Annotated in this window: 59 protein-coding genes and 1 pseudogene (1 of these 60 cut by a window edge); 31 read left to right on the forward strand and 29 right to left on the reverse strand. The window is 60.4% G+C overall.

All coding sequences use genetic code 11. The annotated features are described in order from the left end of the window. Both DGA31_RS11635 and DGA31_RS11640 read left to right on the forward strand, forming a co-directional pair. Positions 1-468 (forward strand): IS66 family transposase (locus tag DGA31_RS11635; RefSeq protein WP_152035020.1); only part of this gene is annotated, 468 nt, incomplete at its 5' end. 79 nt (positions 469-547) lie between these two features. Continuing rightward, on the forward strand, positions 548-940 hold the full coding sequence (locus DGA31_RS11640; RefSeq protein ID WP_109512633.1) for a hypothetical protein: 393 nt from the start codon (positions 548-550) through the stop codon (positions 938-940). 92 nt (positions 941-1,032) lie between these two features. Here DGA31_RS11640 and DGA31_RS29590 read toward each other — a convergent pair whose 3' ends face one another. Both DGA31_RS29590 and DGA31_RS29595 read right to left on the reverse strand, forming a co-directional pair. Continuing rightward, entirely contained in the window at positions 1,033-1,632 is a 600-nt protein-coding gene (locus DGA31_RS29590) for a hypothetical protein (RefSeq protein WP_152035021.1), read from the reverse strand. Between the two features lie 138 nt (positions 1,633-1,770). After that, positions 1,771-3,240 carry a hypothetical protein gene (locus DGA31_RS29595; protein ID WP_152035022.1) on the reverse strand — a complete coding sequence of 490 codons (1,470 nt, stop codon included), beginning with the start codon at positions 3,238-3,240 and terminating at the stop codon, positions 1,771-1,773. Positions 3,241-4,225: 985 nt separating this feature from the next. On the opposite strand from DGA31_RS29595, the gene DGA31_RS11650 reads away from it, so the two are divergent. From DGA31_RS11650 to DGA31_RS11660, 3 genes are all read left to right on the forward strand, one after another. Continuing rightward, complete coding sequence (locus DGA31_RS11650; RefSeq protein WP_109512635.1) at positions 4,226-4,573, forward strand: hypothetical protein; 348 nt, start codon at positions 4,226-4,228, stop codon at positions 4,571-4,573. A gap of 101 nt (positions 4,574-4,674) precedes the next feature. Then, a complete protein-coding gene (locus DGA31_RS11655) occupies positions 4,675-5,973 on the forward strand; it encodes a sensor histidine kinase (RefSeq protein WP_109512636.1) in 1,299 nt (432 codons plus the stop codon). Between the two features lie 503 nt (positions 5,974-6,476). Further along, entirely contained in the window at positions 6,477-6,845 is a 369-nt protein-coding gene (locus DGA31_RS11660) for a c-type cytochrome (protein ID WP_109512637.1), read from the forward strand. A gap of 3 nt (positions 6,846-6,848) precedes the next feature. Here DGA31_RS11660 and DGA31_RS29980 read toward each other — a convergent pair whose 3' ends face one another. Continuing rightward, positions 6,849-7,013 (reverse strand): DUF6021 family protein, encoded by a 165-nt coding sequence (locus DGA31_RS29980; protein ID WP_193551499.1) that lies wholly within the window; start codon positions 7,011-7,013, stop codon positions 6,849-6,851. A 216-nt stretch (positions 7,014-7,229) separates the two neighbouring features. Here DGA31_RS29980 and DGA31_RS11665 point away from each other — a divergent pair, with 216 nt between their 5' ends. The 3 genes from DGA31_RS11665 (at position 7,230) to DGA31_RS11675 (ending at position 9,445) form a co-directional block, all read left to right on the forward strand. Beyond that, positions 7,230-7,523, forward strand: coding sequence for a DUF6388 family protein (locus DGA31_RS11665; RefSeq protein ID WP_056840220.1), 294 nt, complete (start codon positions 7,230-7,232; stop codon positions 7,521-7,523). 127 nt (positions 7,524-7,650) lie between these two features. Continuing rightward, positions 7,651-8,340 carry a crotonase/enoyl-CoA hydratase family protein gene (locus DGA31_RS11670; RefSeq protein WP_056840221.1) on the forward strand — a complete coding sequence of 230 codons (690 nt, stop codon included), beginning with the start codon at positions 7,651-7,653 and terminating at the stop codon, positions 8,338-8,340. Positions 8,341-8,473: 133 nt separating this feature from the next. Continuing rightward, a complete protein-coding gene (locus DGA31_RS11675; protein ID WP_109512638.1) occupies positions 8,474-9,445 on the forward strand; it encodes a magnesium and cobalt transport protein CorA in 972 nt (323 codons plus the stop codon). On the opposite strand, the gene DGA31_RS11680 is transcribed toward DGA31_RS11675, so the two are convergent. After that, positions 9,423-10,172, reverse strand: coding sequence for an amidotransferase (locus DGA31_RS11680; protein WP_056840223.1), 750 nt, complete (start codon positions 10,170-10,172; stop codon positions 9,423-9,425). The genes DGA31_RS11675 and DGA31_RS11680 overlap by 23 nt on opposite strands. Positions 10,173-10,549: 377 nt before the next feature. Between DGA31_RS11680 and DGA31_RS29985 the strand changes: the two genes are divergently transcribed. Then, on the forward strand, positions 10,550-10,789 hold the full coding sequence (locus DGA31_RS29985; protein ID WP_162241267.1) for a hypothetical protein: 240 nt from the start codon (positions 10,550-10,552) through the stop codon (positions 10,787-10,789). 60 nt (positions 10,790-10,849) lie between these two features. Beyond that, the gene (locus DGA31_RS11690) at positions 10,850-11,221 is read left to right on the forward strand and encodes a rhodanese-like domain-containing protein (RefSeq protein WP_109512639.1); all 372 of its coding nucleotides are present in this window, start codon (positions 10,850-10,852) and stop codon (positions 11,219-11,221) included. Positions 11,222-11,282: 61 nt separating this feature from the next. Here the strand turns inward: DGA31_RS11690 and DGA31_RS11695 are convergent, their stop codons facing one another. The 7 genes from DGA31_RS11695 to DGA31_RS11725 form a co-directional block, all read right to left on the reverse strand. Then, a complete protein-coding gene (locus DGA31_RS11695; protein ID WP_056840225.1) occupies positions 11,283-12,146 on the reverse strand; it encodes a transglutaminase family protein in 864 nt (287 codons plus the stop codon). Further along, positions 12,143-13,102: an alpha-E domain-containing protein gene (locus DGA31_RS11700; RefSeq protein ID WP_056840226.1), complete on the reverse strand. Its 960-nt coding sequence runs from the start codon at positions 13,100-13,102 to the stop codon at positions 12,143-12,145. The genes DGA31_RS11695 and DGA31_RS11700 overlap by 4 nt, the downstream gene beginning before the upstream one ends. A 12-nt stretch (positions 13,103-13,114) precedes the next feature. Then, entirely contained in the window at positions 13,115-14,524 is a 1,410-nt protein-coding gene (locus tag DGA31_RS11705; RefSeq protein WP_056840227.1) for a circularly permuted type 2 ATP-grasp protein, read from the reverse strand. A gap of 448 nt (positions 14,525-14,972) precedes the next feature. Next, complete coding sequence (locus tag DGA31_RS11710; protein WP_056840228.1) at positions 14,973-15,311, reverse strand: ribonuclease E inhibitor RraB; 339 nt, start codon at positions 15,309-15,311, stop codon at positions 14,973-14,975. Positions 15,312-15,519: 208 nt separating this feature from the next. After that, positions 15,520-15,759 carry a hypothetical protein gene (locus DGA31_RS11715; RefSeq protein ID WP_109512640.1) on the reverse strand — a complete coding sequence of 80 codons (240 nt, stop codon included), beginning with the start codon at positions 15,757-15,759 and terminating at the stop codon, positions 15,520-15,522. Between the two features lie 379 nt (positions 15,760-16,138). Further along, positions 16,139-18,220: an LTA synthase family protein gene (locus DGA31_RS11720; protein ID WP_056840230.1), complete on the reverse strand. Its 2,082-nt coding sequence runs from the start codon at positions 18,218-18,220 to the stop codon at positions 16,139-16,141. A gap of 273 nt (positions 18,221-18,493) precedes the next feature. Continuing rightward, positions 18,494-18,685, reverse strand: a complete 192-nt coding sequence (locus DGA31_RS11725) for a PLD nuclease N-terminal domain-containing protein (RefSeq protein WP_056840231.1) — start codon at positions 18,683-18,685, stop codon at positions 18,494-18,496. Between the two features lie 196 nt (positions 18,686-18,881). On the opposite strand from DGA31_RS11725, the gene DGA31_RS11730 reads away from it, so the two are divergent. Then, complete coding sequence (locus tag DGA31_RS11730; protein WP_056840232.1) at positions 18,882-19,808, forward strand: ZIP family metal transporter; 927 nt, start codon at positions 18,882-18,884, stop codon at positions 19,806-19,808. A 2-nt stretch (positions 19,809-19,810) separates the two neighbouring features. Here DGA31_RS11730 and DGA31_RS11735 read toward each other — a convergent pair whose 3' ends face one another. Next, positions 19,811-20,332: a hypothetical protein gene (locus DGA31_RS11735; protein WP_056840233.1), complete on the reverse strand. Its 522-nt coding sequence runs from the start codon at positions 20,330-20,332 to the stop codon at positions 19,811-19,813. Positions 20,333-20,409: 77 nt separating this feature from the next. Then, on the reverse strand, positions 20,410-20,940 hold the full coding sequence (locus DGA31_RS11740; protein WP_109512641.1) for an ankyrin repeat domain-containing protein: 531 nt from the start codon (positions 20,938-20,940) through the stop codon (positions 20,410-20,412). Between the two features lie 323 nt (positions 20,941-21,263). On the opposite strand from DGA31_RS11740, the gene DGA31_RS11745 reads away from it, so the two are divergent. After that, the gene (locus DGA31_RS11745) at positions 21,264-21,542 is read left to right on the forward strand and encodes a DUF3509 domain-containing protein (protein ID WP_056840235.1); all 279 of its coding nucleotides are present in this window, start codon (positions 21,264-21,266) and stop codon (positions 21,540-21,542) included. 137 nt (positions 21,543-21,679) lie between these two features. Here DGA31_RS11745 and DGA31_RS11750 read toward each other — a convergent pair whose 3' ends face one another. The 4 genes from DGA31_RS11750 to aroC all read right to left on the reverse strand — a co-directional run bounded on the left by DGA31_RS11750 (position 21,680) and on the right by aroC (position 25,489). Then, entirely contained in the window at positions 21,680-22,402 is a 723-nt protein-coding gene (locus DGA31_RS11750; protein WP_056840236.1) for a helix-turn-helix transcriptional regulator, read from the reverse strand. Between the two features lie 188 nt (positions 22,403-22,590). Further along, on the reverse strand, positions 22,591-23,136 hold the full coding sequence (locus DGA31_RS11755) for a 1,2-dihydroxy-3-keto-5-methylthiopentene dioxygenase (protein ID WP_109512642.1): 546 nt from the start codon (positions 23,134-23,136) through the stop codon (positions 22,591-22,593). 54 nt (positions 23,137-23,190) lie between these two features. After that, positions 23,191-24,372 carry an MFS transporter gene (locus DGA31_RS11760; RefSeq protein ID WP_109512643.1) on the reverse strand — a complete coding sequence of 394 codons (1,182 nt, stop codon included), beginning with the start codon at positions 24,370-24,372 and terminating at the stop codon, positions 23,191-23,193. Between the two features lie 25 nt (positions 24,373-24,397). Continuing rightward, a complete protein-coding gene (aroC, locus tag DGA31_RS11765; protein ID WP_056840239.1) occupies positions 24,398-25,489 on the reverse strand; it encodes a chorismate synthase in 1,092 nt (363 codons plus the stop codon). A gap of 131 nt (positions 25,490-25,620) precedes the next feature. Between aroC and DGA31_RS11770 the strand changes: the two genes are divergently transcribed. Together DGA31_RS11770 and DGA31_RS11775 are read left to right on the forward strand one after the other, a co-directional pair. Then, complete coding sequence (locus tag DGA31_RS11770; RefSeq protein WP_109512644.1) at positions 25,621-26,646, forward strand: alpha/beta hydrolase; 1,026 nt, start codon at positions 25,621-25,623, stop codon at positions 26,644-26,646. A 76-nt stretch (positions 26,647-26,722) separates the two neighbouring features. Continuing rightward, positions 26,723-27,511 (forward strand): hypothetical protein, encoded by a 789-nt coding sequence (locus tag DGA31_RS11775; protein WP_109512645.1) that lies wholly within the window; start codon positions 26,723-26,725, stop codon positions 27,509-27,511. Between the two features lie 21 nt (positions 27,512-27,532). On the opposite strand, the gene prmB is transcribed toward DGA31_RS11775, so the two are convergent. Next, the gene (prmB, locus tag DGA31_RS11780; RefSeq protein WP_056840242.1) at positions 27,533-28,441 is read right to left on the reverse strand and encodes a 50S ribosomal protein L3 N(5)-glutamine methyltransferase; all 909 of its coding nucleotides are present in this window, start codon (positions 28,439-28,441) and stop codon (positions 27,533-27,535) included. 224 nt (positions 28,442-28,665) lie between these two features. Between prmB and DGA31_RS11785 the strand changes: the two genes are divergently transcribed. The 4 genes from DGA31_RS11785 to DGA31_RS11805 all read left to right on the forward strand — a co-directional run bounded on the left by DGA31_RS11785 (position 28,666) and on the right by DGA31_RS11805 (position 31,224). Then, on the forward strand, positions 28,666-29,256 hold the full coding sequence (locus DGA31_RS11785; RefSeq protein WP_056840243.1) for a cysteine hydrolase family protein: 591 nt from the start codon (positions 28,666-28,668) through the stop codon (positions 29,254-29,256). Between the two features lie 45 nt (positions 29,257-29,301). Beyond that, positions 29,302-29,859 (forward strand): Smr/MutS family protein, encoded by a 558-nt coding sequence (locus DGA31_RS11790; RefSeq protein WP_056840244.1) that lies wholly within the window; start codon positions 29,302-29,304, stop codon positions 29,857-29,859. 388 nt (positions 29,860-30,247) lie between these two features. Further along, complete coding sequence (folE, locus tag DGA31_RS11800) at positions 30,248-30,793, forward strand: GTP cyclohydrolase I FolE (protein WP_056840245.1); 546 nt, start codon at positions 30,248-30,250, stop codon at positions 30,791-30,793. A gap of 59 nt (positions 30,794-30,852) precedes the next feature. Next, positions 30,853-31,224 carry a glutaredoxin family protein gene (locus DGA31_RS11805; protein ID WP_161959182.1) on the forward strand — a complete coding sequence of 124 codons (372 nt, stop codon included), beginning with the start codon at positions 30,853-30,855 and terminating at the stop codon, positions 31,222-31,224. Positions 31,225-31,285: 61 nt separating this feature from the next. Here DGA31_RS11805 and DGA31_RS11810 read toward each other — a convergent pair whose 3' ends face one another. Further along, positions 31,286-32,437, reverse strand: a complete 1,152-nt coding sequence (locus DGA31_RS11810) for an aminotransferase-like domain-containing protein (protein ID WP_109512648.1) — start codon at positions 32,435-32,437, stop codon at positions 31,286-31,288. Between the two features lie 82 nt (positions 32,438-32,519). Between DGA31_RS11810 and DGA31_RS11815 the strand changes: the two genes are divergently transcribed. Then, the gene (locus tag DGA31_RS11815; protein ID WP_109512649.1) at positions 32,520-32,975 is read left to right on the forward strand and encodes a MarR family winged helix-turn-helix transcriptional regulator; all 456 of its coding nucleotides are present in this window, start codon (positions 32,520-32,522) and stop codon (positions 32,973-32,975) included. A 109-nt stretch (positions 32,976-33,084) separates the two neighbouring features. Further along, positions 33,085-34,278: a benzoate/H(+) symporter BenE family transporter gene (locus tag DGA31_RS11820; RefSeq protein ID WP_109512650.1), complete on the forward strand. Its 1,194-nt coding sequence runs from the start codon at positions 33,085-33,087 to the stop codon at positions 34,276-34,278. A 186-nt stretch (positions 34,279-34,464) separates the two neighbouring features. On the opposite strand, the gene DGA31_RS30700 is transcribed toward DGA31_RS11820, so the two are convergent. From DGA31_RS30700 to pyrF, 4 genes and pseudogenes are all read right to left on the reverse strand, one after another. Further along, positions 34,465-35,346, reverse strand: a complete 882-nt coding sequence (locus tag DGA31_RS30700) for a methyl-accepting chemotaxis protein (protein ID WP_421957964.1) — start codon at positions 35,344-35,346, stop codon at positions 34,465-34,467. Beyond that, positions 35,326-36,426: pseudogene (locus DGA31_RS30705) on the reverse strand (HAMP domain-containing protein); the annotation flags it as partial. The gene DGA31_RS30700 and the pseudogene DGA31_RS30705, both read right to left, overlap by 21 nt. Positions 36,427-36,615: 189 nt before the next feature. Further along, entirely contained in the window at positions 36,616-37,542 is a 927-nt protein-coding gene (locus DGA31_RS11830; protein ID WP_109512652.1) for a S66 peptidase family protein, read from the reverse strand. A 298-nt stretch (positions 37,543-37,840) separates the two neighbouring features. Next, positions 37,841-38,539 carry an orotidine-5'-phosphate decarboxylase gene (gene pyrF, locus DGA31_RS11835; protein WP_056840252.1) on the reverse strand — a complete coding sequence of 233 codons (699 nt, stop codon included), beginning with the start codon at positions 38,537-38,539 and terminating at the stop codon, positions 37,841-37,843. Positions 38,540-38,739: 200 nt separating this feature from the next. Here pyrF and DGA31_RS11840 point away from each other — a divergent pair, with 200 nt between their 5' ends. Continuing rightward, a complete protein-coding gene (locus DGA31_RS11840) occupies positions 38,740-38,907 on the forward strand; it encodes a DUF2897 family protein (protein ID WP_082481693.1) in 168 nt (55 codons plus the stop codon). Between the two features lie 25 nt (positions 38,908-38,932). Here the strand turns inward: DGA31_RS11840 and DGA31_RS11845 are convergent, their stop codons facing one another. Beyond that, positions 38,933-39,784, reverse strand: coding sequence for a substrate-binding periplasmic protein (locus DGA31_RS11845; RefSeq protein ID WP_109512653.1), 852 nt, complete (start codon positions 39,782-39,784; stop codon positions 38,933-38,935). A gap of 195 nt (positions 39,785-39,979) precedes the next feature. Here DGA31_RS11845 and DGA31_RS11850 point away from each other — a divergent pair, with 195 nt between their 5' ends. Both DGA31_RS11850 and ppnP read left to right on the forward strand, forming a co-directional pair. Next, positions 39,980-40,522, forward strand: a complete 543-nt coding sequence (locus DGA31_RS11850) for a 3'-5' exonuclease (RefSeq protein ID WP_109512810.1) — start codon at positions 39,980-39,982, stop codon at positions 40,520-40,522. A gap of 89 nt (positions 40,523-40,611) precedes the next feature. Next, complete coding sequence (gene ppnP, locus DGA31_RS11855; RefSeq protein WP_056840254.1) at positions 40,612-40,893, forward strand: pyrimidine/purine nucleoside phosphorylase; 282 nt, start codon at positions 40,612-40,614, stop codon at positions 40,891-40,893. Between the two features lie 53 nt (positions 40,894-40,946). Here the strand turns inward: ppnP and DGA31_RS11860 are convergent, their stop codons facing one another. Next, a complete protein-coding gene (locus DGA31_RS11860; protein ID WP_109512654.1) occupies positions 40,947-42,713 on the reverse strand; it encodes an ABC transporter transmembrane domain-containing protein in 1,767 nt (588 codons plus the stop codon). A 246-nt stretch (positions 42,714-42,959) separates the two neighbouring features. Here DGA31_RS11860 and DGA31_RS29990 point away from each other — a divergent pair, with 246 nt between their 5' ends. Then, positions 42,960-43,136 (forward strand): PA1571 family protein, encoded by a 177-nt coding sequence (locus DGA31_RS29990; protein ID WP_056840256.1) that lies wholly within the window; start codon positions 42,960-42,962, stop codon positions 43,134-43,136. A gap of 61 nt (positions 43,137-43,197) precedes the next feature. On the opposite strand, the gene DGA31_RS11865 is transcribed toward DGA31_RS29990, so the two are convergent. Continuing rightward, positions 43,198-44,166 (reverse strand): GlxA family transcriptional regulator, encoded by a 969-nt coding sequence (locus DGA31_RS11865; protein WP_109512655.1) that lies wholly within the window; start codon positions 44,164-44,166, stop codon positions 43,198-43,200. A 247-nt stretch (positions 44,167-44,413) separates the two neighbouring features. On the opposite strand from DGA31_RS11865, the gene DGA31_RS11870 reads away from it, so the two are divergent. Further along, positions 44,414-44,959, forward strand: a complete 546-nt coding sequence (locus DGA31_RS11870; RefSeq protein WP_109512656.1) for a cysteine hydrolase family protein — start codon at positions 44,414-44,416, stop codon at positions 44,957-44,959. Positions 44,960-44,968: 9 nt separating this feature from the next. On the opposite strand, the gene pdxB is transcribed toward DGA31_RS11870, so the two are convergent. From pdxB to rlmM, 3 genes are all read right to left on the reverse strand, one after another. Beyond that, positions 44,969-46,114 (reverse strand): 4-phosphoerythronate dehydrogenase PdxB, encoded by a 1,146-nt coding sequence (gene pdxB, locus DGA31_RS11875; RefSeq protein WP_109512657.1) that lies wholly within the window; start codon positions 46,112-46,114, stop codon positions 44,969-44,971. Between the two features lie 62 nt (positions 46,115-46,176). Next, complete coding sequence (gene tusA / locus DGA31_RS11880) at positions 46,177-46,431, reverse strand: sulfurtransferase TusA (RefSeq protein ID WP_109512658.1); 255 nt, start codon at positions 46,429-46,431, stop codon at positions 46,177-46,179. A 51-nt stretch (positions 46,432-46,482) separates the two neighbouring features. After that, positions 46,483-47,547 (reverse strand): 23S rRNA (cytidine(2498)-2'-O)-methyltransferase RlmM, encoded by a 1,065-nt coding sequence (rlmM, locus tag DGA31_RS11885; RefSeq protein ID WP_056840261.1) that lies wholly within the window; start codon positions 47,545-47,547, stop codon positions 46,483-46,485. 202 nt (positions 47,548-47,749) lie between these two features. Between rlmM and acnA the strand changes: the two genes are divergently transcribed. The 6 genes from acnA to DGA31_RS11920 form a co-directional block, all read left to right on the forward strand. After that, positions 47,750-50,494, forward strand: a complete 2,745-nt coding sequence (gene acnA / locus DGA31_RS11890) for an aconitate hydratase AcnA (RefSeq protein ID WP_109512659.1) — start codon at positions 47,750-47,752, stop codon at positions 50,492-50,494. Positions 50,495-50,596: 102 nt separating this feature from the next. Beyond that, positions 50,597-51,430 carry a CPBP family intramembrane glutamic endopeptidase gene (locus DGA31_RS11895; protein ID WP_109512660.1) on the forward strand — a complete coding sequence of 278 codons (834 nt, stop codon included), beginning with the start codon at positions 50,597-50,599 and terminating at the stop codon, positions 51,428-51,430. A 102-nt stretch (positions 51,431-51,532) separates the two neighbouring features. After that, the gene (locus tag DGA31_RS11900; protein WP_109512661.1) at positions 51,533-53,098 is read left to right on the forward strand and encodes a methyl-accepting chemotaxis protein; all 1,566 of its coding nucleotides are present in this window, start codon (positions 51,533-51,535) and stop codon (positions 53,096-53,098) included. A 459-nt stretch (positions 53,099-53,557) separates the two neighbouring features. Next, positions 53,558-54,202 (forward strand): hypothetical protein, encoded by a 645-nt coding sequence (locus DGA31_RS29600; RefSeq protein ID WP_152035023.1) that lies wholly within the window; start codon positions 53,558-53,560, stop codon positions 54,200-54,202. A gap of 405 nt (positions 54,203-54,607) precedes the next feature. Further along, a complete protein-coding gene (locus DGA31_RS29605; RefSeq protein WP_152035024.1) occupies positions 54,608-55,249 on the forward strand; it encodes a hypothetical protein in 642 nt (213 codons plus the stop codon). Between the two features lie 54 nt (positions 55,250-55,303). Next, on the forward strand, positions 55,304-55,558 hold the beginning of the coding sequence (locus DGA31_RS11920; RefSeq protein WP_152035025.1) for a hypothetical protein. The gene runs 420 nt beyond the window's last position; only the first 255 of its 675 coding nucleotides appear in the window; its start codon is at positions 55,304-55,306; its stop codon lies off the right edge, out of view.

The raw sequence follows: 55,558 nt of genomic DNA on the forward strand, positions 1-55,558 counted from the left end.
CTTTACGGCATCGAGCGCGACTTGAAGGCCAGTAGCGATGCTGACCGTAAAAACGGCCGTCACGAACATAGCCTGCCGATACTGGCTCAGTTGAAAAGCTGGATCGAAAAGACGCAGCCCCAGGTCACCGCTCAGAATGCTCTGGGCAAAGCCATCAGTTACCTCACAAGTAACTGGAGCAAGCTGGAGCGATACGTCGAGGAAGGGTATTTGCCGATGGACAACAACGCGGCAGAACGCGCGATCCGCCCCTTCGTGATCGGAAGAAAGAACTGGCTGTTTAGCGACACGCCCAAAGGCGCGACGGCCAGTGCTCAACTGTACAGCCTGGTTGAGACTGCCAAAGCCAACGGCCAGGAGCCCTATGCGTGGCTGCGCCAGGCACTTGAACGTTTGCCAACGGCGACATCGGTAGAGGATTACGAAGCCTTGCTGCCGTGGAACTGCGAGCCTCGACTTCACAGCTAAGCGCTTTATCCATCTTTAGCCAAATGGGGTTTATGGAGCGCTTACGACCGGTCTCACCACGGCGGCCTATCACGGCTCTGTGAAGCTGGCCAACGGTGACGTGGTGTGCGTGCCTTACACGGCCGCCAACATCGCGATCTACCGCTGGAGGTCGAACACGCTGTACACCGTGCCAGCCCCGGTTGCCGGCGCCAAGTTCCGTGGCGGCGCCCTGGCGCCCGATGGTCGTGTGGTGTTTGCGCCGAACACCTATGACAAGGTCGGCTGGTATGACCCGACCGCCAACGCCTATGGCGAAGGCGCGACCCTGGGGATGGGCACCGCGTCGAAGTTCGCCGGAGCCGTCCAGAACGTGACGGGAGAGATCGTATTCACCCCGTACGCCAATGAGAACACCGGGATTTTCAAGGCCGTCACGGCCGGAGCGCTGCCAGCAGTGGCAATGCAGAGTGTGCAGTGGAACAAGAGCTGACAGAGCTGCATAACGACTACAGATTTCAGCTCTCAAGCCCGCCATGTGCGGGCTTTTCTATCACTCATCGCTCTCACAACACCAAATCAAGCTCATTGAGCTGGGGCCTTATATTTTGCTAGACCGGCCCTGACCGTAGTTATTTCATCTTGAATTTTTAGAACACGATTTAAACATTGCATTCTATAATGCTTAATATCTTCATCCGTGAACAGATTTTTGCCATGCAAGTCAAACGTAGCGCGATTATTACCCATTGCAACAGTACACTTATCCATTTCTAAACACCAAAACCTTATATCCTCGTACATAGATGTAATTTCCAAACCAGTTACCTGAGCAATCATAAGTTTTTCAGAGGCAACAAGGCTTTTCTCTTGAAGGATTGCTAGGTTCTCCTGCGCACTTGCAGAGATACCCTGTTGTCTTGCACTTTCTTGTAGAGCATTTTTTGTCGCTGCAAGCTCTTCTTTTTGCGATAAATAAGTTTTAATCAAAAAGTAAAGAGCCATTAATGATGCCAAGGGGTTTAGCAAACCTCCAAAATAATCACCTAACGTCCCCCACTCAGATGGATCAAGAGAAAACTCATGATCATGAAACTGTATAACATAAGCCCCTATAACAACAATAATATAAATGAAAATTAACAACCAAGGCCACTTATATCTTTCTGAAAAATTCTCAGCCATTTCACTCACTTTGTATTTTTTAATAGTTCATAAACAGCCGATGCCAGATACCTGGTATCGGCTTTCACTCAGGACAGGAAGAAAACCCTAGACTCCAGCACCAATAAACCAACCACTGCCAACCGCAAAAGCAAAAGACTACCCCATATATCCGTGTTCAACCATGACTTTCATCAGACCAGAGTTATAATTTAGAACATACTCCCTTAATGAAAACCTAGAAATGAAATTCTCCTTGTAATTTATTAAATAAATTGTTCCATCATAGTCCTCTGGAGTTACTTTTCCTGCTAAAGACACAGAGTTGACACCCAAACCGTAAAATCTAAAGAAAACATGAGCATATGGTTTTTTTCTCCCAACCTTCCCAGTAACCACAAAAACTATATGATTATCAGGGGGAGCAAAAGACATAATTTCAGATATCATTTTATCTGGAATAAAACTAAGCGGAATACTTGGCTCTCCAGTAAGGATAGCTGACTTTATTCTATTAAAATTTTTATGGCGAGCGTATCTCTCCCCCATTTGATGAATTACAAAATTCATCCCAATTTTAGCTATGGCGCGATCACACTCTGCATTCCACATGGAGCGAGAATGTATCTTCCCTCCTACTACTTCTTCCTCAGATGCCTTCTCTATTTCTATCAAGCGTTTTGGAATATCAGACATTAGCAATGCCAAGATGCTACCAATCTCGTCAGAATCCTTTTTAATTAGGACTATATTGCCACGAGAGCGCTGATAAAACCGGTTATGGTATGGAATATTCTCACATACCAAATCCGGCACAATTTCAAGCCACAGCCCCTTTTCTTTAGGGGGTTGGAGGTGATTTGTAACATCCAAAAGCTCAGCACGACCGCCATCTAGCCTATAAGAACTAACAACAAATTTTGGTTTGATGCCACTCTTATCTTTCTCAACAGTAAAAAACTCCCCCTTCTGAACCAGAGAGTTTGCAACCTTCAGAAAGCTAACGAATTCACGCGAGTTAGCCGCAGAGTATACAATAACATCTCCACCAACAAAAATTGCTTGCGGAAGTACTTTAAACGCCCCTTCGGAAGCAAAAACCGCCTCTAACAAAACCCCGTTAACACTATCTATAAGAACAGTATTATCGGCATGATATTTAACCGGCGCTTTATCTCTTCCAAATCTTTGGCTTTGCCAACGAGCCAAACCTATCAAGGACTCTCTCATAAGCACCAGCTCAAGCTTAGAGAATGTTACGGAATTACAGAATTTGCATACGACATCTTGCAAAACATATCTATCATCATCTCCCCCCAAGCCAACGGACATGACATGCTCATCACTGAAAGGCCGCTGTTTTTTACAGTACAAGCAACTTTTCCCTTCCAAATTATTTATTTCCATATCAAGCAACTTTTTCAGTTTTTTTAAATTTACCTCTCGAAAAAAAAAACTGCAATAAAAACACTTATCCCCCTCCCGCCGACGGGCTTTGTGTCCCTTTTTTGTGCAAACCCGAGGTGTGGTGCAACCGATGCTCCAGCCCACGCCGGCCGTGGGGTTGCGCAGAGAAGCGGCTATTGCACAGCGTGCAAGGTTTTGCAGAAAAATGTCATCGCGTTGCACAGCGCGCTACAGGCCGGCGCCGGTGGGTCAATTCCTGGAAGGCCCGGCCCGCGTGGGTGAAAAATTGGAAAACCGGCGAAAGGTGCAGTTTTCAAAATCGGCACGACTCTAAAAGAGAGCGCCAAACCGTATGCGGGGATAGTGACAATAAAGCCTGAGAGTCAAGCCACACAAGGGCTGCAGCGGTTTTCATGCTTTGCACAAAATCACCTGGACCAACACCGCTGACGATGCGAAGGAGAGCCCAGGAATACTGTCTGAAAAAACACAAGTTCAGGAGACCCTGCGAAACATGGTCAGGAAAGTCAGGACGGGTAGTCAGTAGCACTCAAGCCCTTACAGGCCGTGGCTTTCAGGGCTGACCTGGAATAGGTCGGGAAAAGTATTTATCTAGGTCATTAAAAATAAAATACTTATAAATCAATGACTTAAAAAAATACCGACAGACCTTTCCCGACTGACCCAAAAATACCTGAGCCGACTAAAAAAATACCTTTCAGGATTCTCTGAAACCCTTGGTTTTATTGGGTTGTAGAGATATAGAAAAAAACCTGACCTTTATTACCTACCTCAGACCCTCAACCTGAATTTTCAATTTCACCCCCTATTTGGCCTGTTTCTCGTCTGGCTCTCTCACGGCGCGCTATCACTCACGGGGACGGCCATGGGGATCAGACTCATGCTCACAATCTGCCTACAGGCCACGTAAAACGGGGGGTTGGGCTTGCTGAAATAGAGTGCAGGCAGGTTCGAATCCCTCTTTCACCGCCATATTAGGCAAACAAGAAAGCCCTGATTTCGATAAGATTTCAGGGCTTTTTTGTTTCTGGCGTTTGAGCCCGGGCTTCGTTCAAGGCCGAAATAGCGCCTTTGCACCGCGGCCTACCCGCCTGCACCGCCCCCATCCCTAGGCTCTGCCAATACCTGATGAGCAGGCCGCCAGCCATCCCGTCCTCCAGCCCCCCAAAAATCCGGAACACAGCCCATGAATGACAAGAAATTCGTAGACGCCCTGTTCTGCGAGTTGTTCGAAGAAAACTTCCTGCACTACAAGACGTCACTCACCCAACCTGCCGACAACCAGCAGGATGCCTATGGCAAGGCACGAAATGCGCTGGCGTCATTGAACGACTCGCAAAGAATGGAGGTCATTGATTTTCTCAAGATCGTGATGGCAGACAGTGCGTCCGTGATCCTGGGAACACTGGATGGCGTTCATTTCCCCAATGATCTGGAAGGTGAGTTCACGCTGAGCATGAATGGCGAGGCAATCGAGGGCGACTTGCAGGACCTGTTCATCGAAAAGGCCCAGGAAGACAACGTCTACGGCTGATTCGCCTCGCTTACGGTGGCGGATACAAACAATCCCTTGCTGCGCGAACGCTGCAAACAGCATCATCGCTCGGCTTTTTCTTCGTCCTGATGGGTGTACCGATGTCCCACAGCCCCGCCCCCTTCCCCTCGAACGAGGATGAAAGAGCCCTTTCGCTGGAACATTTGAGGGTCTTGGACTCGGCACCCGAGGCAGAATTCGACGATATCGTGATGCTCGCCAGCGCGCTGTGCGACACCCCTATCGCGCTGGTCTCGCTGGTGGACCGGGAGCGCCAGTGGTTCAAGGCGTGCGTTGGGCTGGACGCCAGGGAAACGCACCGTGACCTGGCGTTTTGCGCGCATGCCATTCTGGCGCCGACCGATGTCCTGATGGTCGAAGACGCACGGCTGGATGCACGCTTCCAGGAAAGCGCGCTGGTGCTCGGCCCGCCTTATATTCGTTTTTATGCCGGCGCTCCGATTATCGACGACCGGGGCCATGCGCTGGGCACGGTCTGTGTCATCGATACCAGGCCCAGAACGCTGACGGACGCGCAGCAGAGCGCATTGCAGGCACTGGCTCGGCAGACCGCCTCGCTGTTGCAACTGCGCTTGCTTCGGGATCAACGAGAGCATCGGGCAGAGCGGCTGGAAAAGGAACTCGCCCAGGCCAAGGCTCTTAACCAATTGACCGAACAATCCCTCAATCATGCCAAACGCGTGTCGTCGCTGGGGATGGTGACGGCCAGCATTGCGCATGACTTCAACAATATCCTGCAGGCGCTGAGCGCCAGTTTGCAGATGATCCGTTTGCGGGCGAGGCGGCCGGAAGATGTCGAGCGCTTCAGCGACACCGGATTGCAAGCGGTCGACCAGGGCCGTCAGCTTGTGGGCCATCTGCTGGCCAGTGTCCGCCAGGACAGTCCTAATCTGGTCTGTATCGACGTCAGTGCCCGTATCGATGCGATGCGTGGTGTGTTGTCGAGGGCAGCCACAGACAGGGTCAAGCTGACGTTCGATTTGCTGGCCCCCAACACGGTGGTGCTCTGCGAAGAGGCGCAACTGAATGCCGCGATGCTGAACCTGCTGAGCAATGCACGCGATGCCATGGGCGCTGCGGGCCGTGTCCGTATCGCCACCCGCCTGGCGTTTGTCGAGGATGACGTTTCGCTGTCCGCAGGCGATTATCTGGCGCTCAGCGTTACCGACGACGGACCCGGCATGCCTGCTGATCTTGCCCATAAAATCTTCGAGCCTTTTTTCACCACCAAGGAACGAGGAAAAGGCACAGGTCTTGGCTTGTCCCAGGTGCGCGAGTTTGCCGAAACCGCAGGCGGTGCCGTCAGGCTGCGAACCGCACCTGGCGCAGGTACGACGGTCACCTTGTACCTCAAGGCGCTGGGGCACATCAAAGAATAGCCACGGCAGTGCCTGTCATTTCACGGTCTGGATCGATCCCGCATTCACTGAATAACGCCAATGAAGGCTATGTATTACCTTCATTCGGCTCCCGACAGGTTTTATTTCTGAACATTATTGGTCTGAAAACGGTCCATGCTCTGTAAGGCGAACGATCGCCGCAGGAACGGTACTGGCCAATGAGCAGCTCAGAACGATTATTGAAGTGGCATTCGCTTTGGCAGATCGACCGCGGCATCGTGATATGCAGGTCCTGTCGGGCCCATCAGCTTGAAGCCGAGAAGACATCCTCTTTCATCCATATGAAGGGATGCCGGTGCGTAGAACCTTACACCTTGCCCTGGGGTGATCTGGACCGGATCGCGGCGGGATACAGTCCGGCATCAAGGACCTGAAACCAGACGCTTTTCAATGACCTTCAGGGCCTGCACCGGCGCAGGCCATTCTCCTGTTCGTATGCCTGGGTTAGCATGCCTACCCGCCCCAACGTCCGATAAGTACCGATGAAGAACACCCTCTTGCTTGTGCTGACCCTGCTGTTGACCGGCATCGCCCATGGCGCGGGTGATGTTGAATCAGGACAGGCGGTGTACAAGCGACTGTGCTCGGGCTGCCACAAGATAGGCCCGGCCGCACGCGCAGCCTTCGGCCCTCAGCTCAATGGCGTCATAGACCGCAAGGCGGGGCAGACCGATGACTACAAGTACACCGATGCTTTGCACGCTTCAGGCATTGTCTGGAGCCGTGAAAACATCGCGCGCTTCGTCAAGGATCCGGATGGCGTCATTCCGGGCACCCGTATGAAGCTGTGGTGGATTGGCAATGATCAGCGCATGGAAGACCTGCTCGAGTATTTGCAGGCCAACCCGTAAGGCTTATTTCTCTGGCTGGTCATAGGGCGGGTAATCGCCCTTCGGTGACTCTTTCTCAGGGGTTTTGGCAGGTTCTGTCGGATCAACTTGCGGGTCCTCGAGATCCGGCGATTCAGGATCAAAGCCCACGTCACCCTTTTTCTGGTCTTGGGGTCTTGTAGCAGTCATATGCACCTCCGTGACAGGAATAAAACCTCTGTGCCAAATGGGAACCGCTCCAGAGACGAAGGTGCACCATGGACAGACGAACGGTGCCGGCGCCATGGCATAGCCATCCTCTGCTCAACAGTCTTGCCAGACGGCGTCCGTCGTTGATAATGGCGCCTTTTCAATGCCCGCCGCGATTCGCGCCTGCGCATCCGGCCGCCTGTGAGGAGCCCCGTAATGAACCTGGATCAATGGCATCAAGCCGCCCTGAGCAAATACCTGGCGAACCATCCCACGCTCAAGGATGAGATCAGCCAGCTCAGTGCCAAGGAACAGCAACAGCAAGTGCAATGGGCATTTGAAGACAGCGCTGAAGAACAGGGCATCGAGCCCTGGGAGCTGGCGCTTGAACTGATCGCAGAGTCTCCCGAGCAGCTCAAGAGCATGCGCCTGGAAGCGCACCGCCAGGTGGCCGAAGCCTTGGGCATGGAGTGGGAAGAGTATTGCGGCTTCAACGATATCGAACCTTAAGAGCGCCCTTGAGAACACCTTGCAGACATGGCTCGCCAGGCGGGTCATGACCGGTGAGTCAGTTCTTTACCTGCCTGCGCCGGATGGTTAACGTCTGCGCTCGCTCACGATCACAAGGAATTGCGCCATGACCGACCTGGTCTCGTATCACCTGCAAGACGGCATCGCCACGCTGACCCTGAACAACGGCAAGGTCAACGCCCTGTCACCGGCGGTGCTTGACGCCCTCGATGCAGCGCTCGACCAGGCTGTGCAGGACCGTGCCGTGGTGATTCTCACCGGGCAGCCGGGCATCCTCTCGGGTGGCTATGACCTCAAGGTCATGACCTCAGGCCCCCAGGCCGCCATCGACCTGGTTGCACAGGGCTCGACCCTGGCACGGCGCATGCTGGCCCATCCCTTCCCCATCGTGGTCGCCTGCCCAGGGCATGCCATTGCCAAGGGCGCGTTCCTGCTGCTGTCGGCCGATTACCGGATCGGCGTCGAAGGGGCTTTCAATATCGGCCTCAACGAAGTCCAGATCGGCATGACCATGCATCATGCCGGCATCGAGCTGGCACGTGACCGGTTGCGCAAGTCGGCCTTCAACCGGGCGGTCATCAACGCCGAACTGTTCAACCCGCAGCAGGCGCTGCAAGCCGGCTTTCTCGATCAGGTGGTTGACAGCCAGGCGCTGCACGAGACAGCCCGCCAGGTCGCTGCCCACCTGCAAAAGCTCAACATGAAGGCCCACGCGCAGACCAAGCTCAAGGTCCGTGACGCCTTGCTGCACACCCTGGATGCCGCCATCGAAAAAGACCGCCAGCGGCTGATATAAGGCCTGCCCTCACAGGGTGAACAGCTCCAGTATTTAGAGGTGCCCACCCGAACTCATGACCGGCGCCACAATCTGATCAACGGGCGTACAGACCTCCCTGGCGCCGAGACCCTCTGGAAGAAGCGATATACGTATGGGCCGAGTCGTGGCAGCAGCGGTTTACAGTGCAGGTCGCAAAGTCAGCAATATCACGCTGGATGAAGGCGCGGACTGGGCGGCCAAACCCGGCCACTTTGTCTGGATCGGCCTGGAACAGCCCGACCCGCACGAACTGGCCAGCCTGAAAAGGCAATTCAACCTGCATGAGCTGGCCATCGAGGACGCCCTGGAGGTGCACAGCCGGCCCAAGCTGGAAACCTTCGGTGACGCCCTGTTCATCGTCACGTATGCGCCGATCCGGGAAGAAGGCCGGCTGCTGTTCGTCGAAACCCATATCTTTGCCGGCAAGGGCTACGTCATCACTTCACGCAACGGTCACTCCAAGTCCTACAGCGTGGTCAGGCAGCGCTGTGAGGCGCGGCCGCTGCTGCTCGAGCACGGTGAGGATTTCGTGCTGTACGCCTTGCTGGATTTCGTGACCGAGAACTACCAGCCGGTGACCGAGGCCATTCATACCGAGCTTGAAGCGCTGGAGCAAAGCGTGCTTGGGGGCGTCATGAGCGATTCGCACATTCATCGCATCCACAGCCTGCGGCGCGACCTGCTGCGCCTGTGGCGCTACCTGGCGCCAATGGTCGAGGTGGGCGAGGAGTTGCAAAAACTCGACTTCCCATTCATCGACAAGAATATGCGCCCCTACTTTCGCGATGTCGAAATCCACGTCAAACGGCAGATGGAAGACATCGCCAACCTGCGCGACATCGCCAGCCAGACCATCGAGATCGGTTTGTTGCTGGAGTCATCGCGGCAAAGCCTGGTGCAGCGCAAGTTCGCCGCCTGGGCGGCGATCCTGGCTTTCCCTACCGCCATCGCCGGTATCTACGGCATGAACTTCGAGAACATGCCGGAGCTGAAGTGGCATTACGGCTACTTCATGGTAATGGGCGTTATCGTTGGCGGCTGTGCGGCGCTGTTTGCAAGTTTCAAGCGCTCAGGCTGGCTATAGAATCAACGGCCAGCTCAGGCTTGTAGGCCACAAAACGCATCATCCATTCGGCCACCGTGGTGCCATGGTGGTCATGCTCCAGGCTGGCCAGCGCCGTGCGGTACAACGCTTCGCCCAATGATTCCTGGCGAATGTGCATCAGCGCCCTTGAATAGTCATGGATGAATTCCGGGTGCCCCTGGAAGCACAGCACCTGGTCATTGATGTGGTAGGCCGCAAACGGGCAGAAGTCACTGGACGCAATGACTGTGGCGTTTTCCGGCAGGCGCGTAACCTGGTCCTGATGGCTGATCAGCAACGTCAGGTCATCCAGGTTCGGTGTCATCCAGGGCGCCGCGGCCTGCAGACGATAGTGGTGGATACCCACACCCCAACCGCCATTGGCCCGTTCGGTCTGGCCACCGAGCAACAGGGCCAGCAACTGATGGCCGAAGCAGACGCCCAACAGTTTTTCACCACGCTCATAGAGCTTGAGCAGGTAGGCCTTGAGCACCTGAATCCAGGGATCGCTGCCAAACGAGTCGGCCTTGCTACCGGTCACCAGCCACGCGTCGAAGCGCTCGTCTTCGGCCGGATAATCCCCTTGCATGACGTTGTAGATAACGAACTGCGCTTCGATCGGCTGACTGGCAAACAGCCGCTCGAACATGCGGCCATAGCTCTGATACGGCTCGACCAGTTCTGGACGCAGCACATCGGTTTCCAGGATGCAGATACGTAACGACATGAAAAAGACCTGAAACGGTAAGGGAGGGTAAATGACGCGCCAAGCCTGCCCTGATAACCCTCGCAAATCAAGGTGCAGGGCATCGGCCCCGGCTGCGCTCACAGACAAAGCACTGTCGCAGGCAAGCCTGTTTGCCTCTGGCTTTTGCGCCACCCTGTAAACCCTGTGTAGCAAGTCACATTCTGACAATGCTGACTGACGAACGGTCAGACAGGTGTACGTTGCAGTCAAGGCGTCTAGTCAAGGGGTCAGCAAGGCAAAAAGTACGCGCTGATAATTTTTTGAGATTAGCCAGCAGCTTTAGATACCAAAGGGTTCTAAGCCTTATGAAACAAGGCCTCTAAGGTTAAATCTGTATCTGGGCAGGGGCGCAATAAATGATTTTCATAGCGCTGCCACAACCGGCCCGATCACCAGCCGTGCCACCTGCTGATGGCTTCACCCTTTGCCAGCCCGCCGATTCCAGACAGGAAGCCGGTTGGCTGATGTCGCTCGGGAATAACAACAAAAGGCAGTCAGCCATGCTCAATGATTCGAAATTTCGTCAGGCGGGGATTATCCTGTTTGCAACCATACTGGTGTTGATCGTACCGAACCTGAGTCGTCTGTTCGGTTGAGGCATGCAACGCGCCATGGCGCGCCACCGGTTCTTTGCAGGTGATCAAGGAGATCGGTGCATGCGTCAATGGATAGCGCTTGCCTTGCTGGGCTGCAGCGTGGTGGCACAGGCCGGCGTGGTCGACCAGGCCGGGGCCGTGATCGCGCTCAAGGAAGGCAAACTTGCCGTGGATGTACGCAGTCAGATCGAGTACGACGCCGGCACCGTATTGAATGCGGTGCGCGTCGATGATCGGCGCCTGGTCAACCAGATGAAACTGGTGCTCAACGATCGCAATTCGGCTTTCGTGGTTTTTTCCAGCAGCGATGAAAAAGCCAGTCGCGCCCAGGACAAGTTGCGCAATGCCGGTTATTTCAGCGTGATCAACGGCGGTAACTACGAAGAGCTGCACAACGCCCTCTACGACACTACCGACGATCCTGCCGAATGACCTGCACCGCACGCGAACAAGGCTGACAGGCCAGGGATCATGCCCCCGGCCTGCCCGGCGTTTACTGATGCTGCTTCTGTGACTGTTTCTGCGCTGGAATCTGAACCTGGGTTTGCGACTGAGTCTGCTTTTGCACAGGGGCAGGCTCTGCCGGTTCGACCACGACCCGCGCATGCATCTGCTCGAAGCCGCCACCACGGCGCATACCGCGTACCGGACAAGCATCCAGGTAGTCCAGGCCGACGGCCACTTTCAGGTGGCGCTCCGGCATCGCCAATTGATTGGTCACATCGAAGCTGTACCAGGCATCATCGATCCAGGCTTCGGCCCAGGCATGGCTGGACAGATGGTCGCTGTCTTCACTGCACAGGTAACCCGACACATAACGCGCCGGCACCCCCAGGCTGCGCGCGCATGCCAGGAATGCGTGGGTATGGTCCTGACACACGCCACTGCGGCCGGCAAAGGCCTTGGCAGCGGTGGTGTCGACCTCGGTGGCCCCCGGCGTGTAGATCATGTGCTGGTTCAGGGCGTGCATCAGGTCGATCAACCCGTCCCGGTTCGTGCGCTGCTGGCTCTGGCTGGCGGCAAACTCACGCAACGCGGCGTCCGCCTCGGTCAGGTGCGTGGTGCGCAGAAACGGCAACGGCGACTGGCTTTCGTGCTCGCACTCGCGGTCGGGGTCGATTTCGACCTGGCCGCGCGCACTGATCTTGATGGCTTCATGCGGCTCGTCCAGGGTCAGCACATGCAGGATGTTGCCATACGGGTCGATCTGGGCGCGCACCGGGCGCGGCAGGCTCAACTGCCAGCTGAGGATCGTCTGGCGCTCGCTGTCGTGAGGTGTCAGGCGCAAATACTGGATGCTGGCGCGGACCTGGGCTTCGTAGCAGTAGCTGGTCTCGTGGCTAATGGAAAGTCTCATGCAGCCTCCAGATAAGATGTGTGAATGGCATCGCCCAGTCGGGCCACCAGTGGCAGGAAGCCGTTCAACCATTCATGCAGCCCGGCATCGAGCACCTCGTCGATGCCGGTAAAACGCAAGCGCGCATGCAGCTCTGCCGCCAGGCGCTGGGCCGGACGGCCGTTGTCGCCGGGCAGGCTGGTGAGGATCTCGTCGATCTCCTCCAGGCAAGCCAGCAACGAGCGTGGCGTATCGGCACGCAACAACAGCAGTTCGGACACATGCCGCGCATCCGGCGCGTCGCGGTACAGTTCGGTGTAGGCCTCGAAACAGGAAAGCGCACGCAGCAAGGCGCTCCACTGGTAATAGCCGGCGGCGGAGTTGTCGGCGGCGGCATTGGCATCCGAACCACGCAGCTCAAGCATGTCGTAGCGGGCATCAAGCATGCGCAGGGTGTTGTCGCTGCGCTCGATGAAGGTGCCCAGCCGAATGAAGCGGAAGGCATCGTTGCGCATGATGGTGCCGTAGGTGGCGCCGCGGAACAGGTGCGAGCGCTCCTTGACCCATTCACAGAAGCGACTCAACCCATAGCGGGTCAGCCCTTGCTGGGCAATGCCGCGAATCTCCAGCCAGGTGGAATTGATGTTCTCCCAGATGTCGGCGGTGATGCGCCCGCGCACCGCGTGGGCGCAACTGCGCGCCGCGCCCAGGCAGCTGTAGATGCTGGCCGGATTGCTGGCGTCCAGCGCAAAGAAATGCAGCATGCGCTCGGCATGCAAGGCGCCATGGCGCTCGACATAGGCGTCCAGGGTGCCGGTGATCAACAACGGCATGGCGATTTCATCCAGCCCGTCGCCGCGTCCATCCTGGGGCATCAACGACAGGGAATAACTCACGTCAAGCATCCGCGCGAGGTTCTCGACCCGCTCCAGGTAACGCGACATCCAGAACAGGTCTGAGGCAGTTCTACTAAGCATAGGCAGGCATCCTTAATCCTCGACCACCCAGGTGTCCTTGGTACCGCCACCCTGGGACGAGTTCACCACCAGCGAGCCTTCACGCAAGGCCACCCGGGTGAGCCCGCCGGGTACCACGCGGGTTTCGCGGCCGGACAGGACAAATGGACGGAGGTCGATGTGTCGCGGGGCGATGCCGTTCTCGACGAAGGTCGGACAGGTCGACAGGGACAACGTAGGTTGGGCAATGTAAGCGTGCGGCTTGGCAATCAGGCGCGCGCGGAAGGCTTCGATTTCGGCAGCCGTGGAAGCCGGACCGACCAGCATGCCGTAGCCGCCGGAGCCCTGGGTTTCCTTGACCACCAGGTCCTTGAGATTGGCCAGCACATGAGACAGCTCGGCCGGCTTGCGGCATTGCCAGGTCGGCACGTTCTTCAGGATCGGCTCTTCATCCAGGTAGAAGCGGATCATGTCGGTCACGAACGGATAGACCGATTTGTCGTCTGCCACACCGGTGCCGATGGCGTTGGCCAGCACCACATTGCCGCTGCGGTAGGCCGATAGCAGGCCCGGCACCCCGAGCATCGAATCGGGCTTGAATGCCAGTGGGTCGAGGAAGGCATCGTCCAGGCGCCGGTAGATCACATCCACCGGCTTCGGGCCGGAGGTGGTGCGCATGAACACCCGGTCGTCGCGCACGAACAGGTCAGCGCCTTCAACCAGCTCGACGCCCATTTCCCGCGCCAGAAAGGCATGCTCGAAAAACGCACTGTTGAAGCGTCCCGGCGTCAGCACCACGACACTGGGATTATCCAGCGGGCTCGAACTTTTCAGGGTGTCGAGCAGCAGGTTCGGGTAGTGGTCGATCGGCGCAATGCGCTGCGCGGCAAACAGCTCAGGGAACAGCCGCATCATCATCTTGCGGTCTTCGAGCATGTAGCTCACACCGCTGGGCGTGCGCAGGTTGTCTTCGAGCACGTAATAGGTGCCGTCGGCATCACGGACCAGGTCAACCCCGGAGATGTGCGAGTACAGGTCCCGGTGCAGATCCAGGCCCTGCATGGCCAACTGATACTGATCATTGGCCAGCACCTGCTCGGCCGGAACGATACCAGCCTTGATGATGCGCTGGTCGTGGTACAGGTCAGCGAGAAACATGTTCAGCGCCTTGACGCGCTGAATGCAGCCGCGCTCGACAATCCGCCATTCACTGGCCGGAATGCTGCGCGGAATCGTATCGAAGGGAATCAACCTTTCGGTGCCCTGCTCGTCCCCATAGAGCGTGAAAGTAATACCGGCGCGATGAAACAACAAATCGGCCTCACGGCGCCGTTGAGCCAGCAGCTCTGGCGGCGCGTCCCCCAGCCAACGGGCAAATTCCCGGTAATGCGGGCGAACCAGGCCGCCAGCATCGTACATCTCATCATAAAAGGTGCGGATCATGCCGTACTCCTTGTCACCCAGGGCACACAGGCCTTCGCAAGCCTCGTGCCACCGGCATAAACCCTTTGTTATCAATTATTTACGAATGAGCAAGACATTTAACGCACCATCCCTGTGCACAAACCGGCCTGAAGATTCACGGACGCCTCATTCGCAGGCATTGCGCACGTAGAATCTATGACCCGCATAGAGAGAGTTGATTATCGGGGTGGCCATTAGTTCGCCATAATTGCCCTACGCAACTACAGAAGGCATCGGCCCTCCCCGACCGATTCTGTGTTGCACCCGATTGTTGACCGGATTCCCTTTTGAGCCACTGCTTGCAGTGGTTTTTTTTTGTCGCCTGGTTTTACCACTGCACCGTCAAGGTGCTTTGCCCTTGCCCGGGCATTGTGCCGGCCCCTGAGCGCTGGCAGGCCGGCCGCCGTATTGCAATAGACCTCCTTGTTCAGTTCAGACGCCTGAGTTCGTGCTTGACACCCCAGCCCTCGACTTCGCCATCCAGCGGCAGGACCACGGTCTGCAGGTCTTGCTCGAAATCACCAATGCCGTCGTAGGTTGCGTACATGACCTTGCTGACCTGCAAGTGCCAGGCACCGTCTTCACGTTCATTGATCTGGGTATTGAGCGATTCGCCGCGAAACTGCTGCGCAGCCTGGCGAGCCCGTTTTTCATCGGGGAACACAGCGTAGAACTCGATGGGATGGATGCGGGCGAAATCAAAACCGCCCTCTTTCATACAGCGCAGCACGTGGGTGCTGAGATCTTCCGAATGGGCTGTGCTCATGAAACGTCCTCCTATGCAACGATAGATAGAGTTTCAACGCTGGCGGTACGCCTTGGCGGGGCCTTGCGCACCGCTGGCAATCAAGCATGAAGCGTGGCGATTCCGGGCTGCACCAGACCGGACATCGACAGAAAGGGGCCTTGTAACCGGCCCCGCTTGCAGAGTAGTCCTATCGTGAGTCACCTGCCAAGAGGCATGTTTGATCAGATCACTCAGAGACTTCCTTGATGGAAATGATCTGGACGCTGTTATGGTCCTTGAGGGTCTTGAGCGTAGGTTCAGCCGTGCGCCCATCCAGGTCGTTGAGGTCGAGCTCATCAGTCACCGGAAACAGTCTATGGCGCAGCAATTGGGCAGCCTGCTCAGGTGTCGGGAGCTGCTGCGAATCGACATTCAAGCATTGCGCTACACCATCTTTATCGAAATACGAAACGGCCCATTGTTTCATCAATGCCTCCACAATCAGCCAGACGTTGGCTTACCAGATCTTGACCAAAAAGCACGCGGGTTCGTTCAAATCCAGAACCAAGGTTTTATACCGGAAAGGTCTTGAAGTCGTGACCGGTCATTCTTGCACCGGCAAAAGGCAGGAATCTGCGCCTGACGACCATCAGTCCGGGCCGGGCCACTTTGTCCTGGCAAAGCAAGCCCGCCTGAAGAGGGTCGGAACCTCTCTCCCGGAAACACCACCATCAGCCAGCACAACCCCGCCTGATGAAGAGCAGTACAGACCTCGAGTGACTGACCGGAAGGAACGGATCATTCTTTTCTGAACGCCAATGAAAAAGGCCCCGAGGGGCCTTTTCCAACGCAAGGTCAAACGCCGGTCAGTTCTTGCTGGCCTCGACGCCTGCCGAGTTGTCCAGCAGGCTCTTGGTGGCGGTCTGCAGGAAGCTTTCAAGCTTGAGCTTGAGCGCTTCGGCATCCGCCGCATCGGGCACCAGCTCGGCGGACGGTTGCGCGCCCAGGCGGTAGGTCAGCACCTTGGCCGGCATGTCCACCGCCTCGATCAGGATCCGGTTGCCGCTGATGATACCGACCACCTGCTCGCTGCCCGACGGCTTGATCACACCGAAGCCCTTGTCGCCCTCAGGCAGGTTCAACAGATCGCGTCCCCAGCACTGGTGGCGCGTCGCACCACCCAGGCGGCCCATGATGGTCGGCACCACGTCGACCTGGGTGCCCACGGTGCTGCTGCGCTTGCCGAACTTGTCCTGAATGCCCGGAGCAATCAACAGCAGTGGCACATTGAAGCGGCCCAGGTCCATTTCAGTCAACTGGCGGTTGTTACCAAAGCCGTGGTCGCCCAGCACCACGAACAGGGTTTCGTTGTAGTAAGGCTCTTTCTTGGCTTTTTCGAAGAACTGGCCCAGGGCCCAGTCCGAGTAACGCATGGCGGTCAGGTGTTCATCCAGCGAACCATGGCCGGTCACGCGCTCGACCGGCAGTTGCTCGGGCAGCGCATACGGGGTGTGGTTGGACAGGGTCTGCAGCAAGGCATAGAACGGCTTGCCACCCTGGCGGGCCTTGAGTTCCTGGGCGCCACGATCAAACATGTCCTGGTCGGAAACACCCCAGGTCGGATCGGAGAACACCGGGTTCACATAGTCGCCACGGCCAATGAAGTTGGTCATGCCCTGATTGCTGAAGAAGCCCGACTGGTTGTCCCAGGCGAAGTTGCCGTTATAGACGTACACGTCATCGTAGTTGCGACCGGCACTGAGCAACTGTGGCAGGCCGGACAGCTTGTGGCTGCCTTCGGGGGTCTGCATCAGGTATTCGAAGCCGGGCAGGTTCGGGAAGCAGGCCATGGTGGCGAACATGCCCTGGTGGGTGTGCGTGCCGTTGGAAAAGAAGTGGTCGAACAACAGGCCTTCCTGGGCCAGCTTGTCGAAGTACGGGGTGATATTGGCATTGCTGCCCAGCGCGCCCACCGAATGGCCGGCGAAGCTTTCCATCAGGATCACCACCACGTTGCGGATCGGCAGGGTGTTCTGCGCCGGTGGCGTGAAATCGCGACGTACGGCCGCCAGGCCGGGTTCGACCAGTTTTTCGTGGGGGGTCAGCAGCATGTCGCGTACGGTCTGCTGTGCCTGATCCTGCGCCAGCGTGGCTTTCCAGATATTGTCACGGTCCTCGGACATGCGGCTCTTGGCAGCGGTGATCAGCGTCAGGGTGCCGTTGAGGCCCAACTGGTTGGCGAAATTGGAATCAGTGGTATAAGCGTCGCCCCAGCGCAGCGGCGGGCCCTGACGCAAGGTGCCACGCGCAGCGACGACGGCGACCAGCAGAATCACGAAGAACACCATGGCCCGGGTATACCAGGGCGCGGCCGAACGACTGCCGACGCTGGAGAACGTGCTCTGGCTGGGACGCGTCAGACGGTCGATGCCCTTGAACACCAGGCTCAGCAGCCAGGTGACGGCCACCCACGCCAGCAGGTAGCGCACCACCGGAAAACCGTACCAGAGCATGCTCAGGACGGTCTTGGGGTCTTCTTTGATGTACTGGAAGACCAGGCCGTTGAGGCGCTGGTGGAATTCACGATAGAAGTCCATTTCCACCAGGCCCAGAAACAGCGTGATGCTGCCGACCAGGGTCAACCAGAAACGAAAGAACCCGCGCGCACTCATGGCCCGGACGCTGAACACCGCGAAGAACAACGGAATCAGCAGGTAGATGGTCAGACGCAGATCAAAACGCATGCCATTGAGCAGTGCTTCAAGGAACGTCGACATCGGCGTTTCGCCGATCATCTCGCGGTTGTAAACCAGCAGGCCGATGCGCAACAGGGTGTACATCAGCATCAGGGCCAGGCCGCTGAGCAGGGTGTAGACCAGATGGGCCTTTATTGTAGGTTTATGCAAGCGAGACAAGGCATGCCGAGCAGAGGCGTCCGTTTTGGCCATGGGTCGTAGGATCCGTAGGAATCAGGTTATTTGAAGTGAACAGGAAGTGTCGCGCGCAGCCATGAACAGGTTCCAGGCGCGCCACGCCACCCCTCCATGGTGTATTGCCGCCGCACTCGGGCGGGCGGCAATGATAGCCGGGGATGATGAGTCAGGCGATGTGAAAATTACGTGGAAACATAAAGGCTTACGGTAACGGGTCATTGCAACGCCGCTACAGGGGTTGCAAGGTGGGCGTGCGCACGGCGCCGACCTTGCAACCAGCGGGTCATTTCAGTACCGCAAATGGCCCCGCGGACCGGCAATGGCCCAGATGATCAGGCCCAGCACCGGCAACAGTGCAATCAGCAACACCCAGAGGATTTTCATGCCGACCTCGGCACTGCTTTTGAGCACATGCAGGATCGCCCAGATATCCAGTGCCAGAATGATCAAGCCAACCAGGCTATTGAACGTCGCACCCATGATGCTGCTCCTGAAAAGTCGTTGATACAGGCGGCGGGATCGAGGTCTGCCGGAGGCCGTCGACCTGTTCCACTACAGAACCCGAAGGTGACAAAAGGTTTCCATTGAACCAAACAGGCCGCGCAAGGCTCCGAAATCGAGATTCCACGGGCTGCGCTTGCCCTCCTGATTCGTGAATTTGTGAAAGGTGTCTTTCATGCCTACACCCGCTCCATCGCGCACGCTGCGCTCGACCTGGTCTGCGCAGGTGCAGGCTGCCCCGTTGCTGAGCCTGGGCTTTGCGCTGATTCTTGTCATGCTGGTCGGCCTGGGCATCGCCAGTATTTACAATGCGTTCAATGGCACCAACCGCGTCAATCTGGAACATGCCCTGATCGGTGGCAGCGCCGGCTTTGTCGCCACGGCCCTGGGCGCGATCATGGCCGTGGTGTTTCGTGACATTGCCCAGCGCACCCAGGACATCATGCTTGGCTTTGCCGCCGGCATGATGCTGGCGGCCAGTTCGTTTTCATTGATCCTGCCCGGACTGGCCGCCGCCCGCGAGATTACCGACAGTGGCGCACTGGCGGCGGCTACGGTGGTGGCCGGGCTGGCACTGGGCGTAATGCTGATGCTGGGCCTGGAAAAATTCACCCCCCACGAGCATGAAAGCGTCGGTCGCCAGGGTCCGCATGCCGAGCGTATCAACCGGGTCTGGCTGTTCGTACTGGCCATTACCCTGCACAACCTGCCCGAAGGCATGGCGATCGGCGTCAGCTTTGCCGGGGGCGACATGAACGTGGGCCTGCCCCTGACCAGCGCCATCGCGATCCAGGACATCCCTGAAGGGCTGGCCATAGCCCTGGCCTTGCGCACCATCGGGCTGTCGCCACTCAAGGCCATGGTGATTGCGGTGGGCTCCGGCATGATGGAACCCCTGGGTGCCATGGTCGGCCTGGGCATTTCCAGCGGCTTTGCCCTGGCCTACCCGCTCAGCCTGGGGCTGGCGGCCGGTGCCATGCTGTTCGTGGTGTCCCACGAGGTGATTCCGGAAACCCACCGCAACGGCCACCAGACCTCGGCCACGCTGGGGCTGATGGGCGGTTTTGCGGTGATGATGTTTCTGGACACGGCGCTGGGCTGAACTCAGGCGTTCTGCAAGGCCTTGAGCGCCGGCGCGGCATGGATGCCTGCGCTGGCGGCCAGTTCCACGACGCGTTGCTCGTCGCAACCGTATACCAGCACGGCCTGCAGTTCGTCATCCAGTGGCTGGCTGAAATTCATCAGTACATAGCCGCCCATTTCCTTGTTCATGCTGCTCAACTGGATCTGGATGCGGTTCAAGGCTGTCAGCGGCTCGGTCTTGGCCAACTGTTTGGGCTTGATGTTGAACGACACTTGCGGACCGAACGAGGCCATGATCTGGCTGAACAGGTCCATGTAAGTGTCGGCCTGGAACAGCACGGTCTCTGGCAGGCTGCCGACCACCACCCACTCGCCCAGGGGAATGGGGAAGCTGTCGTCGTAGTTGATCTCGGGATTGGCCGCCAGGAAGGCCGCCGGGTCAGCGAAGGCCTGGGTGGCTTCGTCGGCGATCTGCAGGATTTCCTGTTCGCCCAGGCAGCCGGAGCTGACCTTGGTGATGAGTTCGACGAGTGAATCTTTCATGGGCGATCCTTGGACAAGCAAAAAGAGCCGCGCAGGATAGCGGGAAACCCGGCGCGGCTCTATCGTGCGTTGTCACCTCAGCGCTGCATCGCGGCCAATTGAGCGGCCGTATCTGCCGCCCCCATGGCCTGCGCGGCGCCCAGGGCCGTGACGCCACGGGCATCGCAGGCCTGTGGATTGGCGCCGCGCTCGATCAGGTAATCGACAATCGCCGTGCGATTGAACATCGCCGCCATCATCAAGGCCGTGCGACCGTCGATTGAAGCCCCTTCCACGTTGGCGCCGGCCTCGACCAGTGCCTGGACCACTGCCAGGTCACCCTTGAAGGCCGCGCCGGCAATGGGGCTCTGGCCGTTGTCGTTACGGATTTCAGGATCGGCCTGGTGCTTGAGCAACACCTGCACGGCCGACAGATGGCCATGATAACTGGCCAGCATCAGCAAGGTGTCACCCTTGTGGTTGCGCAGGTTGACAGGCAAGCCCTTGTCCAGCAGACGCTCGAGCATCAGCGCATTGCCCTGGCGGGCGACGTCGAATACCTGTTCGGCAAACTCGGCGGTCTCCTCATCGGTCATTACTTGAGGGGGATTACGATGGGCATCGGTCATGAAACACTCCTGATAACTCGAACAAGCGAGGCGTAGCTGATAGTGACCGTCAGTCTCTCCAGCGGTTCGACGCCAGTCAAAGCAGCACGATCTATGACGCTGATAGATAAATAAACACGGCACTTTTTCTTGGGAACGGTGGTCCTACGACCGGCAAAATGCAGGATGCACGAGGGGCATTCATGCATTTTGCACGAGAATGAAAAATCGCCTTATTTATAAGTCATTGTTTTATAAGCTATTTTTTAAATACCTCATGCTGGCACAGACACTGCAACCACTAGGTCACGCTTGAAATACCATGACCTATGGAGCCGCCAGACATGACTTTTATCCAGGAAAAATTCGCCTCGGTCTTTTCCGACTATGTTGTTACCACTCAGGCCCGCCCTGATGGCGGCGTTCTGCTGACCCTGCGCGACCACGACGGCAACCAGACCCGTCGCTGTGTGTCCTACGCCCAACTGCACACCCCGGTACAACTGGAATGGCTGATCAGCGCCATCCGTCGCGACCTGGCTGCCCAGGCCAGTGAGCTGCCAGCGATCACCATGCTGCAAAGCCAGCACCGTTTCGACCTGCCGACCTACCACACCCGTTGAACCTGCATGGCCGTCAGTGACGGCGTTGCACTTCTGCACCCTGCTCCTTCGATCTCGCCGTGATCGCCCTGTGCTTTCACGGCATTTTTTTGCCTGCCAGAGCCTGTTGTCTCTGCACCGCAGCTGTGCTGAAACGGCTAGCCTATCAATCCGCGGCACAAGGCCTCGCCCACTGCCTGTGCCCGATTGGCGACGCCCAGCTTTCTGTAGATGGCCTTGAAGTGATACTTGATCGTTGCTTCGCCGACTTCACGCATCGCGGCGATTTCCCAACGGGTCTTGCCCTCTCGCGCCCAGCGCAGAATTTCCAGCTCGCGGTCGGTCAGTCCATGCGCACGCAATTGCGCGCCGTGCCCGACCATGTGCAACACCGGCACCAGGCTGCTCAGCAGGTATTTGTCTTCGCTGCCTGGATTTCGGTTCAGGCCGGCCAGGGTGCAGACCGAGACGACCCCGTTCATGCCCCGGCAATGGCTGGTATAGCCATAGGACTGCGCTGGCAGCAACGCGCAGCGCTGAGCCATGTCCTGGCAGGCGGTGGATGCCGGGTACTGGCGAAACGCATCACGCCAGTCGATGAAGCCCATCCGGTTGCGGTAACAACGGATGACCGGGTCTTCGGTCAGCATCTGGCCTTGCCGGTAGAAACGACTCCAGGCGTCATCGACGTTGGAGGTCACCAGGGTCAGTAATGACGCACTCTTGAACTGATAGAACAAGGCCCGTTCGCAACGGCATTCCTGCCGCAGCCACTGAAGTGCGTTTTCGATGGCCACGCGGCCATCACGTTCGGAGATGTTGCTCACCATTTGCTGTATCAGTAAGTTCATGTCGTGTCTGGCACTGCGTTGGGCTGCCATCGCGAATCACAGCGTCCGGGCAGCCTTGATGTAAGGGATGCGACTGGGTTACAGACATGAACCTACACCAATAAACACGCTGAAAACCCTGGCGCGCAACAAACAGGAAAGACTGACCTCCAGACAGATCAGGTCCTACCGGCGCATGGGATGTCACTGACATCCAGGCGCCTGGAGGCAGCAAAAAGTCAGTCGTCGAGACCTGCGAAGCGGCTGGCGATGTCATCGCCGGTCATGCGTGCCACACCCCCTGCCGAACTGAAGATCCGGATCACCACCAGATGCGGATGCTCCCCCAGATCGAACCAGTGGCGCAGGCCGGCCGGCACCGAGACCACATCGTTGCGCTCACACAGCAGCGCATACACATAGTCATCCACGTGCAGGCAGAACAGGCCACGACCGCTGACGAAAAAACGCACTTCGTCGGCCTCGTGAAACTGCTCTTGCAGCCACTGTTCGCGCAGCTCGGTCTTTTGCGGATGATCGCGGCCCACGCTGATAACCTGTGGCAACGCCTCATTGCCAGCGGCGCCCCTGAGCGCGTCGATCTGCGGCTGCAGCGCGGTGATCACGGCCTGCGCCTCGGCACCGGGGACGATCGGCACGGGCACCTGCAGGCGCGCAAAGGTCACGCCTCGCTCGGCCAGGGTGGCGGCGATGTCTTCCTGGTGATTGAGCACCTTTTGCGGCATCTCCGGGCAGTCGGTGTGGTAAACGAACAGGCTGCTCATAGGGGCAATTCCTTATAGGTTGCAGGCCGTGATCAGCAGGAACCGCTGCGGCTCTTAATGAAAGGTTGAAGGTTCGCCAGGCGGCGTCTTGCGCACAGCAACAATCAGGCAGGCCGCCGTCAGGGCGGCCAGGCTGGCGATGGCAAAGGTCCAGGCCGGACCCAGGGTGTTCCAGCTGTAACCTGCATACAAGGCGCCCAGAGCACCGCCCGTACCGGACAGGGCCGCATACAACGCCTGCCCCTGACCTTGCTGGCGCGCTCCGAAACTGCGCTGCACGAAGTGAATCGCGGCGGCATGAAAGCTGCCAAAGGTGGCGGCGTGCAGCAACTGGGCAAACAGCAGCACAGCCGGGTATTCGGGCCACTGGCCGAGCAGCAGCCAGCGCAATGCCGCCAGCATGAAGCTGACCGCCAGCACCTTGCGCACGCAAAAACGCTGCAGGATGCGGCCCATGACCATGAAGATCAGCACTTCGGCCACCACACCCAGCGCCCAGAGCAGGCCGATGGCGCCACGCCCATAGCCCAGATGCTCAAGGTGCAGGGTCAGGAAGGTGTAGTAAGGCCCGTGGCTGAGCTGCATCAAGGCCACACAGACGTAAAAGGCCAGCACGCCAGGGCGGGTCAGTTGCCGCCACAGGCCGCCCTCATCGACGCGCACGGGACCGGCTACTGGCTGGGCATTGGGCACCAGCCAGCTGCTCAAGGCGATACCGGTGATGATCGCCAGCAATAGATAGGGGTACAGGTCCAGGCTGAAGTGCTGCAGCAGTGCGCCCAGCACCACCACCGCCAGGGTAAAGCCGACCGAGCCCCAGACCCGCACCTGGCTGTAGCGCCAGGGCTGGTCACGCAGGTGCGCCAGGGTGATGACTTCGAACTGTGGCAGTACGGCATGCCAGAAGAACGCATGCAAGGCCATGACCATGGCCAGCCAGGCATAGGTTTTGTCGACCAGGATCAGGGCGAAGGTCACTAACGTGCAAGCCGCGCCGAAACGCACGATTGCCAGCCGACGCCCGGTGACGTCCCCCAGCCAGCCCCACAGATTGGGGGCAATGCAGCGCATCAGCATCGGAATGGCGACCAGTTCGCCGATGCGCGCACTGGAAAACCCCAGGTGACTGAAATACAGCGCCATGAAGGGCGCCGTAGAGCCCAGCAAGGCGAAATAGAACAGGTAGAACCCGGACAGCCGCCAGTAAGGCAGCTGTCCGCTGGCAACCGGCGTCACGCCGTGGCTCTTGGGCCGGCAGGTGTCACAGCTGGCCCAGCACCGGAGTGGTGACCTGCACATCGGCGTTCTGACCGCGATGGCGCAGCAGGTGATCCAGCAGCACGATGGCCATCATCGCCTCGGCGATCGGCGTGGCACGGATGCCGACGCACGGATCGTGGCGCCCCTTGGTCACCACTTCGGTCGACTGGCCGTCGACATCAATGGAGCGACCCGGCGTGGTGATGCTGGAGGTCGGCTTGAGCGCCAGGTGGGCGACAATCGGCTGGCCCGAAGAAATGCCGCCGATGATGCCGCCGGACTGGTTGGACACGAAGCCTTCAGGGGTCAGTTCATCGCGATGCTCGGTGCCGCGCTGGGCCACGCAGGCGAAGCCGGCGCCGATTTCCACGCCTTTGACCGCATTGATGCTCATCAGCGCATGGGCCAGCTCAGCGTCCAGACGGTCGAAGATCGGCTCGCCCAGGCCGGGCATCACGCCTTCGGCCACGACGGTGATGCGCGCGCCGACCGAATCCTGGTCGCGGCGCAACTGGTCCATGTAGGCTTCCAGTTCCGGCACCTTGTCCGGGTCGGGCGAGAAAAAGGCATTCTGCTCGACGCTGTCCCAGGTCTTGAACGCGATGGGGATCGGGCCCAACTGGCTCATGTAGCCGCGCACGGTGATGCCCAGGCTGGCCAGGTATTTCTTGGCAATGGCGCCGGCCGCCACGCGCATGGCGGTCTCGCGCGCTGAACTGCGACCACCGCCACGGTAGTCGCGGATACCGTACTTGTGATGGTAGGTGTAATCGGCGTGGGCCGGGCGGAACTGGTCCTTGATTGCCGAGTAGTCCTTGGACTTCTGGTCGGTGTTGCGAATCAACAGGCCGATCGAGGTGCCGGTGGTCTTGCCTTCGAAGACGCCGGAGAGGATCTCCACTTCGTCGGCTTCCTGACGCTGGGTGGTGTGCCGGCTGGTGCCGGGCTTGCGCCGGTCCAGGTCGCGCTGCAGGTCGTCCAGCGACAGCTCGATACCCGGCGGGCAGCCATCGACGATAGCGACCAGCGCCGGGCCGTGGCTTTCACCGGCGGTGGTGACAGTGAACAGCTTGCCGAAAGTGTTGCCGGACATGCGAGGGCTCCGAGAAAAACCAGTTCGAGAAAAGCAGGCGCGCAGTATACGCAGGCTCGTCGTACAGTTCACCCACGAACCTTCGCAGGCGCTGCGCGTCCAAGCGATACCTCCCTCATGATGGCCTTGTGATGCACCCTGGAATTTCCCTGAATCGCTCCTTGCCCGCCCTGCTCTGCCTGGCCTTGACGTTTCTGGCCGGCCTGGCCCAGGCCGCCGCGCCCAGCGTGCTGCAACGCCCCATCAGCCTGCAGACCGGCAATGGCACGTTGTATGGCACCTTGCTACTGCCACGCTCGGACCAGCCGGTGCCGGTGGTGCTGATCATCGCCGGCTCCGGGCCGACCGACCGCAATGGCAACAACCCCGAAGGCGGTCGCAACGACAGCCTCAAGCAACTGGCCATTACCTTGTCGCGGTACAACATCGCCAGCGTGCGCTATGACAAGCGTGGCGTGGCCGCGAGCAAGGCAGCCACGCCCGACGAACGCAACCTCAGCGTCGAAGGTTATGTTGACGACGTGCTGGCCTGGTCGCGCCAGCTCAAGCAGGATTCGCGCCTGGGCCCGCTGATTCTGCTGGGTCACAGTGAAGGCGCACTGATCGCCTCCCTGGCGGCCAGCCGGTCGCAAGCCGCGGCGATCATCACCGTGGGCGGCACCGGGCGCCCCGTGGATCAGGTGCTGCGCGAGCAGTTGCAGGAACGCCTGCCAGAAAACCTGCGCCAACGCAGCGATGAATTGCTCGACACACTCAAGGCCGGGCGCACCGACCCGCAGGTGCCTGATGACCTGAAGGTGGTGTTTCGCCCCAGCGTGCAGCCTTATCTGATATCGCTGTTGCGCCAGGACCCGGCCGCCGCGTTTGCCCGCATTCAAGTGCCGGCGCTGATCGTGCAGGGCCGCAACGACATCCAGGTCAGCGTCGAGGACGCGCAGTTGTTGCACCAGGCACGGCCTGAGGCGCAATTGGCGCTGATCGATGGGATGAATCACGTGCTGCGCATCGTGCCCAATGACCTGGAGCAGCAACTGCGTTCCTACCGCAACCCCAAGCTGCCACTGGCCAGCGAACTGACCCGGCATATCCTGGCCTTCATCGCAGAGGTGACGTCAATGCAACAGAATGTTGGCGTCAATCCGACCAACGCCCCTTAAGAGTCGGGCGAACCGGCCGATAGCGAGGCACTGGCTGTGTGTGCGCTGTGCACGGCCGTGGACAGGATTGCCGTGAATGACCCAAGCCACTGAAACCGCTGAAAAACCCGCCACTGAAGAGCCCGCCGCACCGCCGCAGCCCTGGGAAGAGGTGCTGCCCGAGCATTTCCAGATGCTGCGCCTGGCTCCCTTGCCCACCGATCGCGCCACCGGCGGGCGTCCTCTGCGCTTCGTGCAGTTCGGCCGCGCCGAACGCCACAGTCGGGAACTGAGCCTGCTGCGCCTGAATATCCAGCTGCCGGGGCAACGCGTGCGCCGTGAGCAGAACCACCTGGACGTGTGGGCTGATCACCAATTGCGCGTGGTGCGATTCGGGCCTGAGTCCGGTCTGCAGGTCGAGCCGTGGAACCGGGGGCTGGGACGCTTTCTGATCGCCCACGCCATTCACTGGGCGCAAAAGCGCTGGTCGACCTACAGGCTCGAAGGCGTCGAACTGGCCAGCAAGGACGGTTTGAACCCGGACACCCGCAATCGCCGCGATCATTTCCTGCGCACCCAGGGCTTTGAAGTCGTCTACGAAGACACTCAGCACATGAAGGGCAGCATCAAGGCGGTGCAGGTCGGCAACCTGCAGAACACCTGGAACAATGACAAGGTGCAGATCGTCGAGGTTATCGACGCTGCGCACATGCTGGAAAAGGCCGAGCAGAACCTGGCGGCGCAGGAAGCCGAAATCCGCAAGCATGAACAGAGGGTCAATAAATACAAGCGTGACGACAGCAGCCTGCGCTTCACCATTGCCTGCCTGGTCACCTTTGCGGTGTTCCAGGCCGGCCTGTTGATCTGGATCGCGACACACCGGTAGCACCCGGTGCGCCGGGCCGGCTTAAACCTGCGACTTGAACAAGGCCTGGTGCGTGCGGCACTGCTCGGCACTGAGCATGAACACACCATGGCCACCGCGCGTGAAGTCCAGCCAGGTGAAGTCGACCTGCGGGTACAAGGCCTGCACGTGCACCTGGCTGTTGCCGACCTCGATGATCAGCAAGCCTTTTTCGGTCAGGTGGTCGGCCGCCTCGCCAAGCATGCGCCGCACCAGGTTCAGGCCGTCGTCGCCGCAGGCCAGGGCCAGCTCCGGCTCGTGCTGGTACTCGTCGGGCATGTCGGCAAAGTCTTCGGCATCGACATACGGCGGGTTGGACACGATCAGGTCGAAGCGCTGGCCAGGCAAACCTGCGAAACCATCGCCCTGCACCGTATAGACACGCTCGTCCAGTCCATGACGCTCGATGTTCTGGTTGGCCACTTCAAGGGCGTCGAACGACAGGTCGGACAGAACGACCTCGGCTTGCGGGAAGACCTCGGCGCAGGCAATGCCGATGCAACCGGAGCCGGTGCACAGGTCGAGGATGCGCGCAGGTTCCTGGGCCAGCCAGGGCGCGAAGCGTTCTTCGATCAGTTCGGCGATGGGTGAGCGCGGGATCAGCACGCGCTCATCGACGATGAACGACATGCCGCAGAACCAGGCCTCGCCCAGCAGGTAAGGCGTGGGCACGCGCTCGTCGATACGGCGCTTGATCAGGCGCTGCAATTCGCAGACTTCATCGACTTCCAGCCGGCAGTCCAGGTAGCTGTCGGCGATCTCCCAGGGCAGGTGCAAGGCACCCAGCACCAGTTGCCGGGCTTCGTCCCAGGCATTGTCGGTCCCGTGACCGAAAAACACATCTTCCTCATGAAACCGACTGACAGCCCAGCGGATATGATCGCGCACGGTGCGCAAGCGGGAAGTGATCATGGGCAAGCTCCTGAGAAAACGACGCCAGATTCTAACAGCAGTGAGTGACGGAAAGCTGCAGAGTGTCTACCATTGCACCCCTTCCATCAAGGCAAACAGCCATCATCCAGTGCTTGTTCCCCTGTCCTGCAGGCCGCTAAAACCGCGGCTTTCAATTGTGGCGATTCACAGAACCGCTCGACCAGAGGACAATGTGACAAAAGCCCCACTTGAAGGAGCCCCTGATGCCCTCTCTTAAGACCATGTTTCAACTCAGCGGACGGGTGCATGCCCGGGCCAGCCTGAGCAATGCCACGCTGATCATCATCGACGCCCAGAAAGAGTACCTCAGCGGTCCTCTGGCGCTGAGCGGCATGCAGGAGGCACTGGCCAATATCGGCAAGCTGGTCGAAAAGGCCCGTGCGGCCAAATGCCCCATCGTGCACATTCGCCACCTCGGCACGGTAGGCGGCCTGTTCGACCCGCAGGGCGAACGCGGCAAACTGATTCCGGAGCTGCTGCCACTTGAAGGTGAGCATGTGATCGAGAAGCGCCTGCCCAACGCCTTCAATGGCACCGGCCTGCACGAGCTGTTGCAGAGCCTTGGCCATCTGGACCTGATTGTCTGCGGCTTCATGAGCCACTCGAGCATCAGCACCACGGTGCGAGCCACCAAGGACTACGGCTACCGCTGCACCCTGGTGGACGACGCCTGCGCCACCCGCGACCTGCCAGGCCCCGACGGTGTCGTCAGTGCACAAGTGGTACACCGCACCGAGATGGCTATCATGGCTGACAACTTCGCCACTGTGGTCGTGACCCAGGACCTGATCTGATCCCTTCGGGCTGTTGACGCTGCAACAGCCCGCCCAAGGCCCCTTATGCCAGACGATGACTTTTCCCTCTTTCACAACGAAATGCGCGGTGTGAAACCGATCCGGCATGCACATGCCGACCTTGGCAAGCCCAAGGCCGACCGCCGTCAACTGGACAGACTGCGCCAGTCGGCCGTGGCCAGCACGCAGACCCTGACCATTGACGGCCTGTCCGACCAGTTCGTCATCGATGTGGGCCCCGAAGATGTGCTGCACTGGGCGCGTGATGGCGTTCAGGAAGGGCAGATGCGCAAGCTCAAGCTGGGTCAGATTGCCTTCGAGGGCAGCCTGGACCTGCATGGCATGAACGTGGAGATGGCGCGCGAAACCCTCTGGGCGTTTCTTGCCGAAGCCACGAAACTGGAAGTGCGCTGCGTGCGCGTGACCCACGGCAAGGCGCAGCGCCTGGACGGCAAGCGGCCGATGATCAAGAGCCACGTCAACACCTGGCTACGCCAGCACCCGCAAGTGCTGGGCTTCTGCTCATGCCAGGCCCGGCATGGGGGTGCCGGTGCCCTGTATGTGCTGCTCAAGCGCACCATGCTTGAGGGGCGCGACGAATAACACACCCCTTGCCAGGCTCAGCGCGGCCCCGGGCCACCACCGCCTGGGCCACCGCCAGGACCGCCCTGATGGTGACCGCCGCCCCCGCCACCCTGCCCACCATGACCGCCTGGCCCCCAGAATGGCCAGCAACCGGACATTGACGACAACACGACGACAAACAGGGCTGTTTTTGCGACTCGACTCAACATGGGCTTTCCACTCTCCGGCAATAATCAGGATGATCTGCACCTGAGACTGCCCGAGCAGGCAAAAGTAGGTAGCGTTCTGGTCGCTGCATGGTAAGCAAACCGATACAAACCCGGCGTTTCACAAGCGGCCATACACCTGCCCGCATGGGTCGGGTAGTATGTGCGCCTGATCGCTCTCCATACGGAAACACATTCCCGTGACACTGGAACACAACTACACCGCCATCCTTGGCCAACTGGGCGAAGACGTTGCCCGTGAAGGCCTGCGCGACACGCCCAAGCGGGCGGCCAAAGCCATGCAGTACCTGTGCCGTGGCTACCAGCAGACGCTCGAAGAAGTCACCAATGACGCGCTGTTCAGCTCCGACGCCAGTGAAATGGTGATGGTCAAGGACATCGAGTTGTACTCGCTGTGCGAACACCACCTGCTGCCCTTCATCGGCAAGGCCCATGTGGCCTACATCCCCAATGGCAAGGTGCTGGGGTTGTCCAAGGTTGCACGCATTGTCGACATGTACGCCCGCCGGCTGCAGATCCAGGAAAACCTCAGCCGCCAGATTGCCGAAGCCGTGCAACAGGTGACCGGTGCACTGGGCGTGGCCGTGGTGATCGAAGCCAAGCACATGTGCATGATGATGCGCGGTGTGGAGAAACAGAATTCCTCGATGATCACCTCGGTGATGCTCGGCGAGTTCCGCGACAATGCCGCGACACGCAGTGAATTTCTCAGCCTGATCAAATGACAGGCACCGGTGCCGGGCGCTCTGCCCTGGCGCCGGCCCCGCCCCAAAGAGGTACGCCCGTGCTCATGAAAGCCCTTCGGGTTGGTCTTGGCCAACTCATCGTTCTTGGCGATGCCGTTTCCCGTCCGGCCCGCAAGAAACGCAGCGCCGAGGCCCAGGCCGAGGTCGACAAGGCCGCCCGGGACCTGACCCTGTATCAGTTCCATGCCTGCCCGTTCTGCGTCAAGACCCGCCGCACCCTGCACCGCCTCAATGTGCCGGTGGCCCTGCGTGATGCCAAGAACAACGAGACCGACCGCCAGACCCTGCTCACCGAGGGCGGCCGGATCAAGGTGCCCTGCCTGCGTATCCAGGAAGGCGACAAGGTCACCTGGATGTACGAATCCAAGGTCATCATCGCCTACCTCGACCAGCGCTTCGGCGCCGTCTGATCCATGCATTCAGTCGCCCCTGCCGGCGTTGCGCCGCCAGGGCGGCTGGTACTGTCCGCGACTAATGCGCCGCACGAATGACCGCCGCCAGGCGTCTGAGACCTTCATCCAGGCGCGCCGGATCGATATGGCTGAAATTGAGCCGCAAGTGGCCATGATGGGCCTGCGGATCGGCAAAGAACGGCTCGCCCGGCATGAACGCCACGTCCTGCGCCAGTGCTGCGTCAAGCAAGGTGCGGGTATCGAGCGGCCGCTTGAGGGTCAGCCAGAAAAACAGCCCGCCCTGCGGCGTGTTCCAGTTCGCAAGGTCGGCAAAATGCGTTTGCAGGGCCACCTCGAACGCATCGCGGCGCTCACGGTAGAACTGGCGCAACACGCCCAGATGGTCGTTGTAACGTGCGCTGCCGATCCACTGCAGGGCCTGCCACTGGCCGATACGGTTGGTGTGCAGGTCGGCCGATTGCTTCAGGCGCAGCAGGTGCGGGAACAGGTCGGGGCTGGCGATCAGGTAACCGACGCGCAGGCCCGGCAGCAGGGTCTTGGACACCGTGCCGGTATAGATCCAGCTTGAACGACGCAGCCGCGCCACGATCGGCCGCGCGCTGGCACCATCGAATGTCAGCTCGCGGTAGGGTTCATCTTCGATCAGGGTCACGCCGAATTCATCGAGCAAGGCGGCCACCGCTTCGCGCCGCGCCTCGCTGTAGCGCACCCCGGACGGGTTCTGAAAGGTCGGAATCAGGTAGGCGAAGGCCGGCGAGTGCTGTTCGAGGCGCTGACGCAAGGCCGCCAGGTCAGGACCTTCGGCCTCTACCGGCACGGTCAGGCAATCGGCCCCGAACAGCTGGAAAATCTGCAAGGCGGCCAGGTAGGTCGGACCTTCCATGAGAATTTCAGTGCCATGGTCGATGTACAGCTTGGCGGCCAGGTCCAGTGTCTGCTGCGAACCGCTGACCACCAACACCTGGCTGGCCTGACAATCGATGCCCAGCGCCCGGGCTTCGGCAGCCAGCGCTTCGCGCAGCGCCGGCTCGCCTTCGCTCATGCCGTATTGACCAAGACTGACCGGCATGGCCGACCAGTCCATCGCCGGCAGCATCGACTCGGCAGGCAGGCCACCGGCAAAGGACATGACCTCCGGGCGCTGGGCAGCGGCCAGGATCTCGCGGATCAAGGAACTTTTGAGACGTGACACTCGTTCAGAAAAAGCCATGACAGTTCACCGGTAGCCGAGCAGAAGGAAAATACGTCAAACTGGTTGACCAAACTACGTGGCCAGCGGTAGATACGTCAATATGCTTGACCTTAAAAACTGTTCCAGCCAACAACTGGCCATGGAAGCGTTCTTCTTCGGTTACCAGGCATTCACGGCCAAGGCCGACGAGATGCTGGCCCGCCAGGGCTTCAGCCGCGTGCACCAGCGCATCCTGTTTTTCATCGCCCGCCACCCGGACCTGAGCGTCAAGGAATTGCTCGGCGTACTGGGCGTCAGCAAGCAGGCGTTGAACATGCCGTTGCGCCAGCTGATGGCCATGGACATGGTGCACAGCACCGCGCCCGAGACCGACAAGCGCAAGCGCCTGCTGAGCCTGAGCGCTGAAGGGCAGGCGTTCGAGCAAGCCTTGCGCCGTGAACAGGTCAAGCTGTTGCAGCGCGTGTTCGCCGAAGCCGGACCAGAGGCGGTCGAGGGCTGGCTGAGGGTCAACCAGGCGCTGGGCAAGACCCTGCAGCCGGGCGCGGCCGGCAAATGAGTGAACAACTGTACGGCCCAATACGCCCTTCGCTGTATCGTAACGCCGTGTAACTGCCGGGTTTAGGCTGGGCGCCTTCGTCATTCGTATGTTGCAAGGAAAGCCCCGCATGCCCCAGACCGCCCTGAAAACGCCCCTGCGCCCGTTGGCAGATTCTTCGCTGTCCTCGGTGGTGGCCGGCTTCATTGCCATGATGACCGGCTGCACCAGTTCGCTGGTGCTGATGTTTCAGGCAGGACAAGCCGCCGGTTTGAGCGGTGGGCAGATTTCTTCGTGGTTGTGGGCCTTGTTCATGGGCATGGCGCTGTGCAGCATCGGCCTGTCGCTGCGCTACCGTACGCCGATCACCGTGGCCTGGTCGACGCCGGGGGCGGCGCTGTTGGTCACCAGCCTGGGCGGGGTCAGTTACCCCGAGGCCATTGGCGCCTTTATCACCTGCGCGGTCATGGTCACCCTGTGCGGCCTGACCGGCAGTTTCGAGCGCCTGGTACGCCGCCTGCCGGCATCGCTGGCCGCCGCCCTGCTGGCCGGCATCCTGTTCAAGATCGGCAGCGAAATCTTCATTGCCGCCCAGCATCGCACCGGCCTGGTGCTGGGCATGTTCTTCACCTACCTGATCATCAAGCGGATCTCGCCCCGTTATTGCGTACTGGCCGCCTTGCTGGTCGGCATCGGCCTGTCTGCCGTGCTGGGCCTGCTGAACTTCAGTGGCTTTGCGCTGGAACTGGCCACACCGGTCTGGACCACGCCGAGCTTCTCGCTGGCCGCGACCATCAGCATCGGCATTCCGCTGTTCGTGGTGGCCATGGCCTCGCAGAACATGCCGGGAGTGGCAGTGTTGCGGGCCGACGGCTACGACACGCCCTCCTCGCCCCTGATCAGCGTGACCGGCCTGGTTTCGCTACTGGCGGCACCCTTTGGTTCGCACGGCATCAACCTGGCGGCCATCAGCGCCGCGATCTGTACCGGCCCGCATGCGCATGAAGACAAGAGCAAGCGCTATACCGCTGCTATCTGGTGCGGGGTGTTCTACGCCGTTGCCGGCCTGTATGGCGCCACCCTGGCGGCGCTGTTCGCGGCCTTTCCCAAGGAGCTGGTGCTGTCGATTGCCGCGCTGGCGCTGTTTGGCTCGATCATGAACGGCCTGACCGTGGCCATGCAGGAACCCGGCGAGCGGGAGGCGGCGCTGATCACCTTTATGGTTACCGCCTCGGGCCTGACGCTGTTTTCGGTAGGATCGGCGTTCTGGGGGATCGTGGCGGGCGTGCTGACACTGCTGATCCTCAATGCCCGAGGACGATAGGAGCGCGCTCTGCCCGCGACCGAGTGCGCAGCGCTCGCAAAAGCTGCGAAACGCCACAAATTTACGACTGCTAACGCAGCCGGTGGCGGTGGCGGTGGCGGTGGCGGTGGTCCAGCATTCCGGCAAGCGCGCTCTGCCCGCGACAGCGTGCCGCCTTGGCGCGGCGCCAAGGCGGCGGGTAATCGTCTACAACCGGAAATGCCCGACCATGCCCTTGAGCTGGGCACCGAGGGCGGCGAGCTCAACGCTTGAGGTAGCGTTGCCCTGCATCGCCAGGGCCGACTGGTCGGCACTGCTGCGAATGCTGGTGACGCTGCGGTTGATTTCTTCGGCCACCGAGCTTTGCTGTTCGGCGGCCGCCGCGATCTGCTGGTTCATCTGCTCGATGGTCGAGACCGCCGTGGCGATGCTGCCCAGAGCGCTTTCGGTCTGGCGGGCATCACTGACGGCCAGCCTGACCAGCTCGCTGCTGCTCTGGATCTGCTCCACCGACACGCGCGCACCGTTGCGCAGGCTGGCCACCAGTTGCTCGATCTCGGCCGTGGACTGCTGGGTACGACGCGCCAGGGCCCGGACCTCATCGGCCACCACGGCAAAGCCACGCCCCTGCTCGCCGGCGCGGGCCGCCTCGATGGCGGCGTTGAGGGCCAGCAGGTTGGTCTGCTCAGCCACACTCTTGATCACGCCCAATACCTGATCGATGTCCTGCACCTGGGCGCTGAGGTTTTCAATGCTCTGGCTGGCAGCCGAGGAGGCATTGGCCAACTGCTCGATACGCTGCAGGCTCTGGCGCACCACCGCCTGGCCGGTGCCGACTTTCTCATCGGCACTTTGGGCCGCCAGCGCGGCCTGTTCGGCATTGCGCGCTACATCGTGCACAGTGGCGGTCATCTGGTTCATGGCTGTGGCCACCTGCTCGGTTTCTTCTTTCTGGCTGTTGACTTCCAGGTTGGTGTGCTCAGTCACCGTCGACAAATCATGGGCCGAGCTGGCCAGTTGTTCAATCCCGGCCTGCAGGCCACTGACGATCCGGCTCAGGCCGCTGCTCATCTGCTGCATGGCCTGCATCAACTGGCCGATCTCGTCCCGGCGCTCTACCTGGAGATTGCCGCTCAAATCGCCGGCAGCAATGCGCTGTGCCTGGCCGATCACCTGGCGCAGGGGCCCCACGATCAGGCGGGTAATCAGCCAGGCCGCCATCAGGCCGACCAGCAATGCCAGCACCGAGCCGGCGAGAATCTGCCAACTGCCAAGATTGATCTGTGCCTGCATCGACTGGTCTTCGGCGGCATACACCTGACGCACCTGCTCCATTACCTGCCGGGCATTGGCGGCCAGTTGCCCGGACACTTCGGCTTGCCGGGCCAGCAGGTCGGTGTATTGCTTGAGCTGGTCGTTGAAATTGGCAATGTGGCCACTGACCTCGTTGATCACTGTCTGGTAACCGGGGTCGCTGATCGCGCCCTTGAGTTCGTCGGCCAGGGCACGGGCCTGTTCGGCCTGTTCGATGGTGCCGGTGCGCACCTCCTCGCCCGCGCCGGTGCGGCGGCTCTTGTCCAGGCGCACACGGGCTTCGTCCATGGCCTGCAGCATCAAGCGGGAGACCTGGCTGACCTTGCCGGCCTGCTCGATGAACGCTGCACCCTCCTTGCCCTGAGTGTCCTTGAGCGTCCAGGCGCCATCGTCGGCCAGGCCGTTCTGCAGCACTTCAAGGTTGTTGGCGACGCTGGAGACCGACCAGTTGGCCATTTCCAGCGCCAGGTCCTTGCTCTGGTTGATGTCGACAAAGGCATCGAACGAGCGGCGATAGTCGACCAGCGACTGACGCACCTGACCCATCACCACCGCATTGGCCGGGAACGCGGCCGCGAGTGCCTCGGCACGCGCATTGAGTGCATCGACCTCGACCCGCAGGCGTTCGGCGACCTTGGGGTCGTTGTGCAGGGCATAGTCCTGCTCAAGCAGGCGCACATCGAGCAGGCTGCTGTTGAGCGTTGACATCTGCTTGAGCCCGTCGAAATGCTGGTTGACGCGCTGCAGGGACCACACGCCCATGCCCGCAACCAGTGCCGTCAGCAGCAACACCAGGCCAAAACCCAGGCCCAGTTTTTTTGCCATCCCCAGATGAGTGAATCCGGTCGACCTCATAGCATCCCGTTCCCATTAGAAAGATGTGTTACAGCAACATTCAATATCCGTGCAGGGTCGCAACGGACAAGCAGCCATACAAGCAGGGAATGCAGGAGTAGTAGCAATAAGCTATATGGAGGTCGTTTCCAGAATGTTTCAGGCCGGTGGCGGGCCCTGAAAATGGCTCGCCACCTTATTACGGTCTGTTCAGGCGCGGGTGCCGGCACTGACCCATAAGGTGCCAGCATCGGCATCCAGCACCGCTTCGGTGCCCAGCGGCAGGGCCACATTGACGCTGCCGTGCCCGACAGGCAAGCCGCCAAGTACCGGAATGCCCAGCTCGCCCAGCCGCTCGAGCAGCACCTGTGCCGGGGTGATGCTGCCGGCAGCCTGCTCCGGCACACTGAAATCACCAAGCGCCACGCCGGCCAGCCCTTGCAGCACGCCGCAGTTGCCCAGGTGGGTCATGAGCCGATCGACCCGATAGGCCGCTTCGCCAACGTCTTCGAGCAGCAGGATGGCGCCGCTCAAGTCGGGCATGAACGGGGTGCCGATGCAGGTGCTGAGCATGCTCAGGTTGCCCCCCAGCAGCAGGCCCCGGGCGCTGCCGGCAGTGCGCACGCTGCCGGTGCCGGCGCGTGGATCCGCCTTGAGCTGCACAGGCTCGGTGCTCATCAGCGCCTGCCGCAGGCCGGCGGCGAGTGTCGGGCTGTCGCCAATCTGATTGGCCACCGGGCCATGTACACAGGCCAGCCGTGCCTGGGCCCAGAGCAATCCGTGCAAGGCGGTGATGTCGGAGAAGCCACTGACCAACTTCGGATCGCGGCGCACGGCCGACAGGTCGACGCCTGCCAGAATACGCTGCACGCCATAGCCGCCCCGGTTGCAGATCACGGCACGAATCTCGGGGTCGTTCAGGGCCTGGTTGAGGTCGGCCAGACGGTTGGCATCGGTGCCGGCATGGAACGAATGCCGGTCCAGCGCATGCGGGTAGATACGCGGCCTGAGCCCCCAGCCTTCGAGCACAGCGGCGGCGGCCTCGATTCTCTGGGCCTGCACCGGGCCGGCCGGCGATACCAGGGCCACGGCATCGCCGGGACGAAGCGCTTGCGGATACAGCGTTGGAATCGACATGGGTCCATCCGAACAATCAATGAGCCGTCAATCTAAAGCAGCCGGGCCTGCCCGCTCAAGTCAGCTTTCTCGGCGGAACTGAAGGGAAAAGGCTCATTGGTCTGTCAGGCGTCCTTACGTTGCAGGAACGGCCGAGTGCGAAGCGCTCGCAGAAATCTCGGAGCGCTGCAAATTTACGACTGCTGCGCAGCTTGTAAAAATAGTGGCGTTCAATCAACTTCTGCGAGCGCTTGCGCACTCGGTCGCCGGCAAGCGGGCTCCTACCGGGTTGCAGCGGTCGGGGACAGCCTAATTGGCCTCAAGCCAGTTCGGCGACCACCGCTTGCAGCGCCTGGGCCGGATCGGCGGCCTGGCTGATCGGGCGGCCGATGACCAGGTAGTCGGAGCCGGCTTCCAGCGCCTGGCGCGGGGTCAGGATGCGGCGCTGATCGTCCAGCGCACTGCCGGCCGGGCGAATGCCGGGCGTCACCAGTTGCAAGGCCGGGTGCGCGGCCTTGAGCGCACGGGCTTCCTGGGCCGAACACACCAGGCCATCCAGGCCGGCCTGCTGTGCCAGGCCGGCCAGGCGCAGCACCTGCTCTTGCGGCTCGATGTCCAGGCCAATGCCGGCCAGGTCTTCACGTGCCATGCTGGTCAGCACGGTGACACCGATCAGCAAGGGCTGCGGGCCGCTGCGCTGGTCGAGCACTTCACGACAGGCCTGCATCATGCGCAGGCCACCGGAGCAATGCACGTTGACCATCCACACGCCCATCTCGGCGGCGGCCTTGACCGCCATGGCGGTGGTGTTGGGAATGTCGTGGAATTTCAGGTCCAGGAACACCTCGAAGCCGCGTTCGCGCAGGGTTTCGACGATGCCCGATGCGCTGCTGGTGAACAGCTCCTTGCCGACCTTGACCCGGCACAGCTTGGGATCGAGCTGATCGGCCAGCTTGAGGGCGGCGTCACGGGTCGGAAAATCCAGGGCAACGATGACTGGGGTCTGGCAGGCGGACATTAGCGGGTTCTCAGGCTGGTCGAAATCGGCGCGTATTGTAGCCGAACATCAGCGGCGACGGGACCCGATGATCAGCTTTTGCCATTGTCGGGGATCTGCCGCCTTCAAGGCTGTCATGCAAAACGCAAGGCCAGCCTACACTGGGAACCATCGGACACCGCAATGGCTCAAACCGACATGAACAAGAAGGAGTGCGCGTTATGCCCTGGTATGCCTGGTTAATTCTGATCGTTGCAATCGGCTCGATCGTTGGCGGGCTCATGTTGTTGCGCGACACGGCGCAAAAACTGCCACTGACCGAAGATCAACTCAAACGCGTGCGCGAGCGCAACGCCGAAATGGATGCCAAGGAGGCCAAGGATCGCTGACGCCGCCTGGGCATCGCCGCCTCGCTCAGGGCTTGACGGTCACCCGAGCCTTGTTGCCCATAGGCACCTCGACCGGCAGGGCGCGGGGTTCTATCACCACGCGAATGCCGTAGGGCTCGAAAATCCTGGCCATTTCACCGCTGTCGCGCACCTCGCGCAGCAACCCGGAGAACGCCTCGGCGGTTATCGCGCCGCCCGGGCGTATCAACGCAAAGTGCCGGTACACCTGATCCACACGCTCGGACACCAGTAACTGATCGGCCGCAAGAATATGGCGCACCTGTGCATCGTTAAGAAACGAACGAGTGACGGGCGCAATGTCCACCCGCCCACGCGCCACCATCAGCAGATTGCTCTCGTGCGAATAGGTCAGTGTTGCATTGAACGTGGACGTCAGATAGCCGGGGTCGGCGTTGTAACGCGCAAATCCGTAGTGGTAGCCGCTGAACAACGCCAGGTGCTTGTCGCTCAGGTTGGCAAAATAATCCTGCTGCCGGCCCGGTACCCGCCGGGCCACGAACACCTCAGTGTCCTCAAGGCCCATGTCGACGCTGACATGGGCAATGCCCTGCCAGTCCCACTGTGGATTCTCGAAAACCACCATGTCGACCCGCCCTTGGGCAAGATCGCGGTAACGCCGGGTGACCGAAGCCGGCACCACGACGAACGTATAAGCCTGCTGGCGGCGATTCAACGCGGCCACCAGTTCAGCGAGCAGATCCTGGCCCTGGCCATTTTCCGGCCGCACGACATAAGGCGGAAAATGCACGGCACCGATGCGCACGACCTGCGCAGCCTCAACCTGCACGCCGGCCGGCAACAAGGTCGCCAGGGCCAGCGCCAGAACAGCAAGAAACGAGCGTAGAGGCTTCATGATTCAAGGCGCGTGGAAAACTGTACACGCTATGCGGTTTTGACCGGTTAGACAACTCCGGCTACATCGGTGACGGCCAGTGGCAGCACCTTTGATACGCTTGAGAGTCGATGTAACACATACCTGCGCACACAGACGCGAATCTGGCTACGCTGGACGCACCTGTTGCGTATAGAACCGATGGATGGGAGCTTGAACATGCCGCATTGGCTGGTGATCGACCTGGAAGCCACCACCGAGGAAGGAGGTTGGCCGGTCGCAGAAATGGAAATCATCGAAATCGGTGCCACCCTGGTCAATCAGGATGGACGCGAACTGGATCACTTCGAGCGTTTCGTTCGCCCGGTCAGAAGGCCGCTGCTGACGCACTTCTGCCGCGAGCTGACTCACATCAGCCAGGGCGACATTGACAGCGCGGCCTTGCTGCCCGCTGTCTGGCTGCAATTCGAACGCTGGCTGGGTCACCACCGGGCCCGCGTCGTGGGCTGGGCCAGTTGGGGCGACTACGACCACAAGCAATTGCAGGAAGAATGGCGTAACCACAAGTTGAGCAGCGCCTTGCAGCAACTGCCCTATGTCAACCTCAAGCAGCGTTTTGCCCAGGCCCGGCAACTGCACCGCCCGGTGGGCCTCAACAGCGCCTTGCAACTGGCCGGCATGCAGTTCAGCGGCCAGCAGCACCGCGCTCTGGTCGATGCGCGCAATACGGCCAGGCTGATGCCACTGATCCTGCCTAACTAGCGCCCTGCAAGACCTTTGCAGCGGATGACGTAAAGAATCGGGTTGGGCATACTGGCCGCCCTTTTCCAGCCATTCTTCAAGGATCCGCCATGTTCAAGGTCAACGAGTATTTCGACGGCACCGTCAAATCCATCGCCTTCAGCCAGGCCGAAGGCCAGGCCACCATCGGTGTGATGGCCGCAGGCGAATATGAGTTCGGCACCGCCCAGGCCGAAATCATGCACGTCATTTCCGGTGAACTGGTCGTCAAGCTGCCTGACAGCAGCGACTGGCAGACCTTTGCCACTGGCAGCCGCTTCAACGTACCGGCCAACAGCAAGTTCCAGTTGAAAGTCAGCGTCGACACCGCCTACCTGTGCGAATACCGTTAAGGCCTCGAGCGGCAAGCTGAACCGCGAACCGACTGCTACGGTTCGCGCATCCGTCACACCTCGGCATTGAACTGCAACGCCGCCAGCCGTGCATACAGCGGGTTGCTGGCGATCAGTTGCCGATGCGTGCCCACGGCCACCAGGCGCCCCTGATCGATCACCGCAATGCGATCGGCGTTCTGCACGGTGGCCAGGCGGTGCGCGATCACCAACGTGGTGCGGTCCTTCATCAGGCTCGGCAGGGCCTGTTGAATCAGGTGCTCGCTTTGCGCATCCAGCGCACTGGTGGCCTCGTCCAACAGCAGGATCGGTGCATCGACCAGCAAGGCCCGGGCAATCGCCAGGCGTTGCCGTTGACCGCCGGACAAGCCCAGCCCACCCTCCCCCAGATGCGTGCGATAGCCGTTTTTCATCTGCTGGATGAATTCATGCGCATGCGCAATACGCGCAGCCGCCTCGACCTGCTCGTCGCTGGCCTGGGGCCTGCCGTAGCGAAGGTTGTCCTCGATACTGCCAAAAAAAAGCGCAGGGTTCTGTGATACCAGTGCAAAGCAACGGCGCAACTCGTGTGGATCAAGCTGCTTGAGCGGTACGCCCTCGATGCGAATCTCGCCGTGCTGCGGGTCATAGAAACGCAGCAACAGGTCGAACAGCGTGGATTTGCCCGCCCCGGAAGGCCCGACCAGGGCCAGGGTCTCGCCAGCCTCGATGGTCAGGCTCAGCGCGTCAAGCACCTTGCGCTCCGGCCGTGAAGGATAGGCAAAGCCAATATTTTCAAGCGCCAGGCGACCACTGACCCGCGCCGGCAAACGGTCGGTGACCGTCAGCGGTGCTTGTATCTCATTGCGTGCCTGCAGCAATTCGCCAATGCGCTGTGCGGCGCCGGCAGCCCGCTGCAGTTCGCCGATCACCTCGCTGATGGTGCCGAACGAGGTGCCGACAATCAGTGCGTAGAACACAAAGGCGGCCAGTTCGCCGCTGGTGATGCGTCCGTGAATGACATCCATGCCGCCGACCCACAGCATCACCGCCACGGCCCCCAGCACCAGGCCGATCACCAGAGTGAACAGCAAGGCGCGTTGCAGGATATGCCGGCGGGCAGCCTCGAAAGCCTGCTCGACCGTGCCGGCAAAGCGCTCGCGGTCCTGCGGCTGGTGATTGTAGGCCTGCACGGTCTTGATCTGCCCCAGGGCCTCGGCCACGTAGCTGCCGACCTCGGCAACCCGGTCCTGATTCTGCCGCGACAGGCGCCGTACCCGGCGGCCGAAGATCACGATCGGCGCCAGCACCAGCGGCAGGAAGGCCACGACAATGCTGGTCAGGCGCGGGTTGGTGATGAACAGCAGCACGATGCCACCGATGACCATCAACGCGCTGCGCAGGAACATTGACAGTGAGGCGCCGATCACCGATTGCAGCAAGGCTGTGTCGGCGGTGAGCCGCGACTGGATCTCCGAACCGCGGTTGGATTCATAAAAGCCGGGGTGCAAATCGACCAGATGGTTGAAAACCGCCTTGCGCACGTCGGCCACCACACGCTCACCGGTCCATGACACCAGGTAGGAGCGCACGAACGTCCCGCCGGCCAGGCCCAGGATCAGGCACACGAACAGCACAATCGACTCGTTGAGCGATTCGGTCGAGCGGGTCATGAATCCTTGATCGACCACCAGTTTGATGCCCTGGCCCATGAACAAGGTGATGCCGGCGGTCACCACCAGGGCCAGCAAGGCGGCGCCAATGCGCCAGCGGTAAGGTGAAATAAAACGCCAGGCCAGGCTCAGGGCCTGACGCGAATCACCGGAAAACGCAAAAACCATGAACTCAATTCCATCTGTCGTATCACATATAAGGCAAGGCTAGACTACTGGCACTTGCGCACCTGCGTCAGCCACCCTACGTGGTTATGACGACATTGCAGAGACACCGGAACCGATCGGTCTAAGCAGGCACTGGATGTTTACAGCCTGTTCTGCTGCACTACCGCACTTGAATGATCGCGGCGTCACGGCGCGTTCATCAAGCGTGATTACCTTGACTGCGACATCTGATGAAGGAGAAAGACCATGAGCTTGCAAACCAGCGGCAATCAAGTTGAGGTCATTCGGGCCACCCCCAGCCTTCCCGTGGGTGGCGCAATTGTCGACGAGCACGGCCGCGAGGTCCTGATCACCGAAGCCATGGTGCAGGCCGCCTGCCAGGAATGCGACAAGCACTGGGTAACACCCGACAAAGAAGACTGATGCTATACCCAAGCTTATGACCCGGCCCTTGTGTCGGGTTTTTTATGCGCCAGACGAAGGCTCAGCGCGCGTGCCTGTCGCGGAAAAACATCCGCCGATAATCGGACGGCGAAGTGCCCAGGTGTGCACGCAACTGCTGGCGCAAGGACAGCGACGTACCAAACCCGGCCTCCTGAGCAATGCATTCGACCGACAGGTCCGTGGTTTCCAGCAACTGTTGCGCCCGTGCCACGCGCTCGGCACTCACCCAGCGCGACACGGTACTGCCTGTGGCCTCGCGAAACCGGCGCGTGAAGGTGCGCCGGCTCATGCGCGCCACCCCGGCCAGGTCATCAAGCGACAGCGGACCGGACAGGTTGGCGCGGGCCCAGGCCAGCACCTCGGACAAGCGCGTTTCGGACGCCAGTTCAGGCACCGGCTGCTCCACATACTGGGCCTGGCCGCCCGGCCGGTGCGCCGGCGTCACCAGCAGCCTGGCGGTGCGATTGGCGGCATCGGCACCGTGGCGCTGGCGAATCAGGTGCAGGCAGCAGTCGATGGCGGCCACGGTGCCGGCCGAGGTCATGATGTTGCCGGCATTGACATAGAGCACCTCCGGCCGAAAACGGGCCTTGGGGAAGCGCCGGGCAAAAGCATCGCGGGCGATCCAGTGCGTGGTGGCTTCCTTGTCGTCGAGCAGGCCGGCATCACCCAGCACGAAGGCGCCCAGGCACAGGCCGACGATCAGCCTGCCCTGCGCGTTCGCCTGCTGCAGCGCCTGCACCAACGCTGCTGAAGCCGCTACGTCGGGGTCGCTCCAGGCCGGAATGATGATCACCTCACAGGTTTGCATCAGCTCAAGCCCATGCGCGACATCGATGCCGACATCCTGGTCGCTCACCACCCTGCCCGGCGTCTCGGCACAGTACATCACCTCGTAGTGGGCCACGCCGGGAGTCAGCTCGACCGCCCCGAGCACGATGCCGGGAATGGACAGGTGAAACAGGCTCACACCGTCATAGGCAAGCACGGCAACGCGAACGGCAGGCATGGGCGGCACTCCGGATCATCCAATCGTGGCCCGAACCTATCGCCTGGCAGCGTATGGGTCAAACCCTGTATGGCCCGATTACATCGATATATGTCATTCAGGCCACTGTTGTCGATCTGCATATCCCACAACAATAGGCACTTCGAACAGCCTGCGGCCTTGAGATTGCCCGTCGTGCACTCTTGGTCTGGCAGGCCAGCCCACGAGCACTACTTTCTATGCTGCTCATTCATCAGGAGCCTCAAACATGCAACAGGGCCTTATCGTTGTGGATCTGCAAAACGAATACCTGCCCACCGGCAAGCTGCCGTTGTCGGGCATAGAAGCCGCGGCAGCCAAGGCGGCACGCGTGATTGCCCACGCACGGGAAACGGGCGTGCCGGTGTTTCATATCCAGCATGAATTTGTCGATGATGAGGCGCCGCTGTTCGTCAAAGGCTCCGACGGCGTGCAGATTCAGCCTGGCGTGGCGCCGGTCGGCGACGAGCCGGTGATCGTCAAGCACCACATCAATGCCTTTCGTGAAACGGACCTTGCACAGCAACTGCACGCACAGGGTGTCGAAAGCCTGGTGGTGGTCGGCGCCATGAGCCACATGTGCATCGATGCCATCGTGCGGGCCGCCGCCGACATGGGCTACCCGGTGACTGTGCTGCACGATGCCTGCGCCACGCTCGACCTGACGTTCAACGACGTGACCGTGCCGGCTGCCCATGTGCATGCCGCCATGATGGCGGCCTTCGAGTTCGGCTACGGCACGGTCAAATCGGTGGATGACCACCTCAAGGCCTGAGGCCAGGCGTCACACCAATCGGGCACCCAGCGCCTGCACCACCTGCGCCAGCGCCTGGGTGCCTTCGCCTTCGAGCCTGACCTTCAGTGCATCGATTTCGCGGCGCGGCGGGTAGTGTTTGCGCAAGGCGTCGAACGCCTGGCGCTGGCTGTCGGTGTCACCTTCCAGGGTGCGGCGAAAGTCGGCGTCATCGCGGCGCGGGTCATAGACACCGCGGCACAGCATGGCCAGGGCCCAGGCCGGGTCGGCCTCGCGGTCCAGGCCGACATGCGCCAGCCATTGGCGCGGCAGCAGGTCCTGCAACTGGATGCTGGCCGGCTGTTGCAGAAAGGTGCACAACGCCTGGTAGATCTGCGCCGTGCCACGCTGGCGGCCGTCGAGGCTGTAGCCGGCAATGTGCGGGGTCGCCAGGGTGCACAGCTCGGCCAGCGGCACATGAACCTGCGGCTCGCCCTCCCAGACATCCAGCACCGCCTGCAAGTCCTCGCGGTCAAGCATCACCTCGTACAGTGCCTGATTGTCGACCACCGCGCCCCGGCTGGCGTTGATCAGCCAGGTGCCCGGGCGCAGGCGCTCCAGGCGCGGGCGGTCGAACAGGTGCCAGCTGGGGTGGGCGCCGGCCCGGTCCAGCGGCGTGTGCAGGCTGATCACATCGCAACGCTGGATGATCTCGTCCAGGCTCACATAGTCGCCGCCCTCGGCCTGCTGGCGCGGCGGATCACACACCAGCACGTTCCAGCCCAGGCCACGCAGCACCTCGATCAAGCGCCCCCCGACCTGCCCGGCCCCGACCACGCCATAAGTGCGCCGGGGCAACTCGACGCCTTCGATTTCGGCCAGGGTCAGCAGGCTGCCCAGCACGTAGTCGACCACGCCCCGGGCATTGCAGCCCGGCGCGCTGGACCACTGGATACCGGCCTCGCTGAAGTAGTCGAGGTCCAGGTGATCGGTGCCGATGGTGCAGGTGCCGACAAAGCGCACCGGGCTGCCTTCGAGCAGGGCGCGGTCGACCGGGGTCACCGAGCGCACCAGCAGGATATCGGCATCGGCCACGGCCTCCCGGTCAATGGCGCGGCCCGGCAGGCGGCGGATCGTGCCCAGCCCGGCAAAGAATGCGTCGAGCAGCGGAATGTTTTCGTCAGCAACGATGTGCATGGGTGACTCCGTGGGTACGACGTGGGAACGGGAACAGGCCTTCAGGCAGGTGGCCGGGCCTGTCAATCAGCCTTCTTGCGAATCCAGTACAGAAACGTGCTGCCTTCGACCTGCTGGTCCACCAGCTCATGGCCCAGAAATACGCAGAACTTGGGAATGTCGCGGCGGGTCGAGGGATCGGTGGCGATCACCTTGAGCAAACCGCCAGCGGCCAGGTCACGGACTTTCTGGTGCAGCATCATTACAGGTTCCGGGCAATTCAGGCCGGTGGCATCGAGGATGGCATCGGCGGTGGGGGTTTCGATCGGGTCAGGCATCGTTTACTCCGAAAAACAGGTGAGCGGTGTGGCGCCTCGTCTGAGGGCAGGTCAAGCCTTGCGCAGATCCAGGCGACGCAGATGGCAAGTGACCTCTTCACGGTCGTGGTACAACTGCTTGCAGCCGATGGACACCTTGACGCCGCGGGCCTTGAAGCCGTCCTCGATGCGCTCCAGCAGGCGGCGCACTTCAGCGTAGCGTTGTTTCATCGGCAGCTTGAGGTTGACCACTGCCTCGCGGCACAAGCCCTCGCCCAGCCAGGTTTCCAGCAAGGCGGCATTGCGTGCCGGCTTTTCGACGATGTCGCAGACCATCCAGTCCACGGTCTGGCGCGGCTTCCAGGTGAATCCGTCGGTCATCAGGTGCTGCACCAGGCCGGTGTCCATCAGGCTTTCGGCCATCGGGCCATTGTCGATGGCGGTCACCAGCATACCGCGACGCACCAGCTGGTAGGTCCAGCCACCGGGTGCGGCGCCCAGGTCGACGCCGGTCATGTCGCCGGACAGACGCTCGTCCCACTGGTCGCGCGGGATAAAGTGATGCCAGGCCTCCTCAAGCTTGAGGGTCGAACGGCTGGGTGCCTCGCGGGGGAACTTCAGGCGCGGGATGCCCATCGGCCACATCGCATTGTTATCGGCCTCGGCCAGGCCCAGAAAGACCTCGCGGCCACTCTTGAAGGTCAGCAGCAAACGCGGCAGCGCGGGGTCTTCACGCAGCTTGCCGGCCTTGAGCAAGGCCTTGCGCAGCGGCACCTCGAACTTGCGGCAAAAAGTTGAAAGCTCCTTGCCATCATTGGTGTCGAGCACTTCCAGCCACAGGCTGCCACACACCGGAAACGCGTTCAGGTGTTCGAGCAATACGCTGATACGGTCGGTTTCCGGCAGTTCGACAAATTCGCCCCGTGCCCACTGGCGCGGGAAGATCAGGCGGTCAAAACGCTGGCCTTGCATCAGGCGCTGGGCGCCGCCTTGTTCAAGGCAGATGAACTCGGCGCAGGCGGTGTCGGCCTTGGCCCTGGCATAACCGGCCACGTTCAGGCGGGCGGCGATGTCGGCTATTTCCGAGCAGACCTCGCCTTCAAAGCCGGGCCGGCAATGCATAAACAGCGTATTCATGGACGGCTCCAGGGCCTGTGGCAATCAAAGCCGCGCATGATAGCCCAAACCGGAACCTCTGATGCAGCTCAAGGGTCCACACCCTCAGTACGGGAATTGGCGCACTGACCGTGTTGCGCCGCCGCTCAGGTCCTGATGCTCACAAGGACGTCAACGAACGCCCTTCGGCCAGGACGCCTGCCTACTGTTCAAGGAGCCTCCAATGCCCTCCCTCGATAGCCTGAAAAGCCGGAAAACCCTGGCGATCCAAGACAAGACCTACCATTACTTCAGCTTGCCCGAAGCCGCCCGCACCCTGGGTGACCTGGACCGCCTGCCGATGTCGCTCAAGGTGCTGCTGGAAAACCTGCTGCGCTGGGAAGATGACAAGACCGTCAGCGGCGATGATTTCAAGGCACTGGCCGACTGGCTGAAAGAACGCCGCTCGGACCGCGAGATCCAGTACCGACCGGCCCGCGTCCTGATGCAGGACTTTACCGGCGTACCCGCCGTGGTCGACCTGGCCGCCATGCGCGCCGCCGTCGCCAAGGCCGGCGGCGACCCGCAGCGTATCAATCCGCTGTCGCCGGTGGACCTGGTGATCGACCATTCGGTGATGGTCGACCATTACGCTTCCGACGGCGCCTTCGAGCAGAACGTCGACATCGAGATGCAGCGCAACGGTGAACGGTATGCGTTCCTGCGCTGGGGCCAGAGCGCCTTCGACAATTTCAGCGTGGTGCCGCCGGGCACCGGCATCTGCCACCAGGTCAACCTGGAGTACCTGGGCCGCACCGTGTGGACCAAAGAAGAAGACGGCCACACCTATGCGTTCCCCGACACCCTGGTGGGCACCGACTCGCACACCACCATGATCAATGGCCTGGGCGTGCTGGGCTGGGGCGTGGGCGGCATCGAGGCCGAGGCCGCCATGCTCGGCCAGCCGGTGTCGATGCTGATTCCGGAGGTGATCGGCTTCAAGCTGACCGGCAAGCTCAAGGAAGGCATCACCGCCACCGACCTGGTGCTGACCGTCACCCAGATGCTGCGCAAGAAAGGCGTGGTCGGCAAGTTCGTCGAATTCTATGGCGACGGCCTGGCCGACCTGCCGTTGGCCGACCGCGCCACCATTGCCAACATGGCCCCGGAATACGGCGCCACCTGCGGCTTTTTCCCGGTCGATGACGTCACCCTGGACTACCTGCGCCTGTCGGGGCGCCCTGCCGCAACCGTCGAGTTGGTCGAGGCCTATTGCAAGGCCCAGGGCCTGTGGCGCCAGCCCGGCCAGGAACCTGCTTTCACCGACACCCTGGCGCTGGACATGGGCGAAGTGCAAGCCAGCCTCGCCGGCCCCAAGCGCCCGCAAGACCGCGTGCCACTGCCTGCGGTGGCGCAGGCCTTCGATGACTTCCTGGGCCTGCAACTCAAGCCGGCCAAGGTCGAGGAAGGCCGCCTGGAAAGCGAAGGCGGCGGTGGCGTGGCGGTCGGCAATGCCGAACAAGTGACCGATGGTATCGCTTATGAATACAACGGCCAGCGCTATCACTTGAACAACGGCGCGGTGGTCATCGCCGCCATCACCTCCTGCACCAACACCTCCAACCCCAGCGTGATGATGGCCGCCGGCCTGCTGGCCAAGAAGGCCGTCGAGAAAGGCCTGCAGCGCAAGCCGTGGGTCAAGAGTTCGCTGGCACCCGGCTCCAAGGTGGTGACCGACTACTACGCAGCCGCCGGCCTGACCCCGTACCTCGACCAGTTGGGCTTTGACCTGGTGGGCTATGGCTGCACCACCTGCATCGGCAACTCCGGCCCGCTGCTGGAGCCTATCGAGAAAGCCATCCAGCAATCGGACCTGACCGTGGCTTCGGTGTTGTCCGGCAACCGCAATTTCGAGGGCCGCGTGCATCCACTGGTCAAGACCAACTGGCTGGCCTCACCGCCGCTGGTGGTGGCCTACGCCCTGGCCGGCAACGTGCGCATCGACATCAGCCGCGAACCCTTGGGCCAGGGCAGCGACGGGCAACCGGTGTACCTGCGCGACATCTGGCCCAGCCAGCAGGAAATCGCCGAGGCCGTGCAAAAGGTCGACACCGCCATGTTCCACAAGGAATACGCCCAGGTGTTCGAAGGCGACGCGCAGTGGCAGGCGATCGAAGTGCCACAGGCGGCCACGTATGTGTGGCAGGCCGACTCCACTTACATCCAGCATCCGCCATTCTTCGAAGACATCGCCGGCCCCCTGCCGGTCGTCGAGGACGTGCGCGACGCGCGTATCCTGGCGCTGCTGGGCGACTCGGTGACCACCGACCACATCTCCCCGGCCGGCAATATCAAGACCGACAGCCCGGCAGGTCGCTACTTGCGTGAGCAAGGTGTCGAGCCCAGGGATTTCAACTCCTACGGTTCGCGGCGCGGCAACCACGAAGTGATGATGCGCGGCACCTTCGCCAATATCCGCATTCGCAACGAAATGCTCGGCGGCGAAGAAGGCGGCTACACCCTGCATGTGCCCACAGGCGAAAAGCTGCCAATCTTCGATGCTGCCATGCGCTACCAACAGGAAGGCACGCCACTGGTGATCGTGGCCGGGCAGGAATACGGCACCGGCTCCAGCCGCGACTGGGCGGCCAAGGGCACCAACCTGCTGGGAGTCAAGGCGGTGATTGCCGAGAGCTTCGAGCGCATCCACCGCTCCAACCTGGTGGGCATGGGCGTGCTGCCGTTGCAGTTCAAGGCGCCACACACGCGCAAGAGCCTGGGCCTGACCGGTCGCGAAACCCTGGCCATCAGCGGCCTGACCGAGGCCGAACTGCGCCCCGGCATGAACCTGCAACTGGACATCGCCTTCGAGGACGGCCGCCGGGAAACTCTCGAACTGCTGTGCCGCATCGACACCCTCAATGAGGTGGAGTACTTCAAGGCCGGCGGCATTCTGCATTACGTACTGCGTCAGCTGATCGCTGCCTGAGTCCAAGGGCTCGTTATCACCAAGTGGTAACGAGCCTTTTCCCAGCTGTTGACCCAACGCCGCGTGTGGCTAGAATCGCCCGCTTTTATTCGGGTGGTTCATATGATCGCATCGCGCTGGACGGCACTGATCCTGCTGGGCCTGGGTTACAGCCTGGCCCTGTCCCATGGTGGGCTTGAACCACCGGTCCTGGGCGTCCTGTTGATCCTGTGTCTCGCCGCGTTTGCGGTTCGATCCACGCACCCCGCTGCCCTGCGCGGCGCCGGGCATGCCGTGTTCATCGCCACCGGGCTGGGCCTGGCATTGCACTGGCTGCCCGGTTTCGACAATGCGCCGCTCATGGCCATGAACCGCTCCAGCCCGCAAGCGTTTCCCTTCACCACCTACTGGAACCTGGACAAGCCCTTGATCGGCTTCTGGATCCTGCTGGCCTGCCCGTGGATCTGGCAGCCGGTCGATGCGCGCCGCACGCTGAAAGTAGCCTTGTGGGCGGCGCTGGCAATCACCGGCCTGTGCCTGCTGCTGGCCTGCGTCACGGGCGTCACGACCTGGGCGCCCAAATGGCCACCCTATAGCCTTTTATGGTTGCTCAATAACCTGCTGCTGGTCTGCCTGACCGAAGAGCTGTTGTTTCGCGGCTACCTGCAAGGCGCCTTGCAGCGTGCACTGCAATCCTGCACCCGGCGCTGGCCAAGCGCAGTCGTTTTTACACGGCCTGGGTCGGCTGCTGCCCTGTTGCCCATTGTGGGGGTAGCGGTGCTGTTCGGCCTGACGCATGTCGGCGGCGGCTGGGCCTGGACAATACTGGCCATGCTGGCGGGCATCGGCTATGGCATTGCCTGGCGTTACGGAGGACTATGGGCGGCGGTGAGTGCGCACTTTTGCCTCAACCTTGTGCATTTCACGCTCTTCGCCTACCCGATGCTGGAACGGTGAATACTGACCCCTGGCAAGCATTTGCATGATCGACGCCTCAATTTTCTGCAGGGGGTGCCGATAACTCGCCAAAGCCTTATTGGATCGAAGGATCGAATACCCATGCGTAACAATCAGCCCATCACGCAGCGTGAGCGGACATTTGCAGCCCAACAACGGTTGATCTCCACCACCGATACCAAAGGCGTGATTACCTACTGCAACGACGCCTTCGAGCAGATCAGCGGCTTCAGCCAGCTGGAACTGCTCAAGTCTTCACACAATCTGGTGCGCCACCCCGACGTGCCGCCCGCGGTGTTCGAGCACATGTGGGCCACGCTCAAGACCGGCCAGCCCTGGATGGGGATCGTCAAGAACCGCTGCAAGAACGGCGACCACTACTGGGTCAATGCTTATGTGACGCCGATCCTGGAAAACGGCAAGGTGATCGGCTACGAATCGGTGCGCGTCAAGCCGACCGCCGAGCAGATCCGCCGCGCCCAGGCGTTGTATGCACGCCTCAACGCCGGCAAGTCCGCCGTACCGGGTCGTGACAAGTGGCTGCCGGTGCTGCAGGACTGGGTGCCCTTCATCCTGATCAGCCAGATCGGCTTCGTGATCGGCGTGCTGCTCAACTCCTGGTGGGGCTTTATCCTTGCCGCCGCCCTGTCGGTGCCGCTGGGCCTGATCGGCCTGGGCTGGCAGCAACGGGGCATTAAGCGCCTGCTGCGCCTGGCCGAACAGACCACTTCCGACCCGCTGATCGCGCAGATGTACACCGACAGCCGCGGCCCGCAGGCGCGTCTGGAAATGTCGATCCTCAGCCAGGATGCCCGTCTGAAAACCTGCCTGACCCGCTTGCAGGACACCGCCGAGCACCTGAACCTGCAGGCCGAGCAATCCAATGCCCTGGCCAACGCCAGCTCCGCGGGCCTGGAACGCCAGCGCGTCGAGACCGAACAGGTCGCCGCCGCCATCAACCAGATGGCCGCCACCACCCAGCAAGTGGCCAGCCATGTGCAAAGCACCGCCACTGCCACGCAGCAGGCCAATGACCTGACCCGGCGGGGCCGTGACATCGCCGGCGAAACCCGCGAGGCGATCCAGCGCCTGTCCACCGCCGTCGGCGAAACCGGCCTGACCGTGACCCAACTGGCCAGGGACAGCGACGAAATCGGTGGTGTGGTCGATGTGATCAAGGGCATTGCCGACCAGACCAACCTGCTGGCCCTCAACGCCGCCATCGAAGCGGCACGCGCCGGCGAAATGGGTCGCGGCTTTGCGGTGGTGGCCGACGAAGTGCGCCAGCTGGCCCAGCGCACCACCGAGTCCACCGGACAAATCCATGGCCTGATCGCCAAGCTGCAACAGACCGCCAACAACGCCGTGCAAACCATGAACAGCGGCCACCGCCAGGCCGAAGAAGGCGTGGCCCGCGTGCTGGAAGCCGACCAGGCATTGGTAGGCATCAGCGAGGCCGTGGCCAATATCACCGACATGGCCACCCAGATCGCCGCCGCCACCGAACAACAAAGCTCGGTGGCCGACGAGATCAGCCGCAACATCTCCAATATCGCCGACCTGGCCGACCAGACCTCCGACGGCGCCCAGCGCTCGGCCGTTCTCAGTGCCGAACTGACCCATACTGCGCATTCGCAGTATTCGTTGGTGGAACGGTTCAACCGGTAGGGTGCCTCTAAAAACGTAGGCGAGGCAGTCAGCGTAAGGCAAAAACAGGCGAAAAACGGTCGGAGTCGCGGCCGACTTTACGAGTTGTAAATGAGCATTTTGAGCCTGTTTTTAACGCAGCGATGGCAACGCAGGTAGTTTTTAGAGGTGCCCGGTAGGCTCTACGGTTGTAAAAGACCCCCTCAGGTGTACGCCTGGTGGGGTTTTTTATTGCGCAGGTTTAATGAATGGCCTTCAAGAATGCAGGCCGTTCCTACATCGCCATAAAAAAACAAACCCCGGTGCTTGCAGGACATTTCCCAAATGTTTTCAAAGAGGGTGCTGTTTCACTCAGGCGGGTTGACAGGTGACTGACGAGGCGATTAGTTCGAAATCAGGCCAGCGACACAGGGCCTGACTTCACACCTACTTAATTCGTAACTCAGGTCATGTTGATTTGAGATTTCATGAGAAAAAGATATGAGAACTGCCAGCAACCCTAACATTAAAGCCCCTGTCATACCCGCAGCAGAAGCAGACGGCCTAATCAAACTTTCTGATCTGACGCAAGATCTGGGCATGCACTTTTTTATGTGGGAAGGTCTGGAACCTTATGATGCTTATCAGCTTGCATTTAATGGCCTGGCCATAGGCCCCCTCACTCACTTTACTGATCCAGTACCGGGAGCCTTGATCAGTCTTACAATCCCTTTGGCACTCCTGCAATCAGAGGGCAATCATCGTATTGCCTATCGAGTAACCTCTTACCCAGGCGGCGATGTATTTGACTCGCCTGCAACAATTATCCGAATCGACCGCACCGCCCCAGGTGCCGCTCTTCTGGCGCCCCTCATCTTTCCACACACTCAAGACACACTCACCGCGCATATCCCAGGCTATGCCGGCATGGCCGCAGGCGATACGCTCCAGAGCTTTTGCAATGGCGTGCCTGGCCCTGTGCACATCATTAACAATGATGATCTGAGTACCCGGTTGATGCAAATCGACTTCAGCCGTGAGTTTTTGCGAAGCCTGGCCAGTGCCCAGATCGAATTTACCTATCACGTCACTGACCGTGCCGGCAACCAGTCGCGACTGGCCCAGCCTGTGAACTTGGCGATGTAAGAAAAAGCCTTTTATTCCGCTTACCAAGGTCTGTAGCAATTTCAGCACGAGCCGTGGTGAAACGGCAACAGATCCTGGTATCCGATAAAACGTACCGCCACTTCAGTCATGCGGGTCTTCAACGAGTCATGGCAGCCACTCTAACCGCATGGCTTTTCGTACAAAATCTAATGAACCGACGTTGAGCACGCGGGCAATTCCTACATTTCCATAAAAACAAATCCTGGCATCTGCAGGACATTTCCTAAAACTTGTTAAACAGGGTGCAATTTCACTCAACCGGGTTGACAGGTGACTGACAAGACGATTAGTTCGAAATCAGGCCAGACAAGCAGGGCCTAAATTCAAACCTACTCAATTAGCAAATTAAGTCATATGGATTTGATATCACATAAGGAGCAGCACATGAAACTCACTCATCACTTTTTCACCCCCCCTGTCATTCCTGTCGCAGAAGCAGACGGTCTTATCAAGCTATCGGATCTGAAAGATGATGTGATCGTGCAGTTTCCCGTATGGAAATATGCACAACCCACCGACGCTTATCAGCTTGTCTTCAACGGCTTATCGGTGGGAAAGCGAGCTGCACTTCCTCATCCTGTTCCTGAAGGCTTACTGACCCTAACTATTCCCTTGGCATTACTCGATGTCGAGGGCGTGCATACGGTAGCTTACAGTACGATCAGATTTCCTGGTGGGGTGCCTGAATACTCTCCTGCAACCACTATCCGAATCGACCGTACTGCCCCAGGCGCTGCGCTTCTGGCGCCTCTGATCTTTTCAAACACTCATGAACCCTTCAGCGCGCATATACCCGGTTATGCGGGCATGGCCGTGGGCGATACGCTGCAGACCATTTGCAACGGTTTATCAGGTCCCACCTACATTACCAGCAGCGACGATCTTAACACCCAGCTGATGAAAATCGACTTCAGCCGCGAATTTCTGCAAAGCCTGAACAGTGCCGAAATCGAACTCACCTATCACGTCACTGACCGCGCCGGCAATCAGTCCCGACTGGCCTGGCCTGTGAACCTGACGGTTTAATAACAGGCATTTCCAATGCACTTACTGACCACTTAAAAACCAAGAGAACAGTATATGAAAACCTTTGAACTCCCCTCACCGCTTGTCCCGGCAACCGCATTTCCTGACGGACTATTACCCGTCGCAGCATTGGATAAACCTTTGAAGGTAGACATTGTAATTTGGGAACACATGCAAACAGGCTACTTCGTTCAGTTGATATTGAATGGCCAGCTAGTAGATGAGCGGCGTGCCAAGACCGAGCAAGAACATCCCGGCGATGTCATGACCCTGGAGCTTGCGATTGAGCACCTTGAGCATGATGGCACC

It is taken from the genome of Pseudomonas ovata, from assembly GCF_003131185.1.
GTDB lineage: Bacteria > Pseudomonadota > Gammaproteobacteria > Pseudomonadales > Pseudomonadaceae > Aquipseudomonas > Aquipseudomonas ovata.

Excerpts from the sequence above, each read along its gene's own strand:
- DGA31_RS11695 (WP_056840225.1), bottom strand. The coding sequence starts at position 12,146 with ATGAGACTTTCCATTAGCCACGAGACCAGCTACTGCTACGAAGCCCAG.
- DGA31_RS11680 (WP_056840223.1), bottom strand. The coding sequence starts at position 10,172 with ATGTCGTTACGTATCTGCATCCTGGAAACCGATGTGCTGCGTCCAGAA.
- DGA31_RS11720 (WP_056840230.1), bottom strand. The coding sequence starts at position 18,220 with ATGGCCAAAACGGACGCCTCTGCTCGGCATGCCTTGTCTCGCTTGCAT.
- tusA (WP_109512658.1), bottom strand. The coding sequence starts at position 46,431 with ATGCCTGACCCGATCGAAACCCCCACCGCCGATGCCATCCTCGATGCC.
- DGA31_RS11850 (WP_109512810.1), top strand. The coding sequence starts at position 39,980 with ATGCCGCATTGGCTGGTGATCGACCTGGAAGCCACCACCGAGGAAGGA.
- DGA31_RS11710 (WP_056840228.1), bottom strand. The coding sequence starts at position 15,311 with ATGAGCACAGCCCATTCGGAAGATCTCAGCACCCACGTGCTGCGCTGT.
- DGA31_RS11750 (WP_056840236.1), bottom strand. The coding sequence starts at position 22,402 with ATGGCAGCCCAACGCAGTGCCAGACACGACATGAACTTACTGATACAG.
- rlmM (WP_056840261.1), bottom strand. The coding sequence starts at position 47,547 with ATGAATACGCTGTTTATGCATTGCCGGCCCGGCTTTGAAGGCGAGGTC.
- DGA31_RS30700 (WP_421957964.1), bottom strand. The coding sequence starts at position 35,346 with ATGCAGGCCATGCAGCAGATGAGCAGCGGCCTGAGCCGGATCGTCAGT.
- DGA31_RS11830 (WP_109512652.1), bottom strand. The coding sequence starts at position 37,542 with ATGTCGATTCCAACGCTGTATCCGCAAGCGCTTCGTCCCGGCGATGCC.
- DGA31_RS11870 (WP_109512656.1), top strand. The coding sequence starts at position 44,414 with ATGCAACAGGGCCTTATCGTTGTGGATCTGCAAAACGAATACCTGCCC.
- DGA31_RS11735 (WP_056840233.1), bottom strand. The coding sequence starts at position 20,332 with ATGAAAGATTCACTCGTCGAACTCATCACCAAGGTCAGCTCCGGCTGC.
- DGA31_RS11665 (WP_056840220.1), top strand. The coding sequence starts at position 7,230 with ATGAACCTGGATCAATGGCATCAAGCCGCCCTGAGCAAATACCTGGCG.
- DGA31_RS11755 (WP_109512642.1), bottom strand. The coding sequence starts at position 23,136 with ATGAGCAGCCTGTTCGTTTACCACACCGACTGCCCGGAGATGCCGCAA.
- DGA31_RS11900 (WP_109512661.1), top strand. The coding sequence starts at position 51,533 with ATGCGTAACAATCAGCCCATCACGCAGCGTGAGCGGACATTTGCAGCC.
- DGA31_RS11775 (WP_109512645.1), top strand. The coding sequence starts at position 26,723 with ATGACCCAAGCCACTGAAACCGCTGAAAAACCCGCCACTGAAGAGCCC.
- DGA31_RS11840 (WP_082481693.1), top strand. The coding sequence starts at position 38,740 with ATGCCCTGGTATGCCTGGTTAATTCTGATCGTTGCAATCGGCTCGATC.
- DGA31_RS11815 (WP_109512649.1), top strand. The coding sequence starts at position 32,520 with ATGCTTGACCTTAAAAACTGTTCCAGCCAACAACTGGCCATGGAAGCG.
- DGA31_RS11820 (WP_109512650.1), top strand. The coding sequence starts at position 33,085 with ATGCCCCAGACCGCCCTGAAAACGCCCCTGCGCCCGTTGGCAGATTCT.
- pyrF (WP_056840252.1), bottom strand. The coding sequence starts at position 38,539 with ATGTCCGCCTGCCAGACCCCAGTCATCGTTGCCCTGGATTTTCCGACC.
- DGA31_RS29590 (WP_152035021.1), bottom strand. The coding sequence starts at position 1,632 with ATGGCTGAGAATTTTTCAGAAAGATATAAGTGGCCTTGGTTGTTAATT.
- DGA31_RS11740 (WP_109512641.1), bottom strand. The coding sequence starts at position 20,940 with ATGACCGATGCCCATCGTAATCCCCCTCAAGTAATGACCGATGAGGAG.
- ppnP (WP_056840254.1), top strand. The coding sequence starts at position 40,612 with ATGTTCAAGGTCAACGAGTATTTCGACGGCACCGTCAAATCCATCGCC.
- DGA31_RS11715 (WP_109512640.1), bottom strand. The coding sequence starts at position 15,759 with ATGAAACAATGGGCCGTTTCGTATTTCGATAAAGATGGTGTAGCGCAA.
- DGA31_RS11650 (WP_109512635.1), top strand. The coding sequence starts at position 4,226 with ATGAATGACAAGAAATTCGTAGACGCCCTGTTCTGCGAGTTGTTCGAA.
- acnA (WP_109512659.1), top strand. The coding sequence starts at position 47,750 with ATGCCCTCCCTCGATAGCCTGAAAAGCCGGAAAACCCTGGCGATCCAA.
- pdxB (WP_109512657.1), bottom strand. The coding sequence starts at position 46,114 with ATGCACATCGTTGCTGACGAAAACATTCCGCTGCTCGACGCATTCTTT.
- DGA31_RS29605 (WP_152035024.1), top strand. The coding sequence starts at position 54,608 with ATGAAACTCACTCATCACTTTTTCACCCCCCCTGTCATTCCTGTCGCA.
- DGA31_RS11790 (WP_056840244.1), top strand. The coding sequence starts at position 29,302 with ATGCCAGACGATGACTTTTCCCTCTTTCACAACGAAATGCGCGGTGTG.
- DGA31_RS11690 (WP_109512639.1), top strand. The coding sequence starts at position 10,850 with ATGCGTCAATGGATAGCGCTTGCCTTGCTGGGCTGCAGCGTGGTGGCA.
- DGA31_RS11860 (WP_109512654.1), bottom strand. The coding sequence starts at position 42,713 with ATGGTTTTTGCGTTTTCCGGTGATTCGCGTCAGGCCCTGAGCCTGGCC.
- DGA31_RS11660 (WP_109512637.1), top strand. The coding sequence starts at position 6,477 with ATGAAGAACACCCTCTTGCTTGTGCTGACCCTGCTGTTGACCGGCATC.
- DGA31_RS29990 (WP_056840256.1), top strand. The coding sequence starts at position 42,960 with ATGAGCTTGCAAACCAGCGGCAATCAAGTTGAGGTCATTCGGGCCACC.
- DGA31_RS11895 (WP_109512660.1), top strand. The coding sequence starts at position 50,597 with ATGATCGCATCGCGCTGGACGGCACTGATCCTGCTGGGCCTGGGTTAC.
- DGA31_RS11730 (WP_056840232.1), top strand. The coding sequence starts at position 18,882 with ATGCCTACACCCGCTCCATCGCGCACGCTGCGCTCGACCTGGTCTGCG.
- DGA31_RS11700 (WP_056840226.1), bottom strand. The coding sequence starts at position 13,102 with ATGCTTAGTAGAACTGCCTCAGACCTGTTCTGGATGTCGCGTTACCTG.
- DGA31_RS11810 (WP_109512648.1), bottom strand. The coding sequence starts at position 32,437 with ATGGCTTTTTCTGAACGAGTGTCACGTCTCAAAAGTTCCTTGATCCGC.
- DGA31_RS11785 (WP_056840243.1), top strand. The coding sequence starts at position 28,666 with ATGCCCTCTCTTAAGACCATGTTTCAACTCAGCGGACGGGTGCATGCC.
- aroC (WP_056840239.1), bottom strand. The coding sequence starts at position 25,489 with ATGTCCGGCAACACTTTCGGCAAGCTGTTCACTGTCACCACCGCCGGT.
- DGA31_RS29600 (WP_152035023.1), top strand. The coding sequence starts at position 53,558 with ATGAGAACTGCCAGCAACCCTAACATTAAAGCCCCTGTCATACCCGCA.
- DGA31_RS11705 (WP_056840227.1), bottom strand. The coding sequence starts at position 14,524 with ATGATCCGCACCTTTTATGATGAGATGTACGATGCTGGCGGCCTGGTT.
- DGA31_RS11670 (WP_056840221.1), top strand. The coding sequence starts at position 7,651 with ATGACCGACCTGGTCTCGTATCACCTGCAAGACGGCATCGCCACGCTG.
- DGA31_RS11745 (WP_056840235.1), top strand. The coding sequence starts at position 21,264 with ATGACTTTTATCCAGGAAAAATTCGCCTCGGTCTTTTCCGACTATGTT.
- DGA31_RS29985 (WP_162241267.1), top strand. The coding sequence starts at position 10,550 with ATGATTTTCATAGCGCTGCCACAACCGGCCCGATCACCAGCCGTGCCA.
- prmB (WP_056840242.1), bottom strand. The coding sequence starts at position 28,441 with ATGATCACTTCCCGCTTGCGCACCGTGCGCGATCATATCCGCTGGGCT.
- DGA31_RS11725 (WP_056840231.1), bottom strand. The coding sequence starts at position 18,685 with ATGGGTGCGACGTTCAATAGCCTGGTTGGCTTGATCATTCTGGCACTG.
- DGA31_RS11675 (WP_109512638.1), top strand. The coding sequence starts at position 8,474 with ATGGGCCGAGTCGTGGCAGCAGCGGTTTACAGTGCAGGTCGCAAAGTC.
- DGA31_RS11655 (WP_109512636.1), top strand. The coding sequence starts at position 4,675 with ATGTCCCACAGCCCCGCCCCCTTCCCCTCGAACGAGGATGAAAGAGCC.
- DGA31_RS11770 (WP_109512644.1), top strand. The coding sequence starts at position 25,621 with ATGCACCCTGGAATTTCCCTGAATCGCTCCTTGCCCGCCCTGCTCTGC.
- DGA31_RS11865 (WP_109512655.1), bottom strand. The coding sequence starts at position 44,166 with ATGCCTGCCGTTCGCGTTGCCGTGCTTGCCTATGACGGTGTGAGCCTG.
- DGA31_RS29980 (WP_193551499.1), bottom strand. The coding sequence starts at position 7,013 with ATGACTGCTACAAGACCCCAAGACCAGAAAAAGGGTGACGTGGGCTTT.